Origin of the sequence: Cellulomonas sp. zg-ZUI22 (assembly GCF_017353535.1) — a bacterium.
In the GTDB taxonomy this organism is placed as follows: domain Bacteria; phylum Actinomycetota; class Actinomycetes; order Actinomycetales; family Cellulomonadaceae; genus Cellulomonas; species Cellulomonas wangleii.
In genome coordinates, this window is sequence record NZ_JAFMUZ010000002.1 from 398,832 (window position 1) to 456,502 (window position 57,671).

General features: G+C 73.1%; 48 protein-coding genes and 1 tRNA gene (2 of these 49 cut by a window edge). 38 read left to right on the plus strand and 11 right to left on the minus strand.

What is annotated here, in order from left to right; translation table 11 throughout:
- The 16 genes from J1G43_RS09555 to J1G43_RS09630 form a co-directional block, all read left to right on the plus strand.
- A protein-coding gene (locus J1G43_RS09555; RefSeq protein ID WP_207378466.1) for an ABC transporter ATP-binding protein crosses the window boundary here: on the plus strand, positions 1 to 1,338 show its 3' portion. The gene continues 468 nt to the left of window position 1, outside the view; 1,338 of the gene's 1,806 nt are visible here — the last part of the coding sequence; the start codon falls outside the window, past its left edge; it ends in the stop codon at positions 1,336 to 1,338.
- A gap of 71 nt (positions 1,339 to 1,409) precedes the next feature.
- A complete protein-coding gene (gene hisI, locus J1G43_RS09560) occupies positions 1,410 to 1,895 on the plus strand; it encodes a phosphoribosyl-AMP cyclohydrolase (RefSeq protein ID WP_256439575.1) in 486 nt (161 codons plus the stop codon).
- On the plus strand, positions 1,892 to 3,469 hold the full coding sequence (locus J1G43_RS09565) for an anthranilate synthase component I (RefSeq protein ID WP_207342149.1): 1,578 nt from the start codon (positions 1,892 to 1,894) through the stop codon (positions 3,467 to 3,469). The genes hisI and J1G43_RS09565 overlap by 4 nt, the downstream gene beginning before the upstream one ends.
- A 59-nt stretch (positions 3,470 to 3,528) precedes the next feature.
- Positions 3,529 to 4,074, plus strand: a complete 546-nt coding sequence (locus J1G43_RS09570; RefSeq protein WP_207342150.1) for a Trp biosynthesis-associated membrane protein — start codon at positions 3,529 to 3,531, stop codon at positions 4,072 to 4,074.
- A 67-nt stretch (positions 4,075 to 4,141) separates the two neighbouring features.
- Positions 4,142 to 4,447, plus strand: a complete 306-nt coding sequence (locus tag J1G43_RS09575) for an HGxxPAAW family protein (RefSeq protein ID WP_207342151.1) — start codon at positions 4,142 to 4,144, stop codon at positions 4,445 to 4,447.
- A 70-nt stretch (positions 4,448 to 4,517) separates the two neighbouring features.
- Positions 4,518 to 5,180 carry a DUF4190 domain-containing protein gene (locus J1G43_RS09580; RefSeq protein ID WP_207342152.1) on the plus strand — a complete coding sequence of 221 codons (663 nt, stop codon included), beginning with the start codon at positions 4,518 to 4,520 and terminating at the stop codon, positions 5,178 to 5,180.
- On the plus strand, positions 5,177 to 5,632 hold the full coding sequence (locus J1G43_RS09585; protein WP_249670538.1) for a DUF2752 domain-containing protein: 456 nt from the start codon (positions 5,177 to 5,179) through the stop codon (positions 5,630 to 5,632). The genes J1G43_RS09580 and J1G43_RS09585 overlap by 4 nt, the downstream gene beginning before the upstream one ends.
- Before the next feature lie 46 nt (positions 5,633 to 5,678).
- The gene (locus J1G43_RS09590) at positions 5,679 to 6,182 is read left to right on the plus strand and encodes a DUF4190 domain-containing protein (protein WP_207378379.1); all 504 of its coding nucleotides are present in this window, start codon (positions 5,679 to 5,681) and stop codon (positions 6,180 to 6,182) included.
- Positions 6,183 to 6,492: 310 nt separating this feature from the next.
- Positions 6,493 to 7,305 carry an indole-3-glycerol phosphate synthase TrpC gene (trpC, locus tag J1G43_RS09595; protein WP_207342154.1) on the plus strand — a complete coding sequence of 271 codons (813 nt, stop codon included), beginning with the start codon at positions 6,493 to 6,495 and terminating at the stop codon, positions 7,303 to 7,305.
- Positions 7,306 to 7,340: 35 nt separating this feature from the next.
- Entirely contained in the window at positions 7,341 to 8,618 is a 1,278-nt protein-coding gene (gene trpB / locus J1G43_RS09600) for a tryptophan synthase subunit beta (protein ID WP_207342284.1), read from the plus strand.
- Positions 8,615 to 9,451, plus strand: coding sequence for a tryptophan synthase subunit alpha (gene trpA / locus J1G43_RS09605; RefSeq protein WP_207342155.1), 837 nt, complete (start codon positions 8,615 to 8,617; stop codon positions 9,449 to 9,451). Before trpB ends, trpA begins: the two co-directional genes overlap by 4 nt.
- Complete coding sequence (gene lgt, locus J1G43_RS09610; protein WP_207342156.1) at positions 9,448 to 10,326, plus strand: prolipoprotein diacylglyceryl transferase; 879 nt, start codon at positions 9,448 to 9,450, stop codon at positions 10,324 to 10,326. Before trpA ends, lgt begins: the two co-directional genes overlap by 4 nt.
- Before the next feature lie 152 nt (positions 10,327 to 10,478).
- Entirely contained in the window at positions 10,479 to 15,044 is a 4,566-nt protein-coding gene (gene gltB / locus J1G43_RS09615; RefSeq protein ID WP_207342157.1) for a glutamate synthase large subunit, read from the plus strand.
- The gene (locus J1G43_RS09620; RefSeq protein WP_207378380.1) at positions 15,037 to 16,503 is read left to right on the plus strand and encodes a glutamate synthase subunit beta; all 1,467 of its coding nucleotides are present in this window, start codon (positions 15,037 to 15,039) and stop codon (positions 16,501 to 16,503) included. The genes gltB and J1G43_RS09620 overlap by 8 nt, the downstream gene beginning before the upstream one ends.
- Positions 16,504 to 16,616: 113 nt before the next feature.
- Positions 16,617 to 18,053: a pyruvate kinase gene (pyk, locus tag J1G43_RS09625; RefSeq protein WP_207342159.1), complete on the plus strand. Its 1,437-nt coding sequence runs from the start codon at positions 16,617 to 16,619 to the stop codon at positions 18,051 to 18,053.
- Positions 18,054 to 18,255: 202 nt separating this feature from the next.
- Positions 18,256 to 19,272: an RDD family protein gene (locus J1G43_RS09630; RefSeq protein WP_207370470.1), complete on the plus strand. Its 1,017-nt coding sequence runs from the start codon at positions 18,256 to 18,258 to the stop codon at positions 19,270 to 19,272.
- A 19-nt stretch (positions 19,273 to 19,291) separates the two neighbouring features.
- On the opposite strand, the gene J1G43_RS09635 is transcribed toward J1G43_RS09630, so the two are convergent.
- The gene (locus J1G43_RS09635; protein WP_207370469.1) at positions 19,292 to 20,137 is read right to left on the minus strand and encodes a hypothetical protein; all 846 of its coding nucleotides are present in this window, start codon (positions 20,135 to 20,137) and stop codon (positions 19,292 to 19,294) included.
- Positions 20,138 to 20,287: 150 nt separating this feature from the next.
- On the opposite strand from J1G43_RS09635, the gene J1G43_RS09640 reads away from it, so the two are divergent.
- Together J1G43_RS09640 and J1G43_RS09645 are read left to right on the plus strand one after the other, a co-directional pair.
- Positions 20,288 to 20,854, plus strand: coding sequence for a cysteine hydrolase family protein (locus tag J1G43_RS09640; RefSeq protein WP_207342162.1), 567 nt, complete (start codon positions 20,288 to 20,290; stop codon positions 20,852 to 20,854).
- A 177-nt stretch (positions 20,855 to 21,031) separates the two neighbouring features.
- A complete protein-coding gene (locus J1G43_RS09645; RefSeq protein WP_207370468.1) occupies positions 21,032 to 21,541 on the plus strand; it encodes a hypothetical protein in 510 nt (169 codons plus the stop codon).
- A gap of 49 nt (positions 21,542 to 21,590) precedes the next feature.
- Here J1G43_RS09645 and J1G43_RS09650 read toward each other — a convergent pair.
- Positions 21,591 to 21,671, minus strand: a tRNA-Leu gene (locus tag J1G43_RS09650).
- A 203-nt stretch (positions 21,672 to 21,874) separates the two neighbouring features.
- Here J1G43_RS09650 and J1G43_RS09655 point away from each other — a divergent pair.
- Both J1G43_RS09655 and J1G43_RS09660 read left to right on the plus strand, forming a co-directional pair.
- Entirely contained in the window at positions 21,875 to 22,558 is a 684-nt protein-coding gene (locus tag J1G43_RS09655) for an ANTAR domain-containing response regulator (RefSeq protein ID WP_372434922.1), read from the plus strand.
- Between the two features lie 215 nt (positions 22,559 to 22,773).
- A complete protein-coding gene (locus tag J1G43_RS09660; RefSeq protein ID WP_207342164.1) occupies positions 22,774 to 24,063 on the plus strand; it encodes an ABC transporter substrate-binding protein in 1,290 nt (429 codons plus the stop codon).
- Positions 24,064 to 24,284: 221 nt separating this feature from the next.
- Here J1G43_RS09660 and J1G43_RS09665 read toward each other — a convergent pair whose 3' ends face one another.
- From J1G43_RS09665 to J1G43_RS09680, 4 genes are read right to left on the minus strand one after another with little or no spacing between them, the layout of a single operon-like run.
- A complete protein-coding gene (locus J1G43_RS09665) occupies positions 24,285 to 25,100 on the minus strand; it encodes an ABC transporter ATP-binding protein (RefSeq protein WP_207342165.1) in 816 nt (271 codons plus the stop codon).
- Entirely contained in the window at positions 25,097 to 26,044 is a 948-nt protein-coding gene (locus J1G43_RS09670; RefSeq protein ID WP_207342166.1) for an ABC transporter ATP-binding protein, read from the minus strand. Before J1G43_RS09670 ends, J1G43_RS09665 begins: the two co-directional genes overlap by 4 nt.
- Positions 26,034 to 27,020, minus strand: coding sequence for a branched-chain amino acid ABC transporter permease (locus tag J1G43_RS09675; protein ID WP_207342167.1), 987 nt, complete (start codon positions 27,018 to 27,020; stop codon positions 26,034 to 26,036). The genes J1G43_RS09670 and J1G43_RS09675 overlap by 11 nt, the downstream gene beginning before the upstream one ends.
- A 12-nt stretch (positions 27,021 to 27,032) precedes the next feature.
- Positions 27,033 to 28,475, minus strand: a complete 1,443-nt coding sequence (locus tag J1G43_RS09680) for a branched-chain amino acid ABC transporter permease (protein WP_307859541.1) — start codon at positions 28,473 to 28,475, stop codon at positions 27,033 to 27,035.
- A 467-nt stretch (positions 28,476 to 28,942) separates the two neighbouring features.
- Here J1G43_RS09680 and J1G43_RS09685 point away from each other — a divergent pair, with 467 nt between their 5' ends.
- On the plus strand, positions 28,943 to 29,479 hold the full coding sequence (locus tag J1G43_RS09685) for a GNAT family N-acetyltransferase (protein WP_249670536.1): 537 nt from the start codon (positions 28,943 to 28,945) through the stop codon (positions 29,477 to 29,479).
- Here the strand turns inward: J1G43_RS09685 and J1G43_RS09690 are convergent.
- The gene (locus J1G43_RS09690; protein WP_207342169.1) at positions 29,395 to 29,799 is read right to left on the minus strand and encodes a PaaI family thioesterase; all 405 of its coding nucleotides are present in this window, start codon (positions 29,797 to 29,799) and stop codon (positions 29,395 to 29,397) included. The two genes, J1G43_RS09685 and J1G43_RS09690, sit on opposite strands and share 85 nt — an antisense overlap.
- Between J1G43_RS09690 and polA the strand changes: the two genes are divergently transcribed.
- The 3 genes from polA to J1G43_RS09705 all read left to right on the plus strand — a co-directional run bounded on the left by polA (position 29,798) and on the right by J1G43_RS09705 (position 34,743).
- Entirely contained in the window at positions 29,798 to 32,545 is a 2,748-nt protein-coding gene (polA, locus tag J1G43_RS09695; protein WP_207342170.1) for a DNA polymerase I, read from the plus strand. The genes J1G43_RS09690 and polA overlap by 2 nt on opposite strands.
- 168 nt (positions 32,546 to 32,713) lie before the next feature.
- Positions 32,714 to 33,085 (plus strand): DUF485 domain-containing protein, encoded by a 372-nt coding sequence (locus J1G43_RS09700; protein WP_207342171.1) that lies wholly within the window; start codon positions 32,714 to 32,716, stop codon positions 33,083 to 33,085.
- Complete coding sequence (locus J1G43_RS09705; protein ID WP_207342172.1) at positions 33,082 to 34,743, plus strand: cation acetate symporter; 1,662 nt, start codon at positions 33,082 to 33,084, stop codon at positions 34,741 to 34,743. The genes J1G43_RS09700 and J1G43_RS09705 overlap by 4 nt, the downstream gene beginning before the upstream one ends.
- Before the next feature lie 4 nt (positions 34,744 to 34,747).
- Here the strand turns inward: J1G43_RS09705 and J1G43_RS09710 are convergent, their stop codons facing one another.
- On the minus strand, positions 34,748 to 35,575 hold the full coding sequence (locus J1G43_RS09710) for a class I SAM-dependent methyltransferase (RefSeq protein ID WP_207378381.1): 828 nt from the start codon (positions 35,573 to 35,575) through the stop codon (positions 34,748 to 34,750).
- Between the two features lie 143 nt (positions 35,576 to 35,718).
- On the opposite strand from J1G43_RS09710, the gene J1G43_RS09715 reads away from it, so the two are divergent.
- The 12 genes from J1G43_RS09715 (at position 35,719) to J1G43_RS09770 (ending at position 50,376) form a co-directional block, all read left to right on the plus strand.
- Positions 35,719 to 37,368: an ABC transporter substrate-binding protein gene (locus tag J1G43_RS09715; protein ID WP_207342286.1), complete on the plus strand. Its 1,650-nt coding sequence runs from the start codon at positions 35,719 to 35,721 to the stop codon at positions 37,366 to 37,368.
- Between the two features lie 16 nt (positions 37,369 to 37,384).
- A complete protein-coding gene (locus J1G43_RS09720; RefSeq protein WP_207342174.1) occupies positions 37,385 to 38,389 on the plus strand; it encodes an ABC transporter permease in 1,005 nt (334 codons plus the stop codon).
- Entirely contained in the window at positions 38,386 to 39,324 is a 939-nt protein-coding gene (locus tag J1G43_RS09725; RefSeq protein ID WP_207342175.1) for an ABC transporter permease, read from the plus strand. Before J1G43_RS09720 ends, J1G43_RS09725 begins: the two co-directional genes overlap by 4 nt.
- A complete protein-coding gene (locus J1G43_RS09730) occupies positions 39,321 to 41,114 on the plus strand; it encodes an ABC transporter ATP-binding protein (protein ID WP_207342176.1) in 1,794 nt (597 codons plus the stop codon). The genes J1G43_RS09725 and J1G43_RS09730 overlap by 4 nt, the downstream gene beginning before the upstream one ends.
- A 154-nt stretch (positions 41,115 to 41,268) precedes the next feature.
- The gene (locus J1G43_RS09735) at positions 41,269 to 42,294 is read left to right on the plus strand and encodes a 6-phosphofructokinase (protein WP_207342177.1); all 1,026 of its coding nucleotides are present in this window, start codon (positions 41,269 to 41,271) and stop codon (positions 42,292 to 42,294) included.
- A gap of 212 nt (positions 42,295 to 42,506) precedes the next feature.
- Positions 42,507 to 43,982 (plus strand): 30S ribosomal protein S1, encoded by a 1,476-nt coding sequence (gene rpsA, locus J1G43_RS09740; protein WP_089799217.1) that lies wholly within the window; start codon positions 42,507 to 42,509, stop codon positions 43,980 to 43,982.
- 144 nt (positions 43,983 to 44,126) lie between these two features.
- Positions 44,127 to 44,756 (plus strand): dephospho-CoA kinase, encoded by a 630-nt coding sequence (coaE, locus tag J1G43_RS09745; protein ID WP_207342178.1) that lies wholly within the window; start codon positions 44,127 to 44,129, stop codon positions 44,754 to 44,756.
- A 177-nt stretch (positions 44,757 to 44,933) separates the two neighbouring features.
- Positions 44,934 to 45,380: a hypothetical protein gene (locus tag J1G43_RS09750; protein WP_207342179.1), complete on the plus strand. Its 447-nt coding sequence runs from the start codon at positions 44,934 to 44,936 to the stop codon at positions 45,378 to 45,380.
- Between the two features lie 66 nt (positions 45,381 to 45,446).
- Positions 45,447 to 47,549: an excinuclease ABC subunit UvrB gene (gene uvrB, locus J1G43_RS09755; protein WP_207370463.1), complete on the plus strand. Its 2,103-nt coding sequence runs from the start codon at positions 45,447 to 45,449 to the stop codon at positions 47,547 to 47,549.
- A 53-nt stretch (positions 47,550 to 47,602) separates the two neighbouring features.
- A complete protein-coding gene (locus tag J1G43_RS09760; protein ID WP_207342181.1) occupies positions 47,603 to 48,040 on the plus strand; it encodes a VOC family protein in 438 nt (145 codons plus the stop codon).
- A 234-nt stretch (positions 48,041 to 48,274) separates the two neighbouring features.
- A complete protein-coding gene (locus J1G43_RS09765) occupies positions 48,275 to 49,336 on the plus strand; it encodes a TerC family protein (protein WP_207342182.1) in 1,062 nt (353 codons plus the stop codon).
- Positions 49,333 to 50,376, plus strand: coding sequence for a TerC family protein (locus J1G43_RS09770; RefSeq protein WP_207370462.1), 1,044 nt, complete (start codon positions 49,333 to 49,335; stop codon positions 50,374 to 50,376). The genes J1G43_RS09765 and J1G43_RS09770 overlap by 4 nt, the downstream gene beginning before the upstream one ends.
- A gap of 93 nt (positions 50,377 to 50,469) precedes the next feature.
- On the opposite strand, the gene J1G43_RS09775 is transcribed toward J1G43_RS09770, so the two are convergent.
- Entirely contained in the window at positions 50,470 to 50,760 is a 291-nt protein-coding gene (locus J1G43_RS09775; protein WP_207342184.1) for a YciI family protein, read from the minus strand.
- 120 nt (positions 50,761 to 50,880) lie between these two features.
- On the opposite strand from J1G43_RS09775, the gene J1G43_RS09780 reads away from it, so the two are divergent.
- Positions 50,881 to 52,044: an acyl-CoA dehydrogenase family protein gene (locus tag J1G43_RS09780; protein WP_207370461.1), complete on the plus strand. Its 1,164-nt coding sequence runs from the start codon at positions 50,881 to 50,883 to the stop codon at positions 52,042 to 52,044.
- Positions 52,045 to 52,047: 3 nt separating this feature from the next.
- Here J1G43_RS09780 and J1G43_RS09785 read toward each other — a convergent pair whose 3' ends face one another.
- Together J1G43_RS09785 and J1G43_RS09790 are read right to left on the minus strand one after the other, a co-directional pair.
- Positions 52,048 to 52,773 carry an MBL fold metallo-hydrolase gene (locus tag J1G43_RS09785; protein ID WP_307859542.1) on the minus strand — a complete coding sequence of 242 codons (726 nt, stop codon included), beginning with the start codon at positions 52,771 to 52,773 and terminating at the stop codon, positions 52,048 to 52,050.
- Entirely contained in the window at positions 52,770 to 54,689 is a 1,920-nt protein-coding gene (locus tag J1G43_RS09790) for a glycoside hydrolase family 15 protein (RefSeq protein WP_207370460.1), read from the minus strand. Before J1G43_RS09790 ends, J1G43_RS09785 begins: the two co-directional genes overlap by 4 nt.
- A 148-nt stretch (positions 54,690 to 54,837) precedes the next feature.
- On the opposite strand from J1G43_RS09790, the gene uvrA reads away from it, so the two are divergent.
- Positions 54,838 to 57,671, plus strand: partial view of an excinuclease ABC subunit UvrA gene (uvrA, locus tag J1G43_RS09795; protein WP_207370556.1) — the 5' portion only. The gene runs 28 nt beyond the window's last position; 2,834 of the gene's 2,862 nt are visible here — the first part of the coding sequence; the start codon lies at positions 54,838 to 54,840; the stop codon falls past the right edge of the window.

Below are 57,671 nucleotides of genomic sequence, written 5' to 3' on the forward strand. Positions count from 1 at the left end.
CTCGTGGCCACGACCCTCATGGCCGTCTACTCGTGGCAGCTGACGCTCCTGGTGTGGGCCTGCTTCATCCCTCTGCTCGTGGTGCTGCCGCGCATGCAGCGCGGGGTGAACGCCCGCTACGCGGCGGTCCGCCAGGAGTACGGCGCCATGCTCGGGGCGGTGTCCGAGGCCGTCGTCGGCGCCGAGACCATCCGGGCCTACGGCGTCACGGCCCGCACGCAGCGCCGCATCGACGCCGCGGTGGCCGGGACCCGCCGGGCGATGGTGCGCGCGCAGAACCTGGTGTCGGTCGTCTTCTCCTCCGGGGTGCTGGTCGCCAACCTCGTGCTCGCGGTGGTCGTGGTCGCCGGCACGTGGCTCGGGGTGGCCGGCGAGCTCAGCGTCGGGCGTGTCCTGGCGTTCCTCTTCCTGGTGCAGCTGTTCACGGGGCCCGTGCAGATGGCCACCGAGATCCTCAACGAGCTGCAGAACGCCGTCGCCGGGTGGCGCCGCGTGCTGGGCGTCCTCGAGACGCCGGTCGACGTGCCCGAGCCGGGCGCGGACGCCGTGCCCAGCCCGCGCGGCCCCGCGGCCGTGACGTTCGACCACGTCGGCTACGCCTACCCCGGTGGTCCGCCCGTCCTGCAGGACGTGGACCTGCACGTCGCTGCCGGCACGTCCGTGGCGGTCGTCGGCGCGACGGGCTCGGGCAAGACCACGCTGGCCAAGCTCGTCGCACGGTTCATGGACCCGACGACGGGCGCGGTGCTGCTCGACGGCGTCGACCTGCGCCGGGTCGCCTCGGCCGACCTGCGACGCCGGGTGGTGCTCGTCCCGCAGGAGGGGTTCCTGTTCGACGCGACGCTGGCGCAGAACGTGGCCTACGGGCTGCGGGACGTCCCGCGTGCCGCGGACGGCACGGCCGAGCTCGACGCGTCCACGCTCGCGCGCGTGCGGCAGGTCGTCGACGAGCTGGGCCTGGACGCCTGGGTCGACGAGCTGCCGGCCGGGCTGGGCACGCCGGTGGGGCAGCGGGGCGAGCTGTTCTCGGCGGGGGAGCGTCAGCTGGTGGCCCTCGCCCGCGCCCGCCTCGCCGACGGCGACCTGCTCCTGCTCGACGAGGCGACGTCGGCGGTCGACCCCGTCGCCGAGGTGCGCATCGCCCGGGCGCTGCGCGAGCTCTCGCGCGGGCGCACGACGCTGACCATCGCGCACCGGCTGTCCACCGCCGAGGCGGCGGACCTCGTGGTCGTCGTGCACGCGGGCCGCGTGGTCGAGGTCGGGACGCACCCCGAGCTGCTCGCCCGGGGCGGTCACTACGCGGCGATGCACGCGGCCTGGGTCTCGCAGACCCGCTGACCCCGGCGCCGCGCCGCGGCAGGGCACGGACACGTCGCCGGCGGCCCCGCGGCGCGTGGCAGGATCGGCACGTGCCGCAGAACCCCCCGACCACCACGTCCGACGGCCGCGTCACGCGCAGCGACCTCGACCCTGCCGTCGCCGCGCGGCTGCGCCGTGACGACGCCGGGCTCGTCGCCGCGATCGTCCAGCAGCACGACACCCGCGAGGTGCTCATGCTCGGCTGGATGGACGACGAGGCGCTGCACCGCACGCTCACGACGGGACGGGTCACGTTCTGGAGCCGGTCGCGCCGGGAGTACTGGCGCAAGGGCGACACGTCCGGGCACGTGCAGCACGTGCGCGGCGTGGCCCTGGACTGCGACGGCGACGCGCTGCTCGTCACCGTCGACCAGGTGGGCGTCGCCTGCCACACCGGGACGCGCACCTGCTTCGAGGCGGGCGGCCCGCTGCCCGTCACCACGACGCCCGTCACCACGGCGACGCCGGGCACCGTGGAGCCGTCCCTGCCGACCGTCGGCGACGACACCGCCACCCTCCGAGGAGCCCAGCCGTGACCCAGCCGTCCGTCTCCGCCGCGCCGCGCGCGACCCCCACGGACCTGCCCTGGGGTGCGACGTGGCCGTCGCCGGAGGACTTCCGCGCGCTCGCGGCGGACCGCCGCGTCGTGCCGGTGGTGCGCCGGCTGCTGGCCGACGACGTCACGCCCGTCGGGCTGTACCGCACCCTGGCGGCCGGGCGGCCCGGCACGTTCGTGCTGGAGTCGGCCGAGTCCGACGGCACCTGGGGGCGCTGGTCGTTCGTCGGCGTGTCCTCGCGCGCGACCCTGTCCGTCCGCGACGGGCGGGCGTGCTGGTCCGGTGACGTCCCGGTGGGCGTGCCGACCGAGGGCGACGTGCTCGACGTGCTGGGCCGCACGCTGGACGTGCTGCACACGCCGCGGGTCGGCGGGCTGCCGCCGCTGACGGGTGGGCTGGTCGGCGTGCTCGGGTGGGACGTCGTGCACCACTGGGAGCCGACGCTGCCGCGGCGGGCGCCGGAGGAGCTGGACGTCCCGGAGGTGACGCTCGTGCTGGCGTCGGACGTCGCCGCCGTCGACCACGTCGACGGGTCGGTGTGGCTCGTGGCGAACGCCATCAACTTCGACGCCACGGACGAGCGTGTGGACGAGGCCTACGCCGACGCGGTGGGTCGGCTGGACGCGATGCAGGCGGCTCTGGGGCGGCCCGCACCGCCGGCGCCCGCCGTGCTCGACCCCGAGGCCCCCGTGCCCGTGCTGGAGTTCCGCAGCACGCGCGAGGAGTTCGAGGAGCAGGTCCGGCGCGGGCAGGAGGCCATCCGGGACGGCGACGTCTTCCAGGTCGTCCTCTCGCAGCGCCTCGACCTGGACTGCCCGGCCGAGCCCGTGGACGTGTACCGCGTGCTGCGCACCGTCAACCCCAGCCCGTACATGTACCTGCTCGCGTTGCAGGACGCGGACGGGCGGGACTTCGCGGTGGTCGGTTCGAGCCCCGAGACGCTGGTGAAGGTCAGCGACGGTCACGTCACGACGTTCCCGATCGCCGGGTCGCGTCCGCGTGGCGCGACGCCCGAGGAGGACCGGGCCCTCGCTGACGAGGTGCTGGCCGACCCGAAGGAGCGGGCGGAGCACATCATGCTGGTCGACCTGTCCCGCAACGACATGGTCAAGGTCTGCGAGCCGACGAGCGTCGAGGTCGTCGAGTTCATGGCCGTGCGCCGGTTCTCGCACATCATGCACATCTGCTCGACGGTGGTCGGCCGGTTGCGCGCCGGTGCCACCGCGCTGCAGACGCTCGTCGCGACGTTCCCCGCCGGGACGCTGTCCGGCGCACCGAAGCCGCGCGCGATCGAGCTGATCGACGAGCTCGAGCCCGCCCGGCGCGGCGTGTACGGCGGCACCGTGGGCTACTTCGACTTCGCCGGCGACATGGACATGGCGATCGCGATCCGCACCGCCCTGCTCCGCGACGGACGCGCCAGCGTCCAGGCGGGCGGTGGCATCGTGGCCGACTCCGTGCCGGCGCTGGAGTACGAGGAGTCGCGGAACAAGGCGGCGGCCGCCGTGCGTGCGATCCAGCTCGCGGCGCGGCTGCGCCGCGCCACGCCGTGACGGCGGCGCCGGCACCCGCCCCGGGACCCGGTGCGCGGGCACGCCGCGGCCGCTGGGTCGTGCTGCTGCTGGGCGCCGCGGGCCTCGTCGGCCTGGTGTCGGTGCCCACCTGGGTGCACGGCGAGGGTCGCAGCGCCCTCGAGGGCACCGTCGAGGTCGCCGTCGCGGGCTCCCGGGCGGCACCGCAGGCGCCGGCGGCCGCGCTGGTGCTGCTGGCCGCGGCCGGCGCCCTCGCGCTGGTCGGACGGGTGGGCCGGTGGGTCGTCGCGGGGGTGAGCGCCGCGGCCGGGGTGCTCGTCGTCGCCGGTGCCGTGGGCGTCCTGCGGGACCCGGCGGGCGCCGTCGTCGCCGCGGTCGCCGACGCGACCGGCGTCGCGGCGGCCGACCCGGTGGCCTCGTCGACCGCCTGGCCGGTGGTGGCGCTGGTGGTCGGCGCCGCGGTGCTGGCGCTGGCGGTGGCCCTCGCACGCGCACCCGGCGGGTGGGACCAGCGCTCCCAGCGCCACGAGCGGCCCGGACCGGGTCGTGCCGACCGCAACGCGAGCGGCGCGGTCGACGAGCGATCCGACTGGGACGCGCTCAGCCGGGGCGACGACCCGTCCTGACCAGCGCGTGGGTCGCCGGGCTCTCGGATAGGGTGAGCGGAAACCGAGCACGAAGGACGTACCGCCGATGGCCGATCACACGCTGGCCCACCGTTCCCAGAACGCCACCCGGACCGAGACGGTCCACCTGCCGCCGGCGACGCCGCCGACGAACCACGGGCGGACCCTCGCCGCGTGGACGACCACGTGGACGGTCGTGGCGGGCGGCGTGATCGCCGGCCTGGGGGTCGCCTTCACGATGATGTGGCTGTTCTGGGTCGGCATGGCCGTGATCGCGGGCGGGCTCGTCCTGGGCAAGGTCCTGCAGCTCCTGGGCCACGGCCAGGGTGGCGCAGCGACCCTCGCCCGCGCCCAGCGGCGCGGCGGCCACTGACCCCGCCGGAGGACTCCTCCGGTTCCCACCGGCCGGTTCCGCCGGCCACCACCGACGCAGGGAGAGCCGCATGTCGAGCCCCAACGACCCCCGCGACCCGGGCGCGCCCGACGAGCAGCCGGGCACCGGGCCGGGGTCACCCGACTCGCCGTCGCAGCCGTCCGGCGCCGACGTCCCCCCGTACCCGGCGGGTACCGGTCCGGACACCCCGGCCGCGCCCGGGTACGGCCAGCCCCCCGCGTACGGCCAGGGTCAGCCGCCCGCCTACGGTCAGCCGCCCGCCTACGGCCAGCCGCCCGCGTACGGCCAGGGTCAGCCGCCCGCCTACGGCCAGGGTCAGCCCCCGGCCTACGGTGGGCCCGCCTCCGGCCAGCCCGCGTACGGGCAGGCGCCCGGCTACGGGACGCCGCAGTCCACCGCACGCAACTCGCTCGGCGTCTGGTCGCTGGTGCTCGGCATCCTGTCGATCGTGCTGTGCTGCCTGGTGGTCGGCGTCGTGCCGGGTGCCATCGGCGTGTGGCTGGGCTTCAAGGGTCGCGCCGCCGCCGCGCGCGGCGAGGCCAGCAACGGGGGCCTGGCGCTGGCCGGCATCATCCTCAGCGTCGTCGGCATCCTGGCCAGCCTCTACATGATCATCAGCCTCTCCATCGGGCTGGCGGAGTACGGCGGCCTGGACGGCTTCCTGCAGTACCTCGAGGACGAGGTGGAGCGCCAGCAGCTGCAGGCGCCGTGACCGACCTGCGGCAGCCGGCGGTGGGCGCCGGGCACGCTGCCCCGTCGCCGCTGCGACGGGGTGCGCTGCCCCTCGTGCTCGCCGCCGCTGCCGCAGGGGCGGCGACCCTGCTGGTGGTGCGCTCGCCGTACGCGCCGCTGAGCTACGGGTTCTGCCCGTCGGTCCTCTTCCTCGGTGTGTCCTGCCCCGGCTGCGGTGGGCTGCGCGCGACGCACTCCCTGCTCACGGGCGACCTGGTGGCCGCCTGGCAGGCCAACCCGCTGTGGACCGTCGCCGCGCCCCTGCTCGTCGTCGCGTGGGGGATGTGGGCGGTGCGCCGCGTGCGTGGCGGCCCGCCCCTGTCCGCGCCGACGTGGCTGCCCTGGTCGGTCCTCGTCGCCGTCGTGGGCTTCGCGGTCCTGCGCAACGTGCCCGCACTCGTGCCGTACCTGGGCCCCGCACCGCTGCCCTGACGGCAGGGGGCACGCGCACCATCTCTCGACCGACCGGAGGTCGTCCATGAGCAGTCCCAGCGAACCCCTGGGCCCGCCGTACGGGCAGGAGGGCGCGTACGCAGCGCACGCGGTGCCCGCCGCGGACGCTCCGCGCACGACGGCGTCGGACCAGCAGCCGGTCGGCGCGTACCCGCCCGGCGCGTACCCGCCGTCCGCGACGTACCCGCCCGGTCCGTCCGCGCCGGCCCACGGGTACGCAGAGGGTCCACCGCGCCCGCCGTCGCCTCCCCGCAACGACCTCGCGGTGTGGTCGCTCGTGCTCGGGCTGCTGGGCGTGCTCGGGTGCGTGTTCTTCACCGGCGTCCCCGCGGTGGTCGTCGGCGGGAACGCACGTCGTGCCGTGGCCGCGGGCCAGGCGGACAACGAGGGCCTGGCGACGGCCGGCATCGTGCTCGGCTGGGTCGCGACCGCACTGGGTGTCATCGTGCTGGTGACCTTCGGGATCCTCCTGCTGCTGCCGCTGCTCTTCCTCGGGTTCGCCGTCCCGTTCATGGGCTCGGTGCCGTAGCCCGAGCCGTCGCCGTCGCGCTGGTCCGAGCCCTGACCGCCCGCCACGGTGCTCGGCCTGACGGGCCGTGTCGCCACCGCGGCCGAGCGGCACCGGCTGGTGGACCAGGGCCCGGACCACGCGCCGGACCACGCGCCGGACCACGGCCCGGACCACGGACGCGGCGGCGGCGGTGCGTCGTCGCCGGTCCCACACCTCGGGCGGGTGGGCCGAGGCGCTCCGCCGCCCGTCTACCATGGCTCGTCGGCGGCGGCCTCCGGGGAAGCCCACGGGCCTGCCGCACCAACCGGCCAGAGGGGATGATCGGTCGATGACCGTGCTGGACGACATCGTCGCGGGGGTCAGGGTCGACCTCGCCGCGCGCCAGGCAGCAACGCCCCTGGCCGAGCTCAAGGAGCGCGCCGCCCGGCGCGAGTCCGCGCTGCAGTGCGTCGCGCGGCTCAAGGTGCCCGACGCGGTCACCGTGATCGCCGAGGTCAAGCGCTCGAGCCCGAGCAAGGGTGCCCTCGCGGCGATCTCCGACCCGGCCGCGCTGGCCGCGGAGTACGAGAAGGGTGGCGCCGTCGCGATCTCCGTGCTCACGGAGCAGCGCCGCTTCAACGGGTCCCTCGCCGACCTGGACGCCGTGCGCAGCCGGGTGGACGTCCCGGTCCTGCGCAAGGACTTCGTGGTGTCGCCCTACCAGGTGTGGGAGGCGCGCGCCCACGGCGCCGACCTCGTGCTGCTCATCGTCGCCGCGCTCGAGCAGACGGTGCTCGAGTCGCTGGTCGAACGGGTGCACTCGCTCGGCATGACCGCGCTGGTCGAGGTGCACGACACCGAGGAGGTGGCCCGGGCGCTGGACGCCGGGGCCCGCGTCATCGGTGTGAACGCGCGCGACCTGCGGTCGCTCGAGGTGGACCGCACGACCTTCTCGCGGGTCGCCCCCGCGATCCCGTCCGACGTCGTCCGGATCGCCGAGTCGGGTGTGCGCGGACCGCACGACGTCATGGACTACGCCCGTGCCGGCGCGGACGCGGTGCTCGTCGGCGAGGCGCTGGTGACGGACGACGCACCGCGGCAGTCCGTCGCGGACCTCGTCGCCGCCGGTGCCCACCCCTCGCTGCGCGCGGTCCGGCAATGAGCGGCACCGCGGGCCGCGACGGCGCCCGCCGCCGCATGCGGGACGTCCTGCTGGGCGGGGGACCGCTCGCCACGCACGAGGGTCCGTACTTCGGGGACTTCGGCGGGCGGTTCGTCCCCGAGGCGCTCATCGCCGCGCTCGACGAGCTCGAGACCGAGTACCACAAGGCCCTCGCGGACCCGGCGTTCTCCGACGAGCTCGAGCGGCTGCACCGCACCTACACGGGCCGGCCCAGCCCGCTGACCGAGGTGCCGCGGTTCGCCCGGCACGTGGGCGACGGTGTGCGGGTGTTCCTCAAGCGGGAGGACCTCAATCACACGGGCTCCCACAAGATCAACAACGTGCTGGGCCAGGCGCTGCTCGTCAAGCGCATGGGCAAGCGGCGCGTCATCGCCGAGACCGGTGCCGGGCAGCACGGGGTGGCCACGGCGACGGCCGCGGCGCTGCTGGACCTGGAGTGCACCGTCTACATGGGCGAGGAGGACACCCAGCGCCAGGCGCTGAACGTCGCCCGGATGGAGCTGCTCGGCGCCACCGTCGTGCCGGTGACCATCGGCGCCCGCACCCTCAAGGACGCCATCAACGAGGCGCTGCGCGACTGGGTGGCGAACGTCGACTCGACCCACTACCTGCTCGGCACCGTGACGGGTCCGCACCCGTTCCCCGAGATGGTGCGCGACTTCCACAAGATCATCGGCGAGGAGGCGCGCGCGCAGATCCTCGAGGAGACGGGAGCGCTGCCCGACGCGGTCGTCGCGTGCGTGGGCGGCGGGTCCAACGCCATGGGCATCTTCAACGCGTTCCTCGACGACCCGCAGGTGCGGCTGTTCGGGTTCGAGGCCGGCGGCGCCGGCATCTCCTCCGGCCGGCACTCGGCGCGGTTCTCCGGCGGTGCACCCGGTGTGCTGCACGGTGCGCGCAGCTACCTGCTGCAGGACGAGGACGGGCAGACGCTGCCGAGCCACTCGGTCTCCGCCGGGCTGGACTACCCGAGCGTCGGCCCCGAGCACGCGTGGCTCCACGACACCGGACGGGCGCAGTACCGCCCGGTCACGGACGACGAGGCCATGGAGGCGTTCCGGCTCCTGTGCCGCACCGAGGGCATCATCCCCGCGATCGAGTCGGCGCACGCGCTGGCCGGCGCCATCCAGCTCGGCCGCGAGGCCCAGGGGTGGACGGACGGTGACCGGCCGCCGGTCGTCCTCGTCAACCTGTCCGGCCGGGGGGACAAGGACGTCGCGACGGCCGCCGCCTGGTTCGGGATCCTCGAGCCGGAGCCCGTCGTCAAGGCGGACGAGGGGGAGCAGCTGTGAGCGTCACGGAGGTGCGGTCGGCCACCGCGGAGCGGATCGACGAGCTCGCCTCCGGCCCGGCGCCGCGCGCGGCGCTGATCGGCTACCTGCCGGTCGGCTTCCCGTCGGTGCCGGGGTCCGCGCGCGCGGTCCGCACCATGGTCGACGCCGGTGTGGACGTCGTCGAGCTCGGCATGCCCTACACGGACCCGGTGATGGACGGCCCGGTCATCCAGGCCGCCGCGAACCGCGCGCTGGCCAACGGCACGCGCGTGCGTGACACGCTGCGCGTCGTCGAGGAGATCGCGTCGGCCGGTGCCCCGGTCCTCGTGATGACCTACTGGAACCTCGTCCTGCGGTACGGCGTCGACGCGTACGCCCGCGACCTGGCCGCGGCCGGCGGTGCCGGGCTCATCACGCCGGACCTCATCCCGGACGAGGCGGCGGACTGGATCGTCGCGGCCGACGCGCACGGTCTGGACCGGGTGTTCCTGGTCGCGCCGAGCTCCACCCCGGAGCGGCTCGCCTCGACCGTGGCCGCCAGCCGCGGGTTCGTGTACGCGGCGTCGACGATGGGCGTGACGGGGGAGCGCGCGACCGTGGGGGAGCGTGCGGAGCAGCTCGTCGCGGACACCCGCGCCGCGGGCGCCGCGCGCGTGTGCGTGGGGCTCGGGGTGTCCCGCCCGGAGCAGGCGGCGCAGGTGGCCGGCTACGCGGACGGCGTGATCGTCGGGTCGGCGCTCGTGCGCTCGCTGCTCGACGCGCCGGACGAGGCCGCCGGGCTGGACGCCCTCGCGGGCGTCGTGCACGGGCTCGCGGAAGGTGTGCGCTCGGCGCACCGGACCCCGCGATGACGGTGCTGCCGCTCTCGGTCCCGAGCCCGGGGCAGAGCGTGTGGCACCTGGGGCCGTTCCCGCTGCGCGCGTACGCGGTCGCCATCCTGCTGGGCATCGTCGTGGCCACGGTCATGACCCAGCGCCGCTGGAGGGCCCGCGGCGGTGACCCCGAGACGGTCCTCGACATCGTGTACTGGGCGGTGCCCTTCGGGATCGTGGGCGGTCGCGTCTACCACGTCATCAGCTCGCCCGACGCGTACTTCGGCCCCGGCGGCGACCCGTGGCGGGCGTTCGCCATCTGGCAGGGCGGGCTCGGCATCTGGGGGGCCGTGGCCCTCGGGGCGGTCGGTGCGTGGATCGGGTGCCGACGCCACGGTGTGCGCCTCGCACCGTTCGCCGACGCGGTCGCGCCGGGGCTCCTGGTCGCCCAGGGCATCGGCCGGCTCGGCAACTGGTTCAACCAGGAGCTGTTCGGCGGTCCGACGACCCTGCCGTGGGGGCTGCGCATCGACGACGCGCACCTGCCGGCCGGGTACGACCCCGGCACGCTGTTCCACCCGACGTTCCTGTACGAGATGCTGTGGAACTTCGGTGCCGCGGCGCTGCTGATCCTCCTGGACCGCCGGCTGCGGCTGGGTCACGGGCGGGTCTTCTGGCTCTACGTGCTGCTGTACACCGCGGGGCGCCTGTGGATCGAGCTGCTGCGCATCGACCCGGCCGAGACGGTGCTGGGGCTGCGGCTCAACGTCTGGACGTCGATCCTGCTCGGCCTGGTGGCGCTGGTAGCGTTCGTGGTGGTCGGGCGTCGGCATCCAGGACGCGACACGACCCTCCTGCTCACACCCCCCACGCGGCAGGACGACGAGGCGAACACCCCCCACGGCACCCGGTGACACCGGGTGCGTCGGACGTGATGTCGTCCGGCGCGGTCATCGCGACCGCCGCCCGGGCGGTATCGTCGCCTCACTGCACGGGCCGACGACGTCCCGGTACCCCCCATGTTCGTGCGACACCCCGGTCCCTCCGGGGACTGAGGACGGTGCTGATGTCGACGTCGCCCGAGAGCCCCGGCACCGCCCAGGCGCCGACCCGGCACGCGCTCTACGACCCGGCCGCCGAGCACGACGCGTGCGGTTTCGCCTTCGTCGCGACGCTGCGCGGCACACCCGGGCGTGACATCGTCGACGCCGGCCTGACCGCGCTGCTCAACCTCGACCACCGCGGTGCGGTCGGTGCCGAGGAGGACAGCGGTGACGGCGCCGGCATCCTCACCCAGATCCCGGACGCGTTCCTGCGCGACGTGGTCGACGCCGAGCTGCCCGCAGCGGGCTACTACGCGATCGGCATGGCCTTCCTGCCCGTCGACGAGGCGGAGCGGGCGCGCGCGGTGGCGGCGGTCGAGTCCGTCGCCGCCGAGGAGAAGCTCGAGGTCCTGGCGTGGCGTGACGTCGTCGTCACCGCCGACCTCGTCGGTCCGACGGCCCGTGCCTCGATGCCCGTGTTCCGCCAGCTGGTCGTGGCGGACCCGTCGCGCGAGCTGTCGGGGATCGCCCTGGACCGTCGCGCCTACCGCCTGCGCAAGCGCGCCGAGCGGGAGCACGGCGTGTACTTCGCGTCGCTGTCGGCCCGGACCATCACGTACAAGGGCATGCTCACCACGGGGCAGCTCGAGCCGTTCTTCGCCGACCTGTCCGACCCGCGGTACGCCTCGGAGATCGCGCTGGTCCACTCGCGGTTCTCCACCAACACCTTCCCGTCGTGGCCGCTCGCGCAGCCGTTCCGGATGGTCGCGCACAACGGTGAGATCAACACGGTGCGCGGCAACCGCAACTGGATGGCCGCGCGCGAGGGCATGCTCTCGTCGGACCTGCTGGGCGACCTCGCCCCGCTGCTGCCGGTCTGCACGCCGGGCGGCTCGGACTCCGGCAGCTTCGACGAGGTCCTCGAGCTGCTGCACCTGTCGGGGCGCTCGCTGCCGCACGCGGTGATGATGATGATCCCGGAGCCGTGGGAGAACCACGCGCAGATGGACCCGGCGACCCGCGCGTTCTTCGAGTACCACTCGACCCTGATGGAGCCGTGGGACGGCCCGGCCGCGATGACCTTCACCGACGGCACGCTGATCGGCGCCGTGCAGGACCGCAACGGGCTGCGGCCCGGGCGGTACTGGGTGACCGAGGACGGCCTCGTGGTCTGCGCCTCCGAGGCCGGCGTCCTCGACATCGACCCCGCGTCGATCGTCGCCAAGGGGCGGCTCGAGCCCGGCCTGTTCTTCCTCGTCGACACCGGCCAGGGGCGGATCGTCGCCGACGTCGAGGTCATGGCCCAGCTCGCGGCGCAGCGGCCGTACGCCCAGTGGGTGAAGGAGAACGCGGTCCACCTCTCGCAGCTGCCCGACCGCGACCACATCGCGCACTCGGCGGCGTCGGTCCGGCGCCGCCAGCGGGCGTTCGGGTACACCGAGGAGGAGCTGAAGATCCTCCTGTCGCCGATGGCGGCCGCCGGTGCCGAGCCGCTCGGTGCCATGGGCTCGGACACGCCGGTGGCGGTGCTCTCCAAGCGCCCGCGCCTGCTGTTCGACTACTTCACGCAGATGTTCGCCCAGGTGACGAACCCGCCGCTCGACGCGATCCGCGAGGAGCTGGTGACGTCCATCGGCGGCGCGATCGGGCCGGAGCCCAACCTGCTGGCCGACGGGCCGGAGCACGCGCGCAAGATCATGCTGCCGTTCCCGGTCATCGACAACGACCAGCTCGCCAAGATCGTGCACGTGGCCAAGCAGCCGTCGCTGGGCTTCCGCGCCACGACGATCCGCGGGCTGTACCGCGTCGACGGCGGCGGGGCGGCGCTCGAGCAGCGGCTCGAGGAGATCTTCGCCGAGGTCGACCGTGCGGTCGCCGACGGCGTCAGCTTCCTGGTGCTGTCGGACCGCAACTCCGACGCCGACCTGGCACCGATCCCGTCGCTCCTGCTGCTGTCCGCGGTGCACCACCACACGCTGCGCCGGCACACCCGCACGCAGATCTCCCTGGTGGTCGAGGCCGGCGACGTCCGCGAGGTGCACCACGTGGCGCTCCTCATCGGCTACGGCGCCGCCGCGGTCAACCCGTACCTGGCGATGGAGTCCGTCGAGGACCTGGCCCGCAGCGGGTACCTGCCGGGCGTGAGCCCGGAGAAGGCGGTGACCAACCTCATCAAGGCGCTCGGCAAGGGCGTCCTGAAGGTCATGTCGAAGATGGGCATCTCGACCATCGCGTCGTACCGCGGCGCGCAGGTCTTCGAGGCCATCGGCCTGTCCCACGCGCTCGTCGACCGGTACTTCACCGGGACGACGAGCCGGCTCGGCGGCATCGGCCTGGACGTCATCGCGGCCGAGGTCGCGGCGCGTCACGCCGACGCGTACCCCGCGAGCGGCAACCGGCAGGCGCACCAGCGGCTCGCGGTCGGTGGCGAGTACCAGTGGCGGCGCGGCGGCGAGGAGCACCTCTTCGACCCGGAGACGGTGTTCCGGCTCCAGCACTCCACACGCACCCGGCAGATGGACGTCTTCCGCGAGTACACCGCGCGGGTCGACGCGCAGTCCGAGCGGCTCATGACGCTGCGTGGCCTGCTGCGGTTCAAGGAGGGTGCGCGGCCGCCGGTCCCGGTCGACGAGGTCGAGCCGGTCAGCGAGATCGTCAAGCGGTTCAACACCGGCGCCATGTCCTACGGCTCGATCTCCGCAGAGGCGCACGAGACCCTCGCGATCGCGATGAACCAGCTGGGCGGCAAGTCGAACACGGGGGAGGGCGGCGAGGACCCCGACCGCCTGCACGACCCGCGACGCCGCTCGGCCATCAAGCAGATCGCGTCCGGCCGGTTCGGCGTGACGAGCGAGTACCTCACCAACGCCGACGACATCCAGATCAAGCTCGCGCAGGGTGCCAAGCCCGGGGAGGGCGGTCAGCTGCCCGGGCACAAGGTGTACCCGTGGGTCGCGAGGACCAGGCACTCGACGCCCGGCGTCGGCCTCATCTCCCCGCCGCCGCACCACGACATCTACTCGATCGAGGACCTGGCGCAGCTCATCCACGACGCCAAGAACGCCAACCCGTCGGCGCGGATCCACACCAAGCTCGTCAGCGAGTTCGGCGTCGGCACGGTGGCGGCCGGCGTGGCCAAGGCGCACTCCGACGTCGTCCTGATCTCCGGGCACGACGGCGGCACGGGCGCGAGCCCGCTGACGTCGCTGAAGCACGCCGGGACGCCGTGGGAGATCGGGCTCGCGGAGACGCAGCAGACCCTCGTCCTCAACGACCTGCGCGACCGCGTGGTCGTGCAGGTCGACGGGCAGCTCAAGACGGGCCGCGACGTCGTCGTCGGCGCGCTGCTCGGCGCCGAGGAGTTCGGGTTCGCCACCGCGCCGCTGGTCGTCTCGGGCTGCGTCATGATGCGCGTGTGCCACCTCGACACCTGTCCGGTGGGCGTCGCGACGCAGAACCCCGAGCTGCGGGCCCGGTTCACCGGCAAGCCCGAGTTCGTCGTCACGTTCTTCGAGTTCATCGCGCAGGAGGTGCGCGAGCACCTCGCGGCCCTCGGGTTCCGCTCCATCGAGGAGGCCGTCGGACGCGTCGAGATGCTCGACGCCCGCGACGCGATCGACCACTGGAAGGCGGAGGGGCTCGACTTGAGCCCCGTGCTGGCCGTTCCGCAGCCGAAGCCGGGCTCCGCCCTGTCCCACACCAGGGCCCAGGACCACGGTCTCGAGCGTGCCCTGGACAACCAGCTCATCGCGCTGGCGCAGGACGCGCTGGAGCGTGCCGAGCCCGTGCGCATCGACCTGCCGGTGCGCAACGTCAACCGCACCGTCGGGACCATGCTCGGGCACGAGGTCACCAAGCGGTACGGGGGCGCGGGGCTGCCCGAGGACACCATCGACGTCACGCTGACCGGCTCCGCCGGCCAGTCGTTCGGCGCCTTCCTGCCCCGGGGCATCACGCTGCGCCTGTTCGGCGACGCCAACGACTACGTCGGCAAGGGGCTGTCGGGCGGGCGGGTCGTCGTGCGCCCGGACCGCAGCTCGTCGCTGTCGAGCCCGCACAACGTCATCGCGGGCAACGTCATCGGCTACGGCGCCACGAGCGGGCAGATCCTGCTGCGCGGGCTGGTCGGTGAGCGGTTCGGCGTGCGCAACTCGGGTGCGACGCTCGTCGTCGAGGGCGTGGGGGACCACGCGTGCGAGTACATGACCGGCGGGACCGTGCTCGTGCTCGGCCCGACGGGCCGCAACCTGGGCGCCGGGATGTCCGGGGGTACTGCGTACGTGCTCGACCTGAACCCGGAGCTCGTCAACGTCGAGGCGGTGCGCAGCGGTGAGCTCGCGCTCGACCCGCTCGACGACGAGGACGTCGCCCTGGTCATGGACCTGCTGCGCACCTACGCCGAGGAGACCGGTTCGCTGGTCGCCGCCCAGCTGCTCGAGGAGCCGGACACCACGCGCGCCCGCTTCACCCGGCTGCTGCCCACCGAGTACGCCCGCGTCCGCACCGCGCTGGCCCGGGCCGAGGCCGACGGCCTCGACCCGAGCGCCCCCGGCGTGTGGGACAAGATCCTGGAGGTGGCCCGTGGCTGACCCCCGTGGCTTTCTGAAGATCCGGGAGCGCGAGCTCCCGCCGAACCGCCCCGTCGAGGTGCGGCTGCGCGACTGGAAGGACGTGCACGCGCACCTGGAGGAGGGGCAGCCGTTCCTCAAGGAGCAGGCCGGGCGCTGCATGGACTGCGGCATCCCGTTCTGCCACAACGGCTGCCCGCTGGGCAACCTCATCCCGGAGTGGAACGACCTGGTGTGGCGCGGGCAGTGGTCCGACGCGATCGACCGGCTGCACGCGACCAACAACTTCCCGGAGTTCACGGGGCGGATCTGCCCGGCGCCGTGCGAGTCGAGCTGCGTGCTGGGCATCAACCAGCCGCCCGTGACGATCAAGAACGTCGAGGTCTCGATCATCGACGAGGCGTTCGCCCGCGGGCTCGTCACGCCGCAGGTGCCGCAGCGCCTCACGGGGCACACGGTGGCCGTGGTGGGCTCGGGCCCGGCCGGTCTCGCGGCGGCGCAGCAGCTGACCCGTGCGGGCCACACGGTCGCGGTGTACGAGCGCGACGACGAGATCGGCGGCCTGCTGCGGTACGGCGTGCCGGACTTCAAGCTCGAGAAGATCCACATCGAGCGGCGGCTGGAGCAGATGCGGGCCGAGGGCACGCGCTTCCGGCCCGGTGTCGAGGTCGGCAAGGACGTCACGTGGGTCCAGCTCCAGGCGCGGTACGACGCCATCGTGCTGGCGACCGGTGCGACGGTGCCGCGGCGCCTCGACGTGCCGGGCCTCGAGCTCGAGGGTGTGCACGTCGCCATGGACTACCTGCACCAGGCCAACGCGATCGTCGCCGGCAAGGACGTCGCCGACCCGATCAGCGCCGAGGGCAGGCACGTGGTCATCATCGGCGGCGGTGACACCGGCTCGGACTGCCTCGGCACCGCGCTACGCCAGGGGGCGGCCTCCGTCACCACGCTCGCGATCGGCAAGCGACCGCCGAGCGAGCGGCCCCAGAACCAGCCGTGGCCCACCGACCCCGTGCTGTACGAGGTCTCGTCCTCGCACGAGGAGGGTGGCGAGCGCGCCTACCTGGCGTCGACCGTCGCGTTCCTCGGCGACGACACCGGGCACGTGCGCGCACTGCGCCTGGCGACCACCGAGTACCTGCCCGACGGTCGGCGCGTGCCGACCCCGGGCACGGAGCGCGACATCCCGGCGGACCTCGTGCTCGTCGCGATGGGCTTCACCGGCCCGGAGACCGAGCAGCTGACCCAGCAGATCGGCGTCGACGTCACGCGACGCGGCGCGCTGGCACGCGATGAGGACTTCGCGACGAACGTCCCGGGTGTGTTCGTGGCCGGCGACGCCGGCCGCGGCCAGTCGCTCGTGGTCTGGGCCATCGCCGAGGGCCGAGCCGCCGCGGCCGCGGTCGACGCGTACCTGTCGGGCACCACCGAGCTGCCTGCACCGGTGTCGGCGAGCACCGTCGCCCTGCGCCCCTGACACCCGTTCCCCCGATCCACCCACCCGCTCCTGGTGGTCGTACCCGCAGGCCGGGCACGACCACCAGGACGTCCGGCCTGCAGCCGGAAACCAGGAAGGCATAGTCTCGAGTCATGCGTAGAGCCAAGATCGTCTGCACCATCGGTCCTGCGACGGAGTCGCCCGAGCAGGTCCAGGCCCTCGTCGACGCCGGCATGGACGTCGCGCGCCTCAACCGCAGCCACGGTGACACCGAGGTGCACAAGCGCGTGTACGACAACGTGCGCGCCGCTGCGAAGGCCTCCGGCCGCTCGGTGGCCGTGCTCGTCGACCTCCAGGGCCCGAAGATCCGCCTCGGCCGTTTCATCGAGGGCAAGCACGACCTCGCGGTCGGCGACGTCTTCACCATCACGACGGACGACGTCGAGGGGACCAAGGAGCGCGTCTCGACGACGTTCAAGGGCCTGCCCGGCGACGTCAAGCCCGGTGACCCGATCCTCATCGACGACGGCAAGGTGCTCGTGCGCGTGACGGCCGTCGAGGGCAACGACGTCGTCACGCGTGTCGAGGTCCCCGGCCCGGTGTCGAACAACAAGGGCCTGAACCTCCCGGGCGTCGCGGTCTCCGTCCCGGCCATGAGCGACAAGGACGAGGAGGACCTGCGCTGGGCCCTCAACGTCGGTGCCGACCTCATCGCGCTGTCGTTCGTGCGCACCGCCGCCGACTACGACGACGTGCGCCGGATCATGGAGGAGGAGGGCCGGGTCGTCCCGGTCGTCGCCAAGATCGAGAAGCCGCAGGCGGTCGAGAACCTCTCGGAGATCGTCCAGGCGTTCGACGGCATCATGGTCGCCCGCGGCGACCTGGGCGTCGAGCTGCCCCTCGAGCAGGTCCCGCTGGTGCAGAAGCGTGCGGTGGAGCTGGCGCGCCGCAACGCCAAGCCGGTGATCGTGGCGACCCAGGTGCTGGAGTCGATGATCACGAGCCCGCGTCCGACGCGCGCCGAGGCGTCCGACTGCGCCAACGCGGTGCTCGACGGCGCCGACGCGGTCATGCTGTCCGGTGAGACCAGCGTGGGCGACTTCCCGATCGAGGCGGTCCGCACCATGGCGCGGATCATCGAGAGCACCGAGGAGCTCGGCCGCGAGCGCATCGCGCCGCTCGGCTCGGTCCCCTCGACCCGCGGTGGTGCGATCACGCGGGCGGCCGCGGAGATCGGCGAGCGCATCGGGGTGAAGTACCTCGTGACGTTCACGCAGTCCGGTGACTCGGCGCGGCGGATGTCGCGCCTGCGCTCGCCCATCCCGCTGCTGGCGTTCACGCCGGTCGAGGACGTGCGCAACCGGCTCTCGCTGTCGTGGGGCGTCCAGACGTACCAGGTGCCCTCCGTCGAGAGCACCGACTCGATGGTGAGCCAGGTGGACCACACCCTGCGCGCCAACGGCCTGGCCGAGGTCGGCGACTACGTCGTCGTCGTCGCCGGGACGCCCGTGGGCGTCGTCGGCTCGACCAACACGGTCGTGGTGCACAAGATCGGTGACGAGGAGACGGTGCGCACGCGCATCGCCTGACGTCGTACGGGCCTGACGGCCGCCGTCTCCCTCCGGGGGGCGGCGGCCGTCGCGCGTCCGGCCGGGTGTCGCCGTGGCGCGGCATCGGACCACCCGCCCGTCGGGCGCACCCGACGGCGGCGTGCCCGCCCGTCAGGGCGAGATCCCGGACCGTCGCGCCGAACCGCAGACACGACGCGCGGCACCCTGGAATGCTCGCGTCATGTCCCTCGACGCTGCCGCACCCGACGTCCGTGCCACGGAGGGCGGGGTCCCGCGCTACGCGCCGTGGTCGCTGCGGGTGGTCGCCGTCCTCCTCGACTCGGCCGTGCTCGGGACCGTCACCTGGCTGGTCGCGCCGACGGCCTCGGCCCCGGAGCTGTGGCCGGGGCTGGGTCCCGACCCGGCCACCGGGTCGGAGGCGTCGACGACCGTGACCTCGTGGACCGTCCTCGCGGTGGTCGTCGGGCTGCTGCTGCTGCAGGGCTGGACGGGCGCGACGGTCGGGAAGCGGGCCGTGGGTCTCGTGGTGGTGCGAGCCGACGACGGACGACCGGCCGGGGTGGTGCGGACGCTGGTCCGCCAGCTCGCGCACGTGCTCGACGCGATCCTGCTGGTGGGGTACCTCCGGCCGTTGTGGGAGGGGCAACGGCGGACGTTCGCCGACTCGGTCACGGGGACCGTGGTGGTGGTGTCGCCCTGGCCGCCCGCGTGGCGGCCGGTGCCGCCGGTGGTCGGCAGGTGGGCGCGCCCCGTCGCGGGCCTGGTGTGCGGCCTGGGTGTCGTCGGGTTGTTCCCCTGGTCCGGAGGGTCGGCCGCCACGCCCGTCGACCAGCCGTGCGAGGTCGTCACGGGACCGGCGGGTGTGACGGCGCACGTCGAGTGGCAGGTCTACCGGTCGTGGGAGACGCGGTTCGGGGTCCGGCGTGAGCTGCCGGGGCCCGACTCGCCGTGGACCGTCACGTGGCGCGTGCCACCGGGGACGTCGTCCGACGAGGTCCGGGTGGACACGACGGTCACGGGGACCGGTGGCGCCACCGAGGGGCGCACCTGGCACGGCGGGACGACGAACACGTATCTCGAGGACGAGCTCACGATCCTCGGGGAGGTTGCCGTCGACCGGTTGCCGGCGGCGTCGGAGGTCCGCGTGGACAGCGAGCTGGTGGTCGACGGGACGCCGGTCGGCACGTGCAGCACGGTCGTGCGACCGGACCCGGTCCCGTCCGGCGCGGCCCCCTGACGGGTGGCGGCACGGTGGCTCAGGGCAGGCCGGGCACGCCGGGCCGGGTGGGCGCGGGGCGCGCGACGTCGACGCCCCAGAGCTCGACGGTCTGCAGCACCCAGTAGCCGGCGAACAACGCGACCAGGCCGGTCTCGAGGACCAGCACGGACTGCGTCCAGGTCGGCACGGTCGCGCGCAGCACCACGACGACGGCGAGCGTCACCAGCGTCGCGGTGGCCAGGAGCGCGTACGCGAGCGCCCACCGGGCGGAGGCTGTCCGCGACGTCGAGGCGTGGCGGAGCATCACCCCGACCACGGCGACGAACAGCAGGACCGCGGCCACGTCGTGCGCGCGGTCGATCACGGTGCCCGGCGCGACGAGGAGGGCGACCGCGAGCACGGCGACGGCCGCCCCGCCGGCCGCACCCACGACCCACGACCGCCGGGGCGGACCGCTGCGCGCAGCCACGACCGCCCGCAGCGTCCAGCCGATCGCACCGGCCACGACGAGGGCGGTGAGCCCGGTCCGTGCGTCGGCGAGCATCGCGGGGACCTCGACCGGCGCCGGCCCGTCACAGCCTGGCCCCGGTTCGGTGGGCGTCAGCGCGACGACGAACGCGAGGAGTCCCGCCACGTCGAGCAGGGCGTCCTCGACGTCGTCGGCGCCGGTGTACACCACGAGGACCGCACCCACCGCGCACAGCGCCCCGACGAAGGCGTCGTGCGCCCCGGTCCAGTAGTAGGCGCTCAACGAGTCGAGCCAGCAGCCGGCGCGCACGGACTCGCTGACGACGGCCGTGACGAGCAGCGCCGGCAGCACCACGACGGCGAGGCGCAGGCTCCGGTACGTCGAGCGCACGGCACGGCGCTCCACGTCGGACATCGCCCCTGGCTGCACGCCGTACCTCCCGGCCACACCCTGCCACCCGCCGTCCCCGTCCGCCCGGGGGTCAGTGCCGCCGGTCCTGTCGGTGGGCGGGCGTAGCGTCGCCGGCGTCGGGCACGGGGCCCGTCACGGAAGCAGGAGGACGCCATGACCACGCTGCAGAACCGCCCCCGGTCCGCGCTGCTCGTCATCGACACGCAGAACGGTGTCCTCGCGGGCGCCCACGACCGTGACGGCGTCCTGGGCAGGATCGCCGGCCTCGTCGAGCGGTCGCGCGCCGAGGGCGCCGACGTGCTCTGGGTCCAGCACAGCAGCGACGAGCTGCCCCTGGGCTCGGACGCGTGGCAGATCGTCCCCGAGCTCACCGTCGGCGAGGGCGAGCCGGTGGTGCGCAAGCTGTACGGCGACGCGTTCGAGGCCACCGAGCTGGAGGACCTGCTCGCCGCCCGCGGGGTGGGGCGGATCGTCGTCGCCGGGGCGCAGACCGACGCCTGCATCCGCTCGACAGCCCACGGCGCGTTCACGCGCGGGTACGACGTCACGCTGGTGTCCGACGCCCACACGACCGAGGACCTCACGCCGTGGGGCGCACCCCCGCCCGCCGAGGTGATCGCCCACACGAACCTGTACTGGGGCTTCGAGGCGGCTCCCGGCCGGACAGCCGGGACCGCGACGGCGTCCGAGGTCTCGCTGAGCGGGAGCGGTCCCGCCTGACGACGGGCGGGCTGTCCGGCGGGGGCTCCCGACGGCGGAGGCCGACGCCGCACCGGACGCGCCCCGTGGCCGGACCACCCGGTCCGGTGATCAACCCCACCTTCCTGGCGACCGATGACACGACGGGCCCCCGCCCGGGCGCGGCCCTTCGCGTTCGCCGGCGCCAGGAGGAGACCCGTGTCGCACGACCCCAGCGCGTCGGTGCCCGACCCGACGACCGCACCACCCGACGCCGTGCTGAGCCCCGACGGCACGCAGTGGTACGACTCGCGGTCGGCGTCATGGGTCCCGGTCCCGGTGCCCGGACCCGCGCCCCGGGACCTCAAGCCCCTCCTGGTCCCGGCAGGGCTGGCTCTCGCAGCCGGGCTCTGCTTCTGGCTCCCGGCCCTGGTGGCGGGGGACCAGCGGCTCGCCGACGCGCACGACAGGTGCGGTGCCGGTGTGCTGGGCGACGGCGGCCGCAGCCTGCGGCTGGACGGCCGGGGTGCACTGACGCACAGCGGGGAGGTCACCGAGGACGACATGCGGTGTGTGGCGCTCGGCGTGGAGCTGCCCGACCGGACGTGGACCGCGATGCTGGGGACGACGCCCGAGCAGGGCCGACAGGTCGAGTCCTGGGACGGCATCGAGGCGTCCTGGACCCACGACCCCGACCTCGGGCTCGACGTCGTGCTGGAGCTGGAGTGACGCGGGGGCGTGGCGAGCAGCGCGCCGACGCGCCACCGCACGTGACGGGTGCCCCCGGAGGGACTCGAACCCTCACGCCTTGCGGCACTCGGGTTTGAGCCGAGCGCGTCTGCCATTCCGCCACAGGGGCCAGCGGCGCCCAATGTACCGGGCGAGCGGCCCTGCCCGCGGCCCGGTTCGCACGCGCCCGCGCGCCGTCCTGCGTACCCCCGCGTCGGAGGTGGATGTCGCGGCAGGTCGTCGTGGGCCCGCAGGACCCCGTGCGACACCACGTGACGGCGGCCACGGGCGGCTTCGCGCCACCACCGCCGGTCGGCGCACTACGCTGTGCTCGTGACCAAGGACGACAGCACCGAGCCCACGCAGGACGCGCCCCAGGCCGCGGACCTGTCCGCCGCCCAGGCCGCGCCGCGCGCGGCGACGTCCGCCTCGCGCCCGGCACGGCGCGCCGTGGTCGCCGAGGACGAGGCGCTCATCCGCATGGACGTCGTCGAGACGCTCACGGAGGCGGGGTTCGACGTCGTCGGGGAGGCCGGTGACGGCGAGCGCGCGGTCGAGCTCGCCACCGAGCTCAAGCCCGACGTCGTGGTCATGGACGTCAAGATGCCCGTGCTCGACGGCATCTCCGCGGCCGAGCGCATCGGCAAGGCGCACCTCGCGCCCGTCGTGCTGCTCACGGCGTTCTCGCAGACCGAGCTGGTCGAGCGGGCGCGGGACGCCGGGGCGATGGCCTACGTCGTCAAGCCGTTCAGCCCGGCCGACCTGCTGCCCGCGGTCGAGATCGCGATCTCCCGCTACGCCCAGATCACGGCGCTGGAGTCCGAGGTGGCCGACCTCGCCGAGCGCTTCGAGACCCGCAAGCGCGTGGACCGGGCCAAGGGCCTGCTGATGACGAAGATGGGGCTGACCGAGCCCGAGTCGTTCCGGTGGATCCAGAAGACGTCGATGGACCGCCGTCTGACGATGCGTGAGGTCGCCGACGCCGTCATCGAGCAGGTCGGCGGCGCCGCCTCCTGACCCTGCCCGACCCCTTCCGCAACCGGACCGCGAGCCCGGTCGACGCCTCGGCGCCGACCGGGCTCGCGGCGTTCTTGGTCACAAGTGCACAACGACATCCGGGCGAGACATTGCCATTCACATGTCGGACACAAACGATGAGTACGTTCTCGCCACATTCGCCGGGTCCGTACGGGCCCAGGCCGGAGCAGTGCTCACAGAGGGGTACCACACGCATGATTCGTTCGACACGTGCAGGACGCACGCTGGCGGTCGCGGGCGTGCTCGCGCTCGCGCTGACCGCCTGCGCCGGAGGGTCCGACTCCGCTGACGAGCCGACGGACGGCGACGCCGGCGGCGGGAGCGGTGAGCCGCTGGTGATCGGCACCATCCTCCCCGTCACCGGGTCGCTCGCCCAGCTCGGCCCGCCCGAGATCGCCGGCGTGGACCTCGCGGTCAAGGAGATCAACGGCGCCGGTGGCCTCTTCGGCGCGGACGTCGAGGTGAAGCACACGGACTCGTCGGACGCGAAGAACGCGTCCGTGGCGACGGCCTCCGCCCAGGAGCTCATCTCCGGGGGCGTCTCGGCCATCATCGGTGCCGCGTCGTCCTCCGTGACCCTCAACATCGTCGACGACATCACCGGCGCCGGCATCGTCCAGGTCTCGCCGGCCAACACCGCGACGGACCTGTCCGGGTACAACGACTTCTACTTCCGCACCGCGCCGCCGGACAGCGTCCAGGGCGACGTCCTGGGCAACCTGATCGTCAGCGACGGTGCCAGCAACGTCGGCATCCTCGTCTTCAACGACTCCTACGGCACGTCGCTGCGCGACGTCGTCGAGGGCGTCGTCACCGACGCGGGCGGCTCCGTCGTCTACGGCACGTCGGGCCAGGAGTTCGACCCGGACGAGACGAACTTCGCCACCATCGTCGCCGACGCCATCGCCGCGTCGCCCGACGCGATCGCGATCCTGTCGTTCACGGACCAGACCCCGGCGATCGTGCGCGAGCTCGTCGCCCAGGGCTGGGACATGAGCAAGACGTACTTCGTCGACGGGAACCTGCAGAACTTCGGGACCGAGGGTGACGTCGGCTTCCCCGCGGGGACCCTCGAGAACGCTCAGGGCACGCTGCCCGGCGCGTACCCGTCGGAGGAGTTCCAGGGGCGTCTGCTGGAGATCGACCCGGAGCTGAAGGACTTCTCCTACGGCCCCGAGTCGTACGACGCGACCATGCTCGTCGCCCTCGCGGCCCTCAAGGGCGGTGCGTCGGACGGTGAGACCATCCAGGCCAACATGACGGCGGTCTCGGGCGCCGACGGCGGCACCGAGTGCACCGGCTGGGAGGAGTGCTCCCAGCTGATCGAGGACGGCGAGGAGATCGCCTACCAGGCGGCCTCGGGCGTCGGTCCGTTCAACGAGTCCAACGACCCGTCGTCGGCCTTCATCGGCATCTACCAGTTCGGCCCGGAGAACACCTACACGTTCAGCCGCTCCGAGGAGGGCGAGGTCCCCTCGAGCTGACGGGACGCCTCACGGACGCACGACGGCCCCCGGAGCTGCGGCTCCGGGGGCCGTCGCGCGCCCGGACCGCGTCGAGCGGGGACGAGCCGGCGTCGCACCGCGCGCGGCTCGCGTCGAGCGGGCACGAGCCGGCGTCGCACCGCGCCGCGGCACCACGACGTCCCTGACGGCCCGACCGGTCGCCGGCCCACCGAGGACGCGCCTGCCAGCGGGTGCGGCGGTCAGGCCCCGGACTCGCGCGTCTCCCGCTCGACGGCACGCGCGGCGTCCACGTCCGTCGCGAGGGTCCCCAGGTACAGCTCGATGACCTTCGGGTCGTGCATGAGCTCGCGGCCGGGCCCCGAGTAGGCGTTGCGGCCCTGGTCCAGCACGTACGCCCGGTCGCAGATCTGCAGCGCGCGGCGTGCGTTCTGCTCGACGATCACGACCGACACCCCGGCCTTGTTGATGCGCCGCGTGCGCAGGAACGCCTCGTCCTGCCGCACGGGGGACAGGCCCGCGGAGGGCTCGTCCAGCAGGAGCACCGACGGCTCGGGCATGAGGGCGCGCGCCATGGCGACCATCTGCCGCTCGCCGCCGGACAGGGCGCCCGCCCGCTGCTTGCGCCGGTGCGTCAGCTCCGGGAACAGGTCGAGGACCACCTCGAGCCGCTCGGAGAACTTCTGGGGCGCCTGGTACACGCCCATCTGCAGGTTCTCCTCGATGGTCAGGCTGGGGAACACGTTGTTGGTCTGCGGGACGAAGCCGACACCGCGGCCCACCAGTGCGTCGGCGCGCAGGTTGGTGATGTCCTCGCCCTTGAGGGTCAGCCCGCCCTCGCGGATGCTCACCAGACCGAACAGCGCCTTGAGCAGCGTCGACTTCCCGGCCCCGTTGGGCCCGATGATGCCGACGAGCTCCCCGGGGTGCAGGACGAGCGAGCACTCCTGGAGGATGTTCACCCCGGGCAGGTAGCCGGCGACGAGCCGGTCCGCGTGCAGGAGCGGCTCACCCTCGGGGGCGCCGCGGTGCAGCGCCGGTGCGGCGGTCTCGGTCACGGTGCCTTCTCCTCGGGGGACGTGGTGACCTCGGCGGCCGCCTCGGCGTCGGCCTCGGCGTCGATCACGCTGCCCTCGTCGAGCAGGGTGTCGTCACCGAGGTCCATGTCGTGGTGGGCGCCGAGGTACGCGTCGATGACGGCCTGGTCGGCCATGACCTCCGAGGGCGGACCCTCCGCCACGACCTGGCCCTGCGCCATCACCACGACCCAGTCGGAGATGTGCCGCACCATGTGCATGTCGTGCTCGACGAACAGCACGGTCGTCCCCGTGTCACGCAGGTCGGTGATGTGGCCGAGCAGCGACTGGGTCAGCGCCGGGTTCACGCCCGCCATGGGCTCGTCGAGCATGACGAGCGTCGGGTCGGACATGAGCGCCCTGGCCATCTCGAGCAGCTTGCGCTGCCCACCGGACAGGGACCCGGCGAAGTCGTCCTTCTTGGCGTCGAGCTTGAAGCGCTCCAGCAGGGTCATCGCCTTGTCGGTGATCTCCCGCTCGCGGGGCGCCCACAGCGGCTTGACGAGGGCTGTGAACAGACCCTCGCCGGGCTGCGACCGCGCGCCGAGGCGCATGTTGTCCAGCACCGTCATGCGCGCCAGCGCCTTGGTCAGCTGGAACGTGCGCACCATGCCCGTCTTCGCGACCCGGGACGCGGCCACCCCGGCCAGGGGGGTGCCGTCGAAGTCCCAGCGGCCCGCGTCGGGCTTGTCGAAACCGGTCATGAGGTTGAAGAACGTGGTCTTGCCGGCGCCGTTCGGTCCGATGAGGGCCGTGATGACGTGCCGCTGGACCTCGAGGTGCTCGACGTCGACGGCGTTCACGCCACCGAAGCTGCGTCGCACGCCGTCGGCGACGAGCATCGCGTCGGCCTTCGGGGCGCCGGGGACGCGGGGGACGGGGGCGAGGTCGCGCCTCGCCTGCTGGACGACCTCGTCAACGGGCATTGATCGCCAGCTCCTTCTTGTCGCCCAGGATGCCCTGGGGTCGGAAGACGATGAGCGCCATCAGCGTCAGTCCGACGAGGACCCAGCCGATCTGCTCGATCTGCTGCACCGAGAGCGTGTCGGGGGGGATGACGCCCCGCAGGAACCCCCGCACGAAGACGAGCGACGCCCAGAACAGCAACGAGCCCAGCACGGGTCCCAGGACGGTGGCAGCGCCTCCCAGCAGCAGGATGGTCCAGGTGTTGAAGGTCACCGGGCGTCCCAGGGAGTCGGCCTGCACCGAGCTGGCCAGGACGAACACCACACCGCCCAGCGCACCGAAGACCCCGCCGAGCACCAGCGCCTGCAGCTTGTAGCCGTAGACGTTCTTGCCCAGTGCCCGCACCGCGTCCTCGTCCTCACGGATGCCCTTGAGCACGCGGCCCCACGGGCTGCGCACGAGACGCCACACGAGCAGGCACGCCAGCAGGACCAGGCCCCAGCCGACGATGCGCAGCCACCAGGAGTTGGACGTGTTCGTCGCCAGCGTGATCGGGCCGAGCGTCCATCGCGCGTCGGGGAACGGTGACGCGTCCTGGAACGCCGCCTTGAAGGAGTTGCCGGTCAGTCCCTCCGCGCCACCCGTCAGCTCGGTGAGCGCGGTCGACCGCCCGATCATGCGGACGATCTCGGCCGCCGCGATGGTGACGATGGCCAGGTAGTCGCCCCGCAGCTTGAGGGTGGGCAGCCCCAGGAGCAGGGCGAACAGGACCGCCGCCACGATCGCGACGAGGAACGCCAGCCACACCGGCGCGCCCTGGATGGTGGAGATGGCGAAGCCGTAGGCCCCGAGCAGCATGAACCCGGCCTGACCCATGTTGATGAGGCCGGTGAGCCCGAAGTGGATGTTCAGCCCGATCGCGGCGAGCGCGTACGCGATCGCCGTCGGGCCGAGCATCTCGGTGAGGACGTTGGTGGCCAGTTGTCCGAAGTCCATGGCGATCTCCCGCTAGCCGATGCGCTCGGCGCGCCCGAGGATGCCCTGCGGTCGCACCAGCAGGACGAGGATGAGGATGACGAGCGCGCTCGCGTAGCGCATGTCGTTGGGCAGGACGATCGTCGACAGCTCCACCACGAGCCCGATGACCAGGGCCCCGATGACGGCGCCGAGCGGTGAGCCCAGCCCGCCGAGCGTGATGGCTGCGAACATCAGCAGCAGGAGGGTCGAGCCGAAGTTGAAACGGGTCGTGTTGAGGTAGAGCGACAGCAGCACCCCGCCCAGCGAGGCGAGCGCGGCCGAGACCACCCACACCCGGCTGATGACGGACTCCACCCTGATGCCCGTCGCCGCAGCGAGTGCGGGGTTGTCCGACACCGCCCTCGTCGCGCGTCCCATCCGGGTGCGGGCCAGGACGAAGGCGACCAGGGTGAGCACCACGACGGCGATGCCGACCGACACCAGCGACTGCGCGGAGATCTGCACCGGGCCGAGCTGCATGCGCTGGGAGATGGCCGACACGACGGGCTTGGGCTGCGCGCTGAAGAAGAAGAGGTACGCGGAGACCAGCGCGAGCGACAGACCGATCGTGACGATCATCTGCTGCGTGATCCCGACGCCGCGCCGTCGCAGCGGGCGGAACAGGAACCGGTTGAGGAACCAGCCCAGGAGCGCGCCGGCGGCGGTGGCCAGGACGATGGCCAGCCACAGCGGCAGGTGCGCGCGCTGCACGGCGAGGAACGCGACCATGCCGCCGAGGGTCACCAGCTCACCGTGCGCGAAGTTCGACAGCCCCGTGGTGCCGTAGATGAGGTTGGCGCCGAGCGCCGCGAGCGCCAGCAGCAGGCCGAACACGGTCCCGGCCAGCAGGAGCTGGGCGTAGCGGTTCGTGCCGGGCGCGGCGGACGCCTCCGCGCTCGACTCGGCCTCGGCTCCCGCCTCGGCGTCGCCGGCCGCCGCGTCGGCGTCCTCCGGCGTCGCCGTCGCACCGGCGTCGTCCGTCGGCGTCGCCTCGGCGCCGGCCTCGGCCCCGGGCGACAGCAGCTGCACGATCCGTCCGGCGGCACGTCCGAGCGCGACCGTGACGGTCGCGGGGTTGGCCGCCGGGTCCTTCAGCGTCGTGCCCGCCGGCAGGGTCGCCTCGTCCACCGTGACCGTGTAGTCGCCGGCGGCCGTGAGCGCGACCGACGCCTTCCCGGCGTCGTCCGTGGTCGCCTGGACCGGCTCGCCCTCGCCCTCCACGGTCAGGCCGACACCCGCCGCGGGTCCGGTGCCGGGCACCGTCACGGTCACGTTGAGGCACGCCGTGGCGTCGTCGGGACTGCAGGGGGCGGTCGCCGCGTGCGCCGGTCCGACGACGACGAGCGTCGACAGGGCGGTGAGGAGTGCCAGCAGCAGGCCGGCGGCTCCTCGACGCAGGGCGACGGATCGGTCCCGGCACGCGACTGCTCGCACGTCTGACCTCCGTCCTGGTGGGTCGGGCGCTGACGCCTCGGCGCCGCACGGTGGGATGGGCCCTCGCCCACGGTCAGCAGACGATAGGCAGGGATTGTGTCCTGTTCATTACGTATGCGCGAGGGTTGCCTACCGATCGGTAGTGAATCGCGACCGATCGGCGCGGCCGCGGCGGCCGGTCCCGGTGCTTTCGTCCCGGTTCACCGGGCTGGGGTGGATGCTCCCCCTAGGCAGACGTCGTCCGGTGGGCCATGATCGGTGCAGGGCGCACGGGCCGGGGGACGGTGCGCCAGGAGTCACGACCTCGTCCCGGGAGGCCCGCAGTGCGGCCAGGTGTACACGTCCGACCCGCCTCGTCGACGGACATCGAGGATCTCGTCGATCTCTGCCTGCAGGCGCGGAACGAGTCGGGTCTCGGTCGCCAGCTCTGCTCCGACGACCGCGAGCGCCTGAGCGCGCACCTCTCCGTGCTCGGTTCGGTGCAGGACGGGGTCGTGCTGGTCGCGACGTGCGACGGCGAGCCCGCGGGCATGGCCCTGTGCCGGCTGCTGGGGCCCGGGCTGCTGTCCGACGCGACGGTCCTCAGCCTGGACGCCGTGTACGTCCGGCCGCAGTCCCGCCGCCGGGGCCTGGGCCACGCGATGCTCCAGGCGGCCGCGGAGGTCGCCGAGGCGGCGGGTGCGACCGACGTCTACGCGGCGCCGCTGCCGGGGTCGCGCGGCATGCAACGCTTCCTGGCCCGGCTCGGGTTCGCCCCCGCGGCCGCGCACCGCGTCGTCAGCACCCCCGCCCTGCAGCGACGGCTCGCGCAGGACGTGCCGGTGACGGCCCGCCGGCCGGCGTCCCGGGGGCTCGAGGACCTCATCGAGCGGCGGCGACGGGCCCGCGCCCGTGCGGCCGGGGACGACGAGCGAGCCCGTCAGGCCGGGGCGTCGATGAGCATGCAGGTCAGGCGTGCGGTGCAGAGCCGCCGACCCTCGTCGTCCTCCACGACGACCTCGTAGGTCGCCAGCGACCGGCCGCGGTGCAGGGCGCGCGCGGTGCCGACGACCGTGCCGGCGCGCGCGGAGCGGTGGTGCGTGGCGTTGAGCTCGATGCCGACCGCCGCGCGACCCGCCCCGGCGTGGGCCGTCGCGGCCAGCGAGCCGAGGGTCTCGGCCAACGTCGCCGACGCACCCCCGTGCAGCAGGCCGTAGGGCTGGGTGTTGCCGCTGACCGGCATGGTGCCGGTCGCGCCGTCCGCGTCGACGTGCGTGATCTCGATGCCCATGCGGTGCAGGAGGGTGTCGACGGTCGGCGGGAGGGTGAAGGGGGTGTCGGACATGGCAGATAGGTTGGCACCCGTGAGTGCCGACCAGCCAACGACCCCCGGTTCGACGACCCCGCGACTGCTCCTCATCGACGGCCACTCGATGGCGTACCGCGCGTTCTACGCGCTGCCGGTGGAGAACTTCGCGACCTCGACGGGTCAGCCGACGAACGCCGTGTTCGGGTTCACCTCGATGCTCGCCAACCTGCTGCGGGACGAGGAGCCGACGCACGTGGCGGTCGCGTTCGACGCCGGCCGGACGACGTTCCGCACCGAGCGGCTGGAGTCGTACAAGGGCAACCGCGCCGCCACGCCCGAGCCGTTCCGCGGTCAGGTCGACATCATCAAGGACCTCCTGGCGACCATGCACGTGCAGGTCCTGGAGAAGCCGGGGTTCGAGGCGGACGACATCCTCGCCACGCTGACCGCGCGGGCCCGCGACCAGGGCATGCACGTGGCGATCTGCTCGGGCGACCGCGACTCGTTCCAGCTGGTGGGCCCGACCGTCACCGTGCTGTACCCGGTGCGCGGGGTGTCCGAGATGGCGCGCATGACGCCGGAGGCGGTCGAGGCGAAGTACGGGGTGCCGCCCGCGCGGTACCCGGACCTGGCGGCGCTCGTCGGGGAGACCAGCGACAACCTGCCGGGCGTCCCGGGCGTCGGCCCCAAGACCGCGGCCAAGTGGATCGGCCTTTACGACGGGCTGGCGGGCGTGCTGGCCAACGCCGAGCGCATCACCGGCAAGGCCGGGGAGTCGCTGCGGGCGAACCTCGAGCAGGTCGCGCTCAACCGTGAGCTCAACCACCTGCTCGACGACCTCGAGCTGCCGGTCGGCCCCGAGGACCTCGCCGTCCGCCCGTGGGACCGGGCCGCGCTGCACGAGATCCTCGACGGCCTGGAGTTCCGGACGCTGCGCGACCGGCTGTTCGCGATGCTGCCCGACGACACCCGTGACGAGCGCGTCGCCACGGCCGCGGCGCTCGATCTGGTCGAGACCGGCGTCGGCGGCCTGGGCGCCTGGCTCGACGCGCGTGCCGACGACGTCCTGGGGCTCGACGTCCGGGGGACCGGTGCCCCGGCGCGGGGTGACGCCTGGGGCGTGGCGATCGCCGACGGCGACGGTCAGGCCGTCGCCTACGACCTCACGGCGATCGACCCCGTGGACGACGCCGCGCTCGCGGCCTGGTTGGCGGACCCGTCGCGGCGCAAGGCCCTGCACGCCGCGAAGGAGGCCTGGCACGCGCTGGAGGGGCGTGGCCTGCCGCTGCGCGGTGTCACCTTCGACACCGAGCTCGCGGCGTACCTGTGCCAGCCGGACCGCCGCGCGTACGACCTGTCGGACCTCGCGATCGGCTACCTGCACCGCGAGCTGGTCGCAGCGGACGACTCCTCGGCCGGCCAGGGGGCGCTCGACCTGGAGGTGGACGGGGCTGACGAGGGGCGTCGGGCGGCCGTCCGCGCCGCCGCCGTGCGCGACCTCGTCGACGTGCTCGGGGGCGAGGTCGCCGACCGGGGCGCAGGGATGCTCCTGTCCGACATCGAGCTGCCGCTGCAGGACGTGCTGGCCCGCATGGAGCGCACCGGGATCGCGGTGGACCGCGAGGACCTGGCGTCGCTGGAGCGGGAGTTCGACGCGCAGGTGCAGGACGCGGCGGCGGAGGCCTACGCCGTCATCGGGCGCGAGGTGAACCTCGGGTCGCCCAAGCAGCTCCAGGAGGTGCTGTTCGACCAGCTGGGGATGCCGAAGACCAAGCGGATCAAGACCGGTTGGACGACCGACGCGGCGTCACTCACCGACCTGTTCGCCCGCACGGGGCACCCGTTCCTCGAGCACCTGCTCGCGCACCGTGACGCCATCCGGCTGCGCCAGACGGTCGAGGGGCTGCTGCGCTCGGTCGGTGACGACGGTCGCATCCACACGACGTTCCAGCAGACCATCGCCGCCACCGGACGCCTGTCCTCGGCGGACCCCAACCTGCAGAACATCCCCATCCGGACCGACGCCGGGCGTCAGATCCGGCGCACGTTCGTCGTCGGACCGGGGTACGACACGCTGCTGACGGCCGACTACTCGCAGATCGAGATGCGCATCATGGCGCACCTGTCCGGCGACGAGGGGCTCATCGAGGCCTTCCGCTCGGGTGAGGACCTGCACAGCTACGTCGGCTCCCGCGTCTTCGGCGTGCCCACGGACGAGGTCACGCCCGCGATGCGCTCGAAGATCAAGGCCATGAGCTACGGGCTGGCGTACGGGCTGTCGTCCTACGGGCTGTCCCAGCAGCTGTCGATCGAGGTGTCCGAGGCGTCCGCGCTCATGGCCGACTACTTCGAGCGGTTCGGCGGGGTGCGCGACTACCTGACCAGCGTCGTGGACCGGGCCCGGGCGACCGGGTACACCGCGACGGTGCTGGGCCGCCGCCGCTACCTGCCGGACCTCACGAGCGACAACCGGCAGCGCCGCGAGACGGCCGAGCGGATGGCGCTCAACGCGCCGATCCAGGGCAGCGCGGCCGACCTCATCAAGGTCGCGATGCTGGGGGTGGACGGCGAGCTCACGCGGCGCGGGCTGCGTTCGCGGCTGCTCCTGCAGGTGCACGACGAGCTGGTGCTCGAGGTCGCCGCGGGCGAGCGCGACGAGGTGGAGGCGCTGGTGCGCGACCAGATGGGCCGCGCCGGCGACGGCCTGCCCGACGGGCCCCTGGACGTCCCCCTCGACGTCTCGGTCGGCGTCGGGGCCAGCTGGCACGCCGCCGGGCACTGACCGCAGGCGCCCCGGGCGGGCCCGCGATGTCACCGGTCCGTGTGACCCTCGTCGCGGTCCGCGACACGCGGACGAAGTTTCGTGCCCCGATGTCTGGATTCCGTGGGGTGATGTGCGCCACAGTGTCCACCTGGCGGCGACGGGGCCGCCCGGGCAGCGGAGGTGCATGTGTCCCAGAGTCAGACGGAGACCGACTACCAGCGCGTTCAACGATCGCCGGAGTTCCAGGACCTGCGGCGCAGGTTCCGCAACTTCGTGTTCCCGATGACCGCGCTGTTCCTGGCGTGGTACTTCCTGTACGTCCTGCTCGCGAACTACGCCCACGCGTTCATGAGCCAGCGGGTCGTCGGCACGATCACGGTGGGGCTGCTCCTCGGGCTCGGGCAGTTCGTCTCCACGTTCGCCATCACGATGGCCTACGCGCGCTGGGCGAACCAGAAGCAGGACGCGGTCGCGGAGAACCTTCGCGAGCACATCGAGTCCGGTGCCCTCATCGACGGCGCGGCCCCGGCCCGCCCCGCGGACGGGAGCCGCGCATGATCGCCGCCGGTGCACCCGTGGCCGCCGCTGCCGCCGACGGCGGCCAGGTCGGCGATCCCGTCGTCAACATCGCCATCTTCGGGGCGTTCGTCCTGGTGACCCTGGTGATCGTGTTCCGGGCGTCACGCAACAACAAGAGTGCCGCGGACTACTACGCGGCCGGCCGGTCCTTCACGGGGCCGCAGAACGGGACGGCGATCGCGGGGGACTACCTGTCCGCGGCGTCGTTCCTGGGCATCTGCGGTGCCATCGCCATCTACGGGTACGACGGCTTCCTGTACTCGATCGGGTTCCTGGTCGCCTGGCTCGTGGCGCTCCTGCTGGTCGCCGAGCTGCTGCGCAACACCGGGCGCTTCACGATGGCCGACGTGCTGTCGTTCCGGCTGAAGCAGCGTCCGGTGCGGCTCGCCGCGGCGCTGTCGACGCTCGCCGTCGTGTTCTTCTACCTGCTGGCGCAGATGGCGGGGGCGGGTGGTCTCGTCGCTCTGCTGCTGGGCATCGACGGTCCCGCCGGGCAGGCGCTCGTGATCGCCGTGGTCGGCGCGCTGATGATCCTCTACGTCCTCGTCGGCGGCATGAAGGGCACCACGTGGGTGCAGATCATCAAGGCGATCCTGCTGATCGCCGGCGCGGGCCTCATGACCGTGTGGGTCCTCGCGCGGTTCGGCTTCGACCTGTCGGCGGTGCTCCAGGGAGCGATCGACGCTGCGGGCGAGGGCGGTGAGACGCTCGTCGAGCCCGGCCGGCAGTACGGGGCCACGGCGCTGACGCAGCTCAACTTCCTGTCCCTCGCGCTGGCGCTCGTGCTCGGGACCGCCGGTCTGCCGCACGTCCTCATGCGCTTCTACACCGTGCCGTCCGCCAAGGAGGCGCGTCGGTCGGTGGTGTGGGCGATCTGGCTCATCGGCATCTTCTACCTGTTCACGCTCGTCCTCGGCTACGGTGCCGGCGCACTGGTCGGGCCGGAGACGATCATGTCGTCGCCCGGCAAGGCGAACTCCGCGGCGCCGCTGCTCGCGTACGAGCTGGGCGGGGTGTTCCTGCTCGGCATCATCTCCGCGGTGGCGTTCGCGACCATCCTCGCGGTCGTCGCGGGCCTGACGATCACCGCTGCCGCGTCGTTCGCGCACGACATCTACGCGTCGGTCATCAAGCAGGGCCAGGTGGCGCCGGACGGCGAGGTGCGCGTCGCACGCATCACCGTCCTGGTGATCGGGGCACTGGCGATCGTGGGCGGGATCTTCGCGAACGGTCAGAACGTGGCGTTCCTCGTGGCGCTGGCGTTCGCGGTCGCGGCCTCGGCGAACCTGCCGACGATCCTGTACTCGCTGTTCTGGAAGCGGTTCAACACGTCCGGCGCGCTGTGGAGCATGTACGGCGGGCTCGTCTCGTGCATCGTGCTCATCGCCTTCTCGCCGGTGGTGTCCGGCAAGGTCGACCCGATCACGGGCGACAGCCTGTCGATGATCCGCGACACGTCGGTGGACTTCGCGATCTTCCCGCTGGAGAACCCGGGGATCGTCTCGATCCCGCTCGCGTTCCTGCTCGGGATCGTCGGGACGCTGCTGTCGAAGGAGCAGCCGCACCCGGAGAAGTTCGCCGAGATGGAGGTGCGCTCGCTCACCGGGGCCGGCGCCGAGAAGGCGACCAGCCACTGACGGGTCAGGCAGGGGGCCGGTGCGCCCGCACGATGAGCGTCCCGGGCAACCGGGCGCCGCGCACCGGCCCCCAGCCTCCCCACACGCGGTGGTGGCCCGCGGGCCACTCGGGCTCCAGGAGCCCGTCGACCACCAGCCCGGCGCCGACGACGTCGCCCACGTGGTCGGCCAGGGTCCTGTGGTACTCGGCGTACAGCACGCGCCCGTCCGCAGCCTGCTCGACGTAGGGCCGTCGGTCGAAGTAGGACCGGGTGGCCGTGAGCCCACCCTCACCGGGGTCGTCGGGGAAGGCCCAGCGCACCGGGTGCGTGACCGAGAAGACCCAGCGGCCGCCCGGGCGCAGCACCCGGGCGACCTCGGCGTGCACGCGGGCGGCGTCGGGCACGAACGGCAGCGCACCGAACGCGGTGAACGCGACGTCGAACGACGCGGACGCGAACGGCAGGGCACGGGCGTCGGCCTGCACGAGCGGCGTCCGGGTGCCCGTCTGCGCGTCGAGCCGCCGTGCTGCCGCGAGCATGCCCGCGGACACGTCGGTCGCGACCCCGTCGGCGTCGGCCTGCGTGCGCAGCCAGCGCGTCCCCTGGGCCGCCCCGGCACCGAGCTCCAGGACCCGGGCGCCGCGGACGTCGCCGAGCAGGTGCGCGTCCGACTCCCGCAGCCCTTCGGGGCACCACAGCAGGTCGGCGGGGCCGAGGAACGCGCCGTGCTCGTCGAGGTACTCCTGCGCGTTGGCGTCCCACCACCCGCGGGCGGCGCGTCCGCCCTGATCGTCCGGGACGTCCAGGTATCCGGCAGCGGCCAGCGCGTCGTCCGGCGATTCCTCCGACATCCTGCCAGTCTGTCCGATGCCGAATCCGTACCGGTGCGTAACACGCGCGTGACACGGCGCCCCTAGCGTCTGCCGGGTCCCGGGCGGCGTGGTGCACAACCAGGCCCTGACGAGAGGTGGCTGCAGTGAGGACCAGATGGCAGATGGTGGCCGGAGGGCTGGTGGTGGGGCTCGCCCTGACCGCGTGCGCCGCCAGCGACCGCGACACCGGTGGCGACGACGGCGCGACGGACGGAGGGCGTGACACCTTCATCTTCGCGGCGTCCGGCGACCCGTCCTCGCTCGACCCGGCCTTCGCCAGCGACGGCGAGTCGTTCCGCGTGGCGCGCCAGATCTTCGAGGGCCTGGTCGGCGTCGAGCCCGGCACGGCAGACCCTGCGCCCCTGCTCGCGGAGTCGTGGGAGGTCAGCGACGACGGCCTGGAGTACACGTTCGAGCTCAAGGAGGGCGTGACCTTCCACGACGGCACCGACTTCGACGGCGACGCGGTGTGCGCCAACTTCGAGCGCTGGAACAACTTCACCGGTGTCCTGCAGTCGGAGTCGCTCTCCTACTACTGGCAGAAGGTCAACGGCGGGTTCGCGAGCAGCGACGTCGAGAGCCTGAACGGCACCGGCAAGTACGAGTCGTGCGAGGCGCCCGACGCCGGCACCGCCGTGATCCACCTGCGCAGCCCGCTGCCGGAGCTGGTCTCGGCCCTGTCCCTGCCCGCGTTCGCCATGCAGTCGCCCACGGCGCTCGAGGAGTACGACGCGGACGGCGTGAGCGGCGACGGCGAGGCGCCGGTGCTGCCCGAGTACGCCACCGGGCACCCCACCGGCACCGGGCCCTTCGTGTTCGAGTCCTGGAGCCCGGGCGAGGAGGTCGTGCTCAGCGCCTACGACGACTACTGGGGCGAGCAGGGTCAGGTCCGGCGGGTCGTCTTCCCGATCATCTCGGACGCGACCGCGCGGCGGCAGGCGCTGCAGGCCGGCGACATCGACGGGTACGACCTCGTCGGCCCCGCGGACGTGGTGGCCCTCGAGGAGGCAGGCTTCCAGATCGTCAACCGTGAGCCCTTCAACGTGCTGTACCTCGGCATGAACCAGGCCAACCCGGACCTGGCCGACGTGCGGGTCCGGCAGGCGATCGCGCACGCGATCAACAAGGAGGCGCTCGTCGCCCAGACGCTGCCCGAGGGCACCGAGGTCGCGACGAACTTCGTGCCGCCGTCGGTCGCCGGCTGGAACGCCGACGTCGCGACCTACGAGTACGACCCGGACAAGGCGCGCTCGCTGCTCGCCGAGGCCGGGAAGTCGGCGCTCACGATCGACTTCAACTACCCGACCAACGTGTCGCGGCCCTACATGCCGACGCCGGAGCAGGTGTTCACGGCGATCGAGGCGGACCTCGAGGCCGTCGGCATCACGGTCAACGCGGTGCCGGACCCGTGGAACCCGGAGTACCTCGACCGGATCCAGGGCGGCGCCGACCACGGGCTGCACCTGCTCGGGTGGACCGGCGACTACAACGACACCTACAACTTCATCGGCGTCTTCTTCGGCGGCACGTCGAACGAGTGGGGCTTCGACAACCCCGAGCTGTTCACGGCGATCAACGACGCGCGGTACGTCGCGGACCTCGACGCCCAGACCGAGGCGTACGAGGCGGCCAACGCGGCCATCCTCGACTTCCTGCCGGGTGTCCCGCTGGCCCACCCGGTGCCGTCGCTCGCGTTCAAGGCCGACGTCCAGGGCTACCCGGCGTCGCCGGTCCAGGACGAGGTCTACAACGTGATCACCCTGGGCGACTGAGGAGCTGCTCGACCCGATGACCCGACTGATCCTGCGGCGCCTCGCGCTGCTCGTCCCGACCCTGCTCGGGCTGTCGGTGCTGCTGTTCCTGTGGGTGCGTGCTCTCCCGGGAGGGCCGGCGACGGCCCTCCTGGGGGAGCGCGCGACCCCGGACGCCGTGGCACGCATCAACCAGCTCTACGGGTTCGACCGACCGCTGCCCCAGCAGTACGTGACCTGGCTGGGTCAGCTCCTGCAGGGCAACTTCGGCGTGTCGACCCGCACGGGGCGGCCCGTCCTCGACGAGTTCGTGGCCCGGTTCCCCGCGACGATCGAGCTGTCGCTCGTCGCGCTGCTCGTCGCCGTCGGCGTGGGCGTCCCGCTGGGCTACGTGGCGGCCCGACGCCAGGGTCGGCTCGTCGACCACGCCGCGGTCGTGAGCTCGCTGCTCGGCGTGACGATCCCCGTCTTCTTCCTGGCGTTCCTGCTGAAGTGGCTGTTCGCCGTACAGCTCGGCTGGTTCCCGTCCGCCGGGCGGCAGGACCCCGCCATGGTGGCGACGCACCCGACCGGGTTCTACGTGCTCGACGGGGTCGCGACCCGCGAGTGGGACGCGAGCTGGGACGCCCTGATGCACCTCGTGCTGCCGGCCCTCGCGCTGGGCACCATCCCGCTGGCGATCATCGCCCGGATCACCCGCGCGTCGGTGATCGACGTGCAGCACGCCGACTACGTCCGCACCGCCCGCGCCAAGGGGCTCGCGCCCTCCCACGTGCGCGGGCGCGTGATCCTGCACAACGCGATGCTGCCCGTCTCGACCACCATCGGCCTGCAGATCGGCCTGCTGCTGTCCGGCGCGGTGCTGACCGAGACCGTGTTCGCGTTCCCCGGCGTCGGCAAGTTCCTCGCCGACGCGGTGTTCAACCTCGACTACGCGGTGCTGCAGGGCTTCATCCTGCTCATCGCCGTGGTCTACGCCCTGGTGAACCTGGCGGTCGACGTGTCGTACGGCCTGATCGACCCGAGGATGAGGACCCGATGAGCGCACCCGAGGTCTACGAGGTCCCGCAGGCGCCGGTCGACGCCGGCGAGCTCGCGGAGGACCGCCGCGCGGGGGAGGCGCTGTGGCGCGTCGCGGCGCGTCGTCTGCTGCGCAACCCCGCGGCGATCCTCGGCGTCGTGATCGTCGTGGCGTTCCTGCTGGTGGCCCTGCTCGCCCCGGTGCTGGCGCCGTACGCGCCCGGTGCGCTGCCCGGCCGTGCCGACGTCCGCCCGACGTACATCCCCGGGCCGTCGGCCGCCCACCCGCTCGGCCTGGACCGGTACGGGGCCGACGTGCTGTCCCAGCTGATCTGGGGGGCGCGCGCCTCGCTGCTCATCGGTGTCCTGTCGACGCTGCTCGGGCTCGCGGGCGGCATGGTGCTCGGGGTGCTCGCAGGCGCGTTCGGCGGGTGGGTCGACTCGGCCGTCATGCGGCTGGTCGACCTCATGCTGGCCGTCCCCAGCCTGCTGCTCGCCGTGTCGATCGCCGCGGTGGCCGGGCAGACGCCCTCGTCGGTCGTCATCGCGATCGGCGTCGTCCAGGTGCCCGTGTTCGCGCGGCTGCTGCGGGGGTCGATGCTGGCCCAGAAGGGCCAGGACTACGTGCTGGCCGCCCGGTCCCTGGGCCTGTCACGGCGCACGGTCACCATGAGCCACGTCCTGCCCAACAGCGTGTCCCCGGTGATCGTGCAGGCCACGCTCCTGCTCGCGACGGCCGTCATCGAGGCGGCGGCGCTGTCGTTCCTCGGCCTGGGCGGCGGGTCGCCGACGACCGCCGAGTGGGGGCGCATGCTCGTGGCCGCGCAGAACGAGCTCGAGGTGGCACCACGGCTCGCGCTGTGGCCCGGCATCTGCATCTCCGTGACGGCCCTGGGCTTCACGTTGTTCGGCGAGGCGCTGCGTGAGGCCCTCGACCCGCGATCGAGGAGGCGATGAGCGTGACCGGCACACCGGAGCAGGAGGACGACCGGGGCGAGCCGCTGCTGCGCATCCGGGACCTCGAGGTCACGTTCCGCACGGAGTCCGGCACGGCCACCGCGGTGCGCGGCGTGTCGTTCGACGTCCACGCCGGCCAGACCGTGGCGGTCGTGGGGGAGTCCGGCTCGGGCAAGTCCACGACGGCCGCCGCCGTGATCGGGCTGCTCGCCGGCAACGGCTCCGTCACGGCGGGCTCGATCCTCTTCGAGGGCGAGGACCTCGTGGCGCTCGGGCCCGACGCGATGCACCGCGTCCGCGGCTCGCGCATCGGGATGGTGCCGCAGGACCCGATGTCGAACCTCAACCCGGTCCGCCGGGTCGGGTCCCAGGTGGACGAGACGCTCGAGGACAACGGCGTGCTGCGCGGCCGGGGCGTGCGCGCGCGCACGATCGAGCTCCTGGCCGAGGCCGGCCTGCCCGACGCGGAGCGGCGTGCGCAGCAGTACCCGCACGAGTTCTCGGGGGGCATGCGGCAGCGGGCGCTGATCGCCGTCGGCCTGGCCGCCCGGCCGCGTCTGCTCATCGCCGACGAGCCCACGTCGGCGCTCGACGTGACGGTGCAGCGCACGATCCTCGACGGGCTGACGGAGCTCACCGACCGGCTGGGCGTCGCGGTGCTGCTCATCACGCACGACCTGGGGCTGGCGGCGGAGCGCGCCGACCGGGTGGTCGTGATGTACCGCGGCGAGGTGGTCGAGGAGGGGGACGCGCACGCGATCCTCACGGCCCCGCAGCACGAGTACACGCGGCGGCTGCTCGCCGCGGCACCCTCCCTGACGTCGCGGCGCATCGAGCTCGCCCGTCACGGTGCCGACGTCCCCGTGCCCGTCGGTGCGGAGCCCGCCGCCGCGCGGACCGGCGAGCAGGAGGACGTCCGGCCCGCCGCGACCGGTCGCACCGCCGGACCGGGAGCGTCGGCCCCGCACGGCGCCGAGGCTGCAGCGCCGCTCGTCGAGGTCGACCGCGTCAGCAAGGTGTTCCGGATCCGCGGCCGCGGGCTGCTCGGCCGGGGCGCGGACTTCACCGCGGTCGACGACGTGAGCCTGGTCATCCCCCGGGGGCGCACCGTGGCCGTGGTGGGGGAGTCCGGGTCCGGCAAGTCGACCGTCGCGCGGATGATGCTGGGGCTGCTGGCCCCGACGTCCGGCGCGATCCGGTTCGACGGTGTCGACGTGGCGCACCGCGACCGCTCCGCCGAGGTCGCGTTCCGGCGACGGGTGCAGCCGATCTTCCAGGACCCGTACGCGTCCCTCGACCCGCTGTTCACGGTGTTCCGGACGATCGAGGAGCCGCTGCGGGCGCACCGCACCGGCGACCGCGCGCAGCGCCATGCGCGCGTCCGCGAGCTCATGGACCAGGTGGCGCTGCCCACCTCCCTGCTGTCGCGGTACCCGGCGGAGCTGTCGGGCGGGCAGCGCCAGCGGGTCGCGATCGCCCGCGCCCTGGCGCTCGAGCCCGAGCTCGTGGTGTGCGACGAGGCGGTCTCGGCGCTCGACGTCATCGTGCAGTCGCAGATCCTGCACCTGCTGGCCGGCCTGCAGGAGCGGCTCGGCCTGTCGTACCTGTTCATCAGCCACGACCTCGCCGTGGTGCGCCAGATCGCGGACGAGGTCTGCGTGATGCAGGAGGGACGGGTCGTGGAGAGCGGCACGGTGGACGACGTGTTCGACGCGCCGCGCACGGAGTACACCCGCACGCTGCTCGACGCGATCCCGGGGCGGGACCTCGACCTGGGGCGCAGCGCCTGACGCCCTACGCCCTGGTCGCGGGCTCCCACCGGGACCGAAGCCGCAGGGCGTCGCACGCGGGTCTCGCTAGTCTGGGAGGTGTGGCGCCGCGTCGGAGCGCGCCCGGCCCCCTGCCGTCCCGGCGGGACGGCCCCTGCGAACGAGGAGCTCCAGCGTGCGAGTCGGTCTGCTCACGGGTGGCGGCGACGTCCCCGGCCTGAATGCCGCGATCCGTGCGGTCGTCAAGCGGGGGGAGGGCGAGCACGGCCACTCCATCATCGGTTTCCGCAACGGGTGGAAGGGCGTCGTCGACGGGGACGTCATGCCGCTGACGCGCCAGCACATCCGCAACGTGCTGCCCACGGGCGGCACGCTGCTCGGCACGGCGCGGTACCACCCGCACGCCTCGGACGGCGGGCTCGACGCCGCACTGGCGACGCTCGAGGCGGAGCGCATCGAGGCGCTCATCTGCATCGGCGGCGACGGGACGCTGAACGCCGCGAGCAAGGTCGCCGAGGCGGGCGTGAAGGTCGTCGGCATCCCCAAGACGATCGACAACGACGTCTGGGGCACCGACGCCTCGATCGGGTTCGACACCGCGGTGAGCATCGCCACCGAGGCCATCGACCGGATCCACACGACGGCCGAGTCGCACAACCGCGTGATGATCGTCGAGGTCATGGGGCGCCACGCCGGCTGGATCGCCGTGACGTCGGGCATCGCCGGTGGTGCGGAGCTCGTGCTGGCCCCGGAGGAGCCGTTCGACATCGGTCGGATCGAGCGCTTCCTCAAGCACCGCCACCGCGCGCACGCGAGCTTCTCGATCGTCGTCGTGGCCGAGGGGGCCGTGCCCGCCGAGAACACGCCGATGCACTACGAGACGCAGATGGGCAAGTACGGCGAGATCGTCGCGGGTGCCATCGGTGAGCGGCTGAAGACCGAGATCGAGCAGCGCACCGGCTTCGACACGCGCGTCACGGTGCTCGGCCACACGCAGCGCGGCGGCATCCCCACGGCGGCGGACCGGATCCTGGCGTCCCGGTTCGGCGTCGCGGCGATCGACGCCGTGACGGCCGGTACCACCAACGTCATGACGGCCATCCGTGGTGAGGAGGTCGTGCTGGTGCCGCTCGAGGAGGTCGCCGGCAAGGTGAAGTTCGTCCCGCAGAACCTGCTGACGGTGGCGCGGGCCCTCGCCTGATCCGCATCCTTTGCCTGCACCGCCGCACACCCGATAGGGTGGACGGCGGTGCCGCGCGTGTTCATCGATCCCCGTGCGTACCGACTCGTCACCCCGCCCGGTTGCACTCCGCACGCGGGTGCGGCGGGTCGGCGTGACGGGCGACCGGCGCGAGGACCACGTCACCATTCCTGTCCGCACTACTTCCTGTCCGCATCGGAGCCCACCACTACATGAGCATCTCCACCCCCGCGAAGCCGGCCAGCCCGCAGGTCGCGGTGAACGACATCGGTACGGCCGAGGACTTCCTCGCTGCGATCGACGCCACCATCAAGTACTTCAACGATGGCGACATCGTCGAGGGCACCATCGTCAAGGTCGACCGCGACGAGGTCCTGCTCGACATCGGTTACAAGACCGAGGGCGTCATCCCCTCCCGTGAGCTGTCCATCAAGCACGACGTGGACCCCGGCGAGGTCGTCAAGGTCGGCGACGAGGTCGAGGCCCTGGTCCTCCAGAAGGAGGACAAGGAGGGTCGTCTGATCCTGTCCAAGAAGCGCGCGCAGTACGAGCGGGCGTGGGGCACGATCGAGAAGATCAAGGAGGAGGACGGCGTCGTCACCGGCACCGTCATCGAGGTCGTCAAGGGCGGCCTCATCCTCGACATCGGCCTGCGCGGCTTCCTGCCGGCCTCCCTCGTCGAGATGCGTCGCGTGCGCGACCTCCAGCCGTACGTCGGCAAGGAGATCGAGGCGAAGATCATCGAGCTCGACAAGAACCGCAACAACGTCGTGCTGTCGCGGCGTGCGTGGCTCGAGCAGACGCAGTCCGAGGTCCGCTCCACCTTCCTGCAGACCCTGCAGAAGGGCCAGGTGCGCCCCGGTGTCGTCTCGTCGATCGTCAACTTCGGTGCCTTCGTGGACCTGGGCGGCGTGGACGGGCTCGTGCACGTCTCCGAGCTGTCCTGGAAGCACATCGACCACCCGTCCGAGGTCGTCGAGGTCGGCCAGGAGGTCACGGTCGAGGTGCTCGAGGTCGACTTCGACCGCGAGCGGGTCTCCCTGTCGCTGAAGGCGACGCAGGAGGACCCGTGGCAGGCGTTCGCCCGGACGCACGCCATCGGCCAGGTCGTGCCCGGCAAGGTCACCAAGCTCGTCCCGTTCGGTGCGTTCGTGCGCGTCGAGGACGGCATCGAGGGCCTCGTGCACATCTCGGAGCTGGCCGTGCGCCACGTCGAGATCCCGGAGCAGGTCGTGCAGGTCGGCGACGACGTCTTCGTCAAGGTCATCGACATCGACCTCGAGCGTCGCCGCATCTCGCTGTCGCTCAAGCAGGCGAACGAGGGCTTCGACCCCGAGTCCGACGACTTCGACCCCGCGCTGTACGGCATGGCGGCGGAGTACGACGAGCAGGGCAACTACAAGTACCCCGAGGGCTTCGACCCGACGACGAACGAGTGGCTCGAGGGCTTCGAGACCCAGCGCGAGGCGTGGGAGGCCCAGTACGCGGCCGCTCACGAGCGCTGGGAGGCGCACCGCAAGCAGGTCGCCGCGGCGGCCCAGGCGGACGCCGAGGCCTCGACGTCCGAGTCCACGGGCAGCGGCCCGGCGCCGTCGACCTACTCGTCCGCCCCGGCGGAGGAGGTCGCGGGCACGCTCGCGTCGGACGAGGCGCTCGCCGCTCTGCGCGAGAAGCTCACCGGCAACTGAGTCCGCGCGGGTCCGCCCGCGACGGTCTGCACGGCGGACGGCCGGTCATCCCCTCGGGGTGGCCGGCCGTCGGCGTACCCGGGGGGTGACCCGACGTCGGGCGGGGCGGTCGCGCCGCACGCGCCCGGCGGCCAGGATGGGGCGATGCAGAGGATCGGACTGACCGGAGGGATCGCGGCGGGCAAGTCCGTCGCGGCGCGCAGGTTCGCCGAGCGCGGAGCCGTCGTGATCGACGCGGACGTCCTGGCGCGGCAGGCCGTGGCCCCGGGCAGCACGGGCCTCGACGAGGTGGTCGAGGAGTTCGGGCCGGGGATCCTCGACGCGGCGGGTGACCTCGACCGCGCGGCGCTGGGGCGGATCGTGTTCGCCGACGCCGGGGCCCGTGCACGGCTGGACGCGCTCGTGCACCCCGTCGTCCGCCGGCTCGCGGCCGAGCAGGAGGCGGCCGCCGCCGCGCTCGACCCGGGGGCCGTGGTGGTGCACGACATCCCGCTGCTGGTCGAGACGGGTCAGGCGGAGGACTTCCACGTGGTCGTGGTCGTGCACGCCCCGGCGGTGCTGCGCGTCGAGCGGCTCGTGCGGCTGCGGGGGATGGACCGGGCGGACGCGCAGGCGCGCGTGGCGGCGCAGGCACGCGACGAGGCCCGGCTGGCCGTGGCGGACGTCGTGCTCGACGGCACCGGCAGCGACGCGGACCTCGAGCGTCAGGTCGACGCGCTGTGGGAGCGGCTGGCCGTGGAGCGGGCCGACGAGCGGGCTGCCGACACCCTCTGACGTGCGCTGCAGGACGAAGGTCCCCCGTCCCGCGCAGCGCCCATCATCCCTTCGGGTGAATTGAACGACCGTCCACGCGAGCAGTACGGTTCCGACGCCGATCACTCGGACGGACGCGCGTCGTGCGCGTCCCGGGGCCGCGTCGGGCGGCCCCCGGGCAACGTAGCCGGAGGAACGATGGCCCTGCAGTCGGTCGGTAGCGGGTGGGAGGCACGCCCGCTGCAGTCCAAGGCCTCGATGTCGGTGGCCACGGGGGCGCTGTCGGCCACCCAGGTGCTGGACATGGTCTCCCAGGCGGTCGCCGAGGTCGAGGACGAGAGCGGCTGGCTGCGGGTCGGTGAGCGCAGCGCGAACAAGGTGTCGGTGTCGATCCGGGACATGACCCGCGAGAGCAGCGAGCCGGTGCTGTTCTTCGACGTCGAGGTGGACCGTGCCGTCGGTCGGGTGACCGTGCGCACGCTCATCACCAGCTACGTCGTGAAGTCGTCCGGCATGAGCGCGCTGGTGCCCATGGCCAAGCGCCGGGTGGTCGGTTTCAACGCCTACCGGGCGTTCATGGACCGGTACGCGAGGATGCTGTCGAAGGCCGATCCCGCGGCGAACGTGTCGTTCAGCGGGGACTGACGCGCCGGCGGTGGCCCCCACCGGGGCCGCCGGGTCGTTGTCGGTGGTGCGACGTACGGTGTCCTCATGCGTCCCGTGACCGACCTGCAGCGGACCGTCGCGCCGTTCGAGGTGGTGTCCGAGTACACCCCGAGCGGTGACCAGCCGACCGCCATCGCCGAGCTCGCCGCCCGCGTGCGGGCCGGGGAGAAGGACGTGGTGCTGCTCGGTGCCACCGGCACGGGCAAGTCCGCGACGACGGCGTGGCTCATCGAGCAGCTGCAGCGGCCGACGCTCGTGATGGCCCCGAACAAGACGCTCGCGGCCCAGCTGGCGACCGAGTTCCGCGAGCTGATGCCCAACAACGCCGTCGAGTACTTCGTGTCGTACTACGACTACTACCAGCCCGAGGCGTACATCGCGCAGACGGACACGTACATCGAGAAGGACTCCTCGATCAACGAGGAGGTCGAGCGCCTGCGGCACTCGGCCACCAGCTCCCTGCTGACCCGGCGCGACGTGGTCGTCGTGTCGACCGTGTCGTGCATCTACGGCCTGGGCACGCCGCAGGAGTACGTCGACCGCATGGTGACCCTCGCGGTGGGGGACCGCATCGACCGCGACCAGCTGCTGCGCCGCTTCGTGACGATGCAGTACACGCGCAACGACATGGCGTTCACCCGTGGCACGTTCCGGGTGCGCGGGGACACGGTCGAGATCATCCCGGTGTACGAGGAGCTCGCGGTCCGGATCGAGTTCTTCGGTGACGAGATCGAGGCGATCGCGACGCTGCACCCGCTGACGGGCGACGTCGTGCGCGCGGAGCAGCAGATGCACGTGTTCCCGGCGACGCACTACGTGGCGGGGCCCGAGCGCATGGAACGCGCCATCGCCGGCATCGAGGCCGAGCTCGAGGAGCGGCTGGCCGAGCTCGAGCGGCAGAACAAGCTGCTCGAGGCCCAGCGCCTGCAGATGCGCACCACCTACGACATCGAGATGATGCGGCAGATCGGCTCGTGCTCGGGCATCGAGAACTACTCCCGCCACATCGACGGCCGGCCGGCCGGCTCCGCGCCGAACACGCTGATCGACTACTTCCCCGAGGACTTCCTGCTCGTCATCGACGAGTCGCACGTCACGGTGCCGCAGATCGGCGCCATGTTCGAGGGCGACATGTCCCGCAAGCGCGCCCTGGTGGACCACGGGTTCCGCCTGCCGAGCGCGGTCGACAACCGGCCGCTGCGCTGGGAGGAGTTCGTGGATCGCATCGGGCAGACGGTCTACCTGTCGGCCACGCCCGGGGACTACGAGCTGTCCATGGCGGACGGCGTGGTCGAGCAGATCATCCGGCCCACCGGCCTGGTGGACCCGCAGGTCCTGGTCAAGCCGACCAAGGGGCAGATCGACGACCTCCTCGGCGAGATCAACGACCGCGTCGAGCGCGACGAGCGCGTCCTGGTCACGACGCTGACCAAGAAGATGTCCGAGGACCTCACCGACTACCTGCTGGAGAAGGGCGTCCGGGTGCGGTACCTGCACTCGGAGGTCGACACGCTGCGGCGCGTCGAGCTGCTGCGCGAGCTGCGGCTGGGGGAGTACGACGTGCTCGTCGGCATCAACCTGCTGCGCGAAGGGCTCGACCTGCCGGAGGTGTCGCTCGTCGCGATCCTCGACGCCGACAAGCAGGGGTTCCTGCGCTCCGGGAAGTCCCTCATCCAGACCATCGGGCGCGCGGCGCGCAACGTCTCCGGCCAGGTGCACATGTACGCCGACACCGTCACCCCGGCCATGCGCCAGGCGCTCGAGGAGACCGAGCGGCGCCGCGAGAAGCAGATCGCGTACAACCTGGAGCACGGGATCGACCCGCAGCCGCTGCGCAAGCGGATCGGCGACATCACGGACATGCTGGCGCGCGAGGACGCGGACACGGCCGAGCTGCTCGGCGGTGCCGGGCGTCAGGCCAGCCGCGGCAAGGCGCCCGTGCCCGGGCTCGGCTCGCGGCCGGCTGCCGACGACCGCACGCGTTTGACCGGTGCCGCAGCGCACGACCTGGCCGACCTCATCCAGCAGCTCACCGAGCAGATGCACGCCGCGGCCGGCGAGCTGCAGTTCGAGCTCGCCGCGCGGCTGCGCGACGAGATCTCCGGGCTCAAGAAGGAGCTGCGGCAGATGCAGGCCGCCACGGCCTGAGCGGGCACCGCGACCGCGGTGGACCGGCTGGCACGTCCTGAGGAGGAGCACCGATGGACCGCAGGTTGCAGATCGTGTTCGACGCCCACGACCCCCTCGCGCTGGGGACCTTCTGGCAGGAGGCCCTGGGGTACGTCCGCGAGGCGCCACCCGAGGGTTTCGCGTCCTGGGAGGAGACGCTGCGCGCGTGGGGACTGCCGGAGGACCGCTGGAACGACGCGAACGCGATCGTCGACCCCGAGGGCTCCGGACCGCGGATCTTCCTGCAGAAGGTGCCGGAGGGGAAGACCGCGAAGAACCGCGTGCACCTCGACGTCGGGCTGCCCGGCGCGCCCGCCCGGCCCGGTGAGCGCCGCGTCGACGGGATCCGCGCCCGTGCGGGCGAGCTCGAGGCCCTCGGGGCCTCGCGGGTCCGCGAGCACGACGACGAGGTCCAGGGGTTCTGGATCGTCATGCAGGACCCCGAGGGCAACGAGTTCTGCCTGGTCTGAGTGCGCCCGCGACGCGCCGGCGACGCCGTCCACGGCACGGTCGGCAGCGGCGCGTCACGCTGACGTCACCTATAGTTCTCGGCGGAGGGGAGTACTCCCCACGACGTCATCGTCATCACGGTCGCCAGAGCTGCCGGCCCGGTGCGTCGGCCGCGCGCACGACCCGCACCGGGTGGAGACAGCGCAGGCGGAAGAGACCTCCGGTCATCAGTCGTACTCTCCGGAGGTTCTTCCGTGGTCGTTGAATTCTGGGTGTGGGCCGTCACCGTCGGCGTCATCCTCGCCATGCTCGCCGTCGACTACGTCGGGCACGTGCGCTCGCCGCACGAGCCCACCCTGCGCGAGTCCGCGTGGTGGTCGGCGGGGTACGTCGGCATCGCGCTCGTCTTCGGCGTCGTCGTCTGGGCGGTCTGGGGCTCCACCTACGGGGCGGAGTACTTCGCGGGGTACGTGACCGAGAAGAGCCTGTCGGTCGACAACCTGTTCGTCTTCGTCCTCATCATGGCGAGCTTCCGGGTGCCGCGGCTGTACCAGCAGAAGGTGCTGCTCATCGGCATCACCATCGCCCTCGTGCTGCGGACGATCTTCATCCTCGTCGGTGCGGCGATGATCGAGAACCTGTCGTGGATCTTCTACGTCTTCGGCGGCTTCCTGCTGTACACCGCCTGGACGCAGATCAAGGCGGGCTCCGCGGACGACGAGGAGTACCACGAGAACCCCGTCCTGCGCTGGACGCGGCGCGCGTTCCCGACCACGGACGACTACGTCGGCGACAAGATGGTCGTGCGCCGCGACGGCCGCCGCTTCATCACCCCGATGCTCATCGTGATGATCGCGATCGGCACGGCGGACATCATCTTCGCGGTCGACTCGATCCCCGCCATCTTCGGGCTCACGCAGGAGACGTACCTGGTCTTCGCGGCCAACGCGTTCTCGCTGCTCGGCCTGCGCCAGCTCTTCTTCCTCATCGACGGGCTGCTCGACAAGCTCGTGTACCTGTCGTACGGCCTCGGCGCGATCCTGGGCTTCATCGGCGCGAAGCTGCTCATCCACGCGATGCACACCAACGAGGTGCCGTTCATCAACGGCGGTGAGCACATCACCGCGATCCCGGAGATCAACACCTGGGTGTCGCTCGGCTTCATCATCGTGACGCTGACGCTCACGACGATCCTCTCGCTGCGCCGTACCCGCCGGGACGAGGCCGCGCGCGCCGTCGAGACCGCCCGCGCCGAGACCCACGGGCTGGCCGCCGAGAGCACCGACGGCGAGGACGTCGTCGACGGGAGGCCGTGACGCACGAGCTGCCTGCCGCCTTCGAGGCGGCCTCGCTGGTCGCCGTCGTGGCGATCCTGCTGCTCGACCTCGCGCTCGTGCGCCGGCGGCCGCACGTGCCGTCGGTGCGCGAGAGCGTCGTGTGGGTGCTGGTCTACGTCGGCCTGGCGCTCGTGTTCGCCGGGCTGGTGGCGCTCGTGGGCGGGCCCGCCCCGGCGGAGGAGTTCGTCGCGGGCTGGTTGACCGAGTACAGCCTGTCGGTCGACAACCTGTTCGTCTTCCTGCTGATCATGTCCAGCTTCGCGGTGCCCCGCGAGCAGCAGCAGCGCGTGCTCATGGTGGGGATCATCGTGGCGCTCGTGCTGCGCGGCGCCTTCATCCTGGCGGGCGCCGCGCTCATCGAGCGCTACACCTGGGTGTTCTACCTCTTCGGGGCGTTCCTGGTGTGGACGGCCGTGCGGCTGCTGCGGGAGGGCGTGGGCTCCGGTGACGAGCCGTACGAGGAGAACCGGCTCGTGCGCGGCCTGCGACGCGTGCTGCCGATGTCGCCGACGTACGACGGCGGGCGGGTGCGCACCGTCCACGAGGGGCGCCGCGTGTTCACGCCGCTCGTCGTCGTGTTCGTGGCGATCGGGACCACGGACGTGCTGTTCGCGTTCGACTCGATCCCCGCGATCTTCGGGCTGACGCACGACCCGTTCATCGTCTTCACGACCAACGTGTTCGCGCTCATGGGGCTGCGCCAGCTGTACTTCCTGCTCGGCGGGCTGCTCGACCGGCTGGTGTACCTGCCGTACGGGCTCGCGGCGATCCTCGCGTTCATCGGCGTCAAGCTCGTGCTCGAGGCGCTCGCGACGAACTCGCTCGGGTTCGTCAACGGCGGCGAGCCGGTCCCGTGGGCGCCCGAGGTGCCCACGTGGGTGTCGCTCACCGTCATCGCGGGTGCGCTGGCCGTCGCCACGGTGGCCAGCCTCGTGCGCGCGCGGCGCGACCTGGCGGCGGCGCGGCGGCTCCCGCCCCCCGAGCCCGAGCAGCGGCCGGACGGGCCGGCCGCGTCCTGACGTCCGGAGCCTGCCGACGCCCCGGGCGCGTGCCCGGCAGGTCGTGGCTCAGCAGGCCGTGGCCGAGCAGGTCGTGGCTCAGGCGGTCGCGCCTCAGGAGGTCGCGGACCAGGGACCCAGGACCAGGTCCCACCCGCGCACGTCGGTCGCGGCGACGAGCCCCTCGCGCGCGAAGGGGTCCTGCGCGAGCAGGCCGCGCACGGCCGCCTCGTCGTCGGCGCGGAGCACCAGGAGCGCACCGGGGTCGCCGTCGGTGAACGGGCCGGACCCGAGCAGCACGCCGTCCTCGGCCTGCTGCGCCAGCCACGCCCGGTGCTCGGGGCGGACGGCGTCGCGGACCTCGGTCCGCTCGTCGTAGGTGTAGCGGACGGCGAAGATGCTCATGCCCGCATCCTGCCGGAGCGGGCAGCGCGCCCGCCACGGGCCGACGTCCGTCGCGACGGCGCCGCGGTGGCACAGTGGCGTCATGACGACCACCACTTCTCGCCCGGTCCGGGACGGCCGATGAGCCGGCGGCTGCGCACCCTGCTGTCCGACGACCTGCTCGCCCGGGTCCACGCGCGTGCCGACGCGCACGACCGCGACAACACCTTCCCCCACGACGACCTCGCCGACCTCGTGGCGGCCGGGTACCTGCGGGCGTTCGTGCCCGAGCGCCTGGGTGGTGCCGGGCTCACCCTGGAGGAGGTGGCGCGCGAGCAGGTGCGGCTCGCGGCGGCCGCCCCGGCCACCGCGCTGGCCGTCAACATGCACCTCGTCGTCACGGGACTGGCCGCGCTCCTGGTGGCCCGCGGCGACGACTCCGTGGAGTTCGTGCTGCAGGACGCGGCCGCGGGGGAGGTCTTCGCGTTCGGCAACTCCGAGGCGGGCAACGACCTGGTGATGTTCGGGTCCCGCACCCGGGCCGTGCCGCAGCCCGACGGCGGCTACCGGTACCACGGCACGAAGATCTTCACGTCGCTGTCGCCGGTCTGGACCCGGCTCGCGACGTTCGGCCTGGACGACTCCGACCCGGCGGACCCGCGCCTCGTGCACGCGGTCGTCTCCCGCGCGGACGGCGGCGTCCAGGCGCGCGACGACTGGGACACGCTCGGCATGCGCGCGACCCAGTCGGCCACGACCGTGCTGGACGGTGCCTACGCGCCCGCGGACCGCGTCTACCGGCGGCTGCCGCCCGGACCGTCGGCGGACCCGTTCGTGTTCGCGTTGTTCGCCGTCTTCGAGACGCTGCTGGCGGCGGTGTACACGGGCATCGGGCGCCGGGCGCTCGAGCTCGGTATCGGGCACGCCCGGCGGCGGACGTCGCTCAAGCACGGGGGCCGGTCGTACGCGCAGGACCCCGACATCCGCTGGCGCATCGCGGACGCGGCGCTCGCCCAGGACGGGGCCGAGCTGCAGGTGTTCGCCCTGGCGCGGGACGTCGACGAGCAGGCGGACCACGGCGCGCGGTGGTTCGCGCAGCTCGTGGGGCTCAAGGTGCGGGCCACCGAGACGGCACGCGTCGTCGTGGACCTGGCGCTGCGCGTGTCCGGCGGCGGGGCGTACTTCACGGGCAGCGAGCTCGCCCGCCTGTACCGCGACGTGCTGGCCGGGATCTACCACCCGTCGGACGACGAGTCGGCGCACGCGACGGTCGCGACCTCGGTGCTGGGCCCGCCGGAGGACTGAGGGTCACCAGCCGCGGGCGGCCCACGCGGCGAGGTGAGGGCGCTCGGTGCCCAGGGTCGTGGCGTCGCCGTGACCCGGGTGCACGCAGGTGTCGTCCCGGTACCGGTCGAAGACGCGCGACGTGACGTCACCGAGCAGCTGCGCGAACCGCGCGGCGTCGCCCTGGGTGCTGCCCACGCCACCGGGGAACAGCGAGTCCCCGGTGAACAGGTGCGTGCGCCCGGCCACGGACCCGGGGGCCCGCGCGGGCAGGTCCTCGGTCAGTGCCAGGGCCACCGAGCCCGGGGTGTGGCCGCGCAGCGCCATGACGTCGAGGGTCAGGTGCCCGACCCGGACGTGGTCGCCGTGGCGCAGGCGCACCGTGACCGGGCAGCCGGTCGCCTCCTCGATCGCGTCCGCGTCGGCCGCGCCCGCGGCGACCCGGGCGCCCGTCACGGCGACGACGGAGGCCAGCGCACCCAGGTGGTCGCCGTGCCGGTGGGTGACCACCACGATGTCGAGCCGCGCCGAGCCCGAGCCCTCGCGGACGAGCGCGAGCAACCGGTCGGGGTCGGCGGGCGCGTCGACCAGCAGCTGGGCGCCCGAGCGCCGGCACGTCACGAGGTAGGCGTCGTTGTCCATCGGCCCGACGGACGCCGTGCGGATCTGCGCGTCGTCCAGCACCCGCACCCCGCTGGGACCACCGGGTTCGACGTGCCCCGTGCACGGACCCACGGGCAGCGCGGTCACGGGGTCACCGCCGCGGCCGTCACGGCCGCGCGCCGGGCGGCCGCCGCGTGGCTGTGCGCCGCGCGGACGAGCGCCAGGTGCGAGAGCGCCTGCGGCACGTTGCCGCGCATGTGCCGGCCGGCGGGGTCGTACTGCTCGGCGAGCAGACCCACGTCGTTCGCCAGCGGCACCACCGCGTCGAGCACCCGGCGTGCGCCGTCCACGTCGTCCCCCCGGGCCAGGGCGTCGGCGAGCCAGAACGAGCACGCGAGGAACGCGGCCTCGTCACCGCGCAGCCCGTCGTCGGTGCGGTCCGTGCGGTAACGGCGCAGCAGCCCCGGCGCGACCTCGAGCTCCTCCCGGACCGCGGCCAGCGTCCCGCGGGCGTGCGGACCGTCCGCGGGCACGAACCCGACCAGCACGACCTGCAGCAGCGACGCGTCGGTGTGCTCGGCGCCGTAGTGCTGCACGAAGCTGGCGCGCGCGTCGGACCACCCGTGGGCGAGGACGTCCGCGCGGACCTCGTCGCGGGTGCGACGCCAGCGCTCCACGGGGCCGGGCAGGCCGTGCTGCTCGACGGCGTGCACCGCGCGGTCGAGCGCGGCCCACGTCATCACCTTCGAGTGCGTGAAGTGACGCGGCTCACCCCGCACCTCCCAGATGCCGCGGTCCGGCTCCCGCCAGTGCCGCGCCAGGTCGTCCACGAGCCGGCGCTGCAGCGACCACGTGTCGGAGGTCTCCGCGAGCCCCGCGTCGCGGGCCATCGCCAGCGCCGACATGACCACGCCCAGCACGTCGTGCTGCACCTGCCGCACGGCGCCGTTGCCCCGGCGCACCGGGCGCGAGCCGGCGTACCCCGGCAGGTGGTCGAGCTGCGTCTCGGGCAGCCGGCGCCCGCCGTCCAGCCGGTACATGATCTGCAGGTCCCGCGGGTCGCCCGCCACGGCCCGGGCCAGCCAGTCCCGCCACTGGGTCGCCTCGTCACGGAAGCCCTGCTCCAGGAGCGCCTCGAGCGTGAACGCGGCGTCGCGCAGCCAGCAGTACCGGTAGTCCCAGTTGCGCTCGCCGCCCGGTGTCTCGGGCAACGACGTCGTCGGCGCCGCGACGACGCCCCCGGTGGTCGCGTCGGTCAGCAGGCGCAGCACCAGCAGCGAGCGGACGACCGCCTCGCGGTACGGGCCGTCGTACCCGCAGCCGCGTGCCCACAGGCCCCAGCGGGCGGCCGTGGTGTCGACCCGGCCACTCACCGGCAGGCGCGGCGGCACGGGCTGCCACGAGTGGACCCAGGTGAGCGACAGCTCGACGCTCTGGCCCGCGCGCAGCCTGAACCGGTCCCGGTGACGGCGGCCGTCGGCGCGGGGCAGGCGGTCCCCCCGCAGCACCAGGGAGTCGGGGCCGGCCACCGCGCGGATCGTGTCGCAGCCGTCGGCGTCGTCCTCGTGGCGCACCCACGGCTGCACGGCGCCGTACCCGAAGCGCACCACCCACTCGTGCTCGACCTCGACCTCCCCGGCCGTGCAGTCCAGGCGCCGGACCAGGTCCGCGCGTCCGTCGCCCGACGGCATGGCGTCGACCGCGACGGCCGTGCCCCGTGCGGTGCGGTAGGTCGTCTCGAGGACGAAGGAGTCGCCCCGGTAGCGCCGGGTCACGGCGGTGGCGTCCCGGACCGTCAGGAGCCAGCGGCCGTGCTCGGGCGTGCCCAGGAGTGCGGCGAAGCACGCGTCGGAGTCGAACCGGGGTAGGCACAGCCAGTCGACCGAGCCGTGCCGGGACACCAGGGCGGCGGAGTGGCCGTCGCCCAGCACGGCGTACTCCTCGACGGGGACCTGGTCGCCCCGCAGGAGGTCCTGCAGCGGGAGGTCACCGGGCAGCGCGTCGCCCGGCAGGAGGTCGTCCGGCGGGCCGCCCTCGGCCGCCGGGGTGTTCGGTGCGTCCATCGCCCTCAGCATGGCCCGCCCGCCCCGACGGCGCTCGCGGGCGGCCCGGGCGTGCGGGTGCGGTACCGCATCGACGCCCTGCTCGCACGTCGAACACGTGTGCGACTGTCGGTGGCCCGACGTAGACTCGTCGGCTGTGACCGATCCTCTGTCCGACCGTCTGCTGGTCCGTGGCGCCCGGGAGCACAACCTCCGCAACGTCGACGTCGACCTGCCCCGTGACGCCCTCATCGCCTTCACCGGGCTGTCCGGCTCCGGCAAGTCGTCCCTCGCCTTCGACACGATCTTCGCGGAGGGGCAGCGGCGCTACGTGGAGTCGCTGTCCGCGTACGCGCGACAGTTCCTCGGGCAGATGGACAAGCCCGACGTGGACTTCATCGAGGGCCTGTCCCCGGCGGTGTCCATCGACCAGAAGTCGACCAACCGCAACCCGCGCTCCACCGTCGGCACCATCACCGAGGTGTACGACTACCTGCGCCTGCTGTTCGCGCGCGCCGGGACCCAGTACTGCCCGGTCTGCGGGGAGCGCGTCACGGCCCAGACGCCGCAGCAGATCGTCGACCGCCTGCTCGAGCTGCCGGAGGGCACGCGGTACCAGGTGCTCGCACCGGTCGTGCGCGGCCGCAAGGGGGAGTACACGGACCTGTTCCGCGAGCTGCAGGGCAAGGGGTTCTCCCGCGCCCGCGTGGACGGCGAGGTCGTGCAGCTGGCGACGCCGCCGACGCTGGAGAAGAAGCTGAAGCACGACATCGAGGTGGTCGTGGACCGCCTGGTGTCGCGCGAGGGCGTGCAGCGCCGCCTCACCGACTCGGTCGAGACGGCCCTCGGGCTCGCCGGCGGCCTGCTCGTGGTCGAGCTCGTCGACGCCGACGCGGACGACCCGCAGCGCGAGCGCCGGTTCTCGGAGCTCCGCGCGTGCCCGAACGACCACGTCCTCACGCTCGAGGAGATCGAGCCGCGCACCTTCTCGTTCAACGCCCCCTACGGCGCCTGCCCGGAGTGCACGGGCATCGGGTCGCGGCTGGAGGTGGACCCCGAGCTCGTCATCCCCGACGACGACCTGTCGCTCGCGCAGGGGGCGGTCGCGCCGTGGGCGCAGACCTCGTCCGAGTACTTCCAGCGCGTGCTCACCGCGCTCGCCGCCGACCTCGGGTTCTCGATGGACACGCCGTGGCGTGCGCTGCCGAAGCGCGCCCGGGACGCGGTGCTGCACGGGCAGAACCACGAGGTGCACGTCCGCTACCGCAACCGGTGGGGCCGCGAGCGGCAGTACTCCACGGGGTTCGAGGGGGTCATCACCTTCCTGCAGCGCCGGCACGCCGAGACCGACTCGGAGTGGAGCAAGGAGAAGTACGAGGCCTTCATGCGGGAGGTCCCGTGCCCCACGTGCCAGGGCGCGCGCCTGAAGCCCGAGGTGCTCGCCGTCAAGGTCGGCGGCCGCTCCATCGCCGAGGTGTGCGAGATGCCGATCGACGAGGCGCGGGCGTTCATCGACGGTCTCGAGCTCGGCCAGCGCGAGCGGGCGATCGCCGCGCAGGTCGTCAAGGAGATCCAGGCCCGCCTGGGGTTCCTGCTCGACGTCGGCCTGGACTACCTCTCGCTCATGCGGCCGGCCGCGACGCTCTCGGGCGGGGAGGCGCAGCGCATCCGGCTCGCGACGCAGATTGGGTCGGGCCTCGTCGGGGTGCTGTACGTGCTCGACGAGCCCTCCATCGGCCTGCACCAGCGCGACAACCGCCGGCTGATCGACACGCTCACCCGGCTGCGGGACCTCGGCAACACCCTCATCGTCGTCGAGCACGACGAGGACACCATCCGAGCTGCCGACTGGATCGTCGACATCGGCCCGGGTGCGGGCGAGCACGGCGGCCACGTCGTGCACTCGGGGGACCTCGACGGTCTGCTCGCGTCCGCGGAGTCCGTCACCGGGGCGTACCTGTCGGGGCGCCGGTCCATCCCGATGCCGGCCGAGCGCCGGCCCGTGGACCGTGCGCGCCAGGTGACGGTCGTGGGGGCGCGCGAGAACAACCTGCGGGGCATCGACGTGTCCTTCCCGCTCGGGGTGCTGACAGCGGTCACCGGGGTGTCCGGCTCGGGCAAGTCGACGCTCGTGAACTCGATCCTCTACACGGTGATGGCCAACGAGCTGAACGGTGCGCGGCAGGTCGCCGGGCGCCACAAGCGCGTCACCGGGCTGGACCAGCTCGACAAGGTCGTGCACGTCGACCAGGGGCCGATCGGCCGCACGCCGCGGTCCAACCCGGCCACGTACACCGGTGTGTGGGACCACGTCCGCAAGCTGTTCGCGGAGACGACCGAGGCGAAGGTCCGCGGGTACACCCCCGGGCGCTTCTCGTTCAACGTCAAGGGCGGGCGCTGCGAGGCGTGCTCGGGCGACGGCACGCTGAAGATCGAGATGAACTTCCTGCCCGACGTGTACGTGCCCTGCGAGGTCTGCCACGGCGCGCGGTACAACCGCGAGACGCTCGAGGTGCACTTCAAGGGCAAGACCGTGGCCGACGTCCTGGCGATGCCCATCGAGGAGGCCGCCGAGTTCTTCGCCGCGGTCCCCGCGATCTCGCGGCATCTGCGCACGCTCGTGGACGTCGGGCTGGGGTACGTGCGGCTCGGGCAGCCCGCGCCGACGCTGTCGGGCGGCGAGGCGCAGCGCGTCAAGCTCGCGGCCGAGCTCCAGCGCCGCTCGACCGGGCGGACGATCTACGTGCTCGACGAGCCGACCACCGGCCTGCACTTCGAGGACATCCGCAAGCTCCTGGGCGTCCTGCAGTCGCTCGTCGACAAGGGCAACACCGTCCTGGTGATCGAGCACAACCTCGACGTCATCAAGAACGCGGACTGGGTCATCGACATGGGGCCCGAGGGCGGGTCCGGGGGCGGCACGGTCGTCGCGGAGGGCACCCCGGAGCACGTCGCGGCGGTCCCGCAGAGCCACACCGGCCGGTTCCTGGCCGAGGTGCTCGA

Excerpts from the sequence above, each read along its gene's own strand:
- J1G43_RS09715 (WP_207342286.1), top strand. The coding sequence starts at position 35,719 with ATGGTGGCCGGAGGGCTGGTGGTGGGGCTCGCCCTGACCGCGTGCGCC.
- J1G43_RS09670 (WP_207342166.1), bottom strand. The coding sequence starts at position 26,044 with ATGCCCGTTGACGAGGTCGTCCAGCAGGCGAGGCGCGACCTCGCCCCC.
- J1G43_RS09720 (WP_207342174.1), top strand. The coding sequence starts at position 37,385 with ATGACCCGACTGATCCTGCGGCGCCTCGCGCTGCTCGTCCCGACCCTG.
- uvrB (WP_207370463.1), top strand. The coding sequence starts at position 45,447 with ATGCGTCCCGTGACCGACCTGCAGCGGACCGTCGCGCCGTTCGAGGTG.
- J1G43_RS09730 (WP_207342176.1), top strand. The coding sequence starts at position 39,321 with ATGAGCGTGACCGGCACACCGGAGCAGGAGGACGACCGGGGCGAGCCG.
- J1G43_RS09660 (WP_207342164.1), top strand. The coding sequence starts at position 22,774 with ATGATTCGTTCGACACGTGCAGGACGCACGCTGGCGGTCGCGGGCGTG.
- gltB (WP_207342157.1), top strand. The coding sequence starts at position 10,479 with ATGTCGACGTCGCCCGAGAGCCCCGGCACCGCCCAGGCGCCGACCCGG.
- J1G43_RS09580 (WP_207342152.1), top strand. The coding sequence starts at position 4,518 with ATGTCGAGCCCCAACGACCCCCGCGACCCGGGCGCGCCCGACGAGCAG.
- J1G43_RS09725 (WP_207342175.1), top strand. The coding sequence starts at position 38,386 with ATGAGCGCACCCGAGGTCTACGAGGTCCCGCAGGCGCCGGTCGACGCC.
- J1G43_RS09590 (WP_207378379.1), top strand. The coding sequence starts at position 5,679 with ATGAGCAGTCCCAGCGAACCCCTGGGCCCGCCGTACGGGCAGGAGGGC.
- J1G43_RS09790 (WP_207370460.1), bottom strand. The coding sequence starts at position 54,689 with ATGGACGCACCGAACACCCCGGCGGCCGAGGGCGGCCCGCCGGACGAC.
- trpC (WP_207342154.1), top strand. The coding sequence starts at position 6,493 with ATGACCGTGCTGGACGACATCGTCGCGGGGGTCAGGGTCGACCTCGCC.
- J1G43_RS09630 (WP_207370470.1), top strand. The coding sequence starts at position 18,256 with ATGTCCCTCGACGCTGCCGCACCCGACGTCCGTGCCACGGAGGGCGGG.
- polA (WP_207342170.1), top strand. The coding sequence starts at position 29,798 with ATGGCAGATAGGTTGGCACCCGTGAGTGCCGACCAGCCAACGACCCCC.
- J1G43_RS09675 (WP_207342167.1), bottom strand. The coding sequence starts at position 27,020 with ATGGACTTCGGACAACTGGCCACCAACGTCCTCACCGAGATGCTCGGC.
- J1G43_RS09750 (WP_207342179.1), top strand. The coding sequence starts at position 44,934 with ATGGCCCTGCAGTCGGTCGGTAGCGGGTGGGAGGCACGCCCGCTGCAG.
- coaE (WP_207342178.1), top strand. The coding sequence starts at position 44,127 with ATGCAGAGGATCGGACTGACCGGAGGGATCGCGGCGGGCAAGTCCGTC.
- rpsA (WP_089799217.1), top strand. The coding sequence starts at position 42,507 with ATGAGCATCTCCACCCCCGCGAAGCCGGCCAGCCCGCAGGTCGCGGTG.
- lgt (WP_207342156.1), top strand. The coding sequence starts at position 9,448 with ATGACGGTGCTGCCGCTCTCGGTCCCGAGCCCGGGGCAGAGCGTGTGG.
- J1G43_RS09635 (WP_207370469.1), bottom strand. The coding sequence starts at position 20,137 with ATGTCCGACGTGGAGCGCCGTGCCGTGCGCTCGACGTACCGGAGCCTG.
- trpB (WP_207342284.1), top strand. The coding sequence starts at position 7,341 with ATGCGGGACGTCCTGCTGGGCGGGGGACCGCTCGCCACGCACGAGGGT.
- J1G43_RS09640 (WP_207342162.1), top strand. The coding sequence starts at position 20,288 with ATGACCACGCTGCAGAACCGCCCCCGGTCCGCGCTGCTCGTCATCGAC.
- pyk (WP_207342159.1), top strand. The coding sequence starts at position 16,617 with ATGCGTAGAGCCAAGATCGTCTGCACCATCGGTCCTGCGACGGAGTCG.
- J1G43_RS09780 (WP_207370461.1), top strand. The coding sequence starts at position 50,881 with ATGAGCCGGCGGCTGCGCACCCTGCTGTCCGACGACCTGCTCGCCCGG.
- J1G43_RS09775 (WP_207342184.1), bottom strand. The coding sequence starts at position 50,760 with ATGAGCATCTTCGCCGTCCGCTACACCTACGACGAGCGGACCGAGGTC.
- J1G43_RS09690 (WP_207342169.1), bottom strand. The coding sequence starts at position 29,799 with ATGTCCGACACCCCCTTCACCCTCCCGCCGACCGTCGACACCCTCCTG.
- J1G43_RS09760 (WP_207342181.1), top strand. The coding sequence starts at position 47,603 with ATGGACCGCAGGTTGCAGATCGTGTTCGACGCCCACGACCCCCTCGCG.
- J1G43_RS09710 (WP_207378381.1), bottom strand. The coding sequence starts at position 35,575 with ATGTCGGAGGAATCGCCGGACGACGCGCTGGCCGCTGCCGGATACCTG.
- J1G43_RS09575 (WP_207342151.1), top strand. The coding sequence starts at position 4,142 with ATGGCCGATCACACGCTGGCCCACCGTTCCCAGAACGCCACCCGGACC.
- J1G43_RS09705 (WP_207342172.1), top strand. The coding sequence starts at position 33,082 with ATGATCGCCGCCGGTGCACCCGTGGCCGCCGCTGCCGCCGACGGCGGC.